This window comes from Paenibacillus solisilvae, assembly GCF_042656405.1.
Taxonomy (GTDB): domain Bacteria; phylum Bacillota; class Bacilli; order Paenibacillales; family Paenibacillaceae; genus Paenibacillus_Z; species Paenibacillus_Z solisilvae.
In genome coordinates this window covers 1-42,009 of sequence record NZ_JBHSOW010000066.1, presented here as the reverse complement: position 1 = coordinate 42,009, position 42,009 = coordinate 1, and the positions used below count along the sequence as shown (strand labels likewise).

36 protein-coding genes and 5 pseudogenes are annotated in these 42,009 nt (G+C 45.8%); 15 read left to right on the top strand and 26 right to left on the bottom strand.

The window, feature by feature from the left end; translation table 11 throughout:
• Window positions 1–141: 141 nt before the first annotated feature.
• The 7 genes from ACFPYJ_RS18340 to ACFPYJ_RS18310 all read right to left on the bottom strand — a co-directional run bounded on the left by ACFPYJ_RS18340 (window position 142) and on the right by ACFPYJ_RS18310 (window position 8,685).
• Window positions 142–501 (bottom strand): VOC family protein, encoded by a 360-nt coding sequence (locus ACFPYJ_RS18340; protein ID WP_379189624.1) that lies wholly within the window; start codon window positions 499–501, stop codon window positions 142–144.
• A complete protein-coding gene (locus ACFPYJ_RS18335) occupies window positions 488–1,288 on the bottom strand; it encodes a class I SAM-dependent methyltransferase (protein ID WP_379189623.1) in 801 nt (266 codons plus the stop codon). Before ACFPYJ_RS18335 ends, ACFPYJ_RS18340 begins: the two co-directional genes overlap by 14 nt.
• A gap of 144 nt (window positions 1,289–1,432) precedes the next feature.
• The gene (locus tag ACFPYJ_RS18330) at window positions 1,433–3,784 is read right to left on the bottom strand and encodes a helix-turn-helix domain-containing protein (protein WP_379189622.1); all 2,352 of its coding nucleotides are present in this window, start codon (window positions 3,782–3,784) and stop codon (window positions 1,433–1,435) included.
• A 26-nt stretch (window positions 3,785–3,810) separates the two neighbouring features.
• Window positions 3,811–5,409: an extracellular solute-binding protein gene (locus tag ACFPYJ_RS18325; RefSeq protein WP_379189621.1), complete on the bottom strand. Its 1,599-nt coding sequence runs from the start codon at window positions 5,407–5,409 to the stop codon at window positions 3,811–3,813.
• A gap of 85 nt (window positions 5,410–5,494) precedes the next feature.
• Window positions 5,495–6,367, bottom strand: a complete 873-nt coding sequence (locus tag ACFPYJ_RS18320; protein WP_379189620.1) for a carbohydrate ABC transporter permease — start codon at window positions 6,365–6,367, stop codon at window positions 5,495–5,497.
• Window position 6,368: 1 nt separating this feature from the next.
• Window positions 6,369–7,337, bottom strand: a complete 969-nt coding sequence (locus tag ACFPYJ_RS18315) for an ABC transporter permease (RefSeq protein WP_379189619.1) — start codon at window positions 7,335–7,337, stop codon at window positions 6,369–6,371.
• A 382-nt stretch (window positions 7,338–7,719) separates the two neighbouring features.
• The gene (locus ACFPYJ_RS18310) at window positions 7,720–8,685 is read right to left on the bottom strand and encodes a zinc-dependent alcohol dehydrogenase (RefSeq protein WP_379189618.1); all 966 of its coding nucleotides are present in this window, start codon (window positions 8,683–8,685) and stop codon (window positions 7,720–7,722) included.
• Between the two features lie 202 nt (window positions 8,686–8,887).
• Here ACFPYJ_RS18310 and ACFPYJ_RS18305 point away from each other — a divergent pair, with 202 nt between their 5' ends.
• On the top strand, window positions 8,888–9,904 hold the full coding sequence (locus tag ACFPYJ_RS18305) for a LacI family DNA-binding transcriptional regulator (protein ID WP_379189617.1): 1,017 nt from the start codon (window positions 8,888–8,890) through the stop codon (window positions 9,902–9,904).
• A gap of 229 nt (window positions 9,905–10,133) precedes the next feature.
• Here ACFPYJ_RS18305 and ACFPYJ_RS18300 read toward each other — a convergent pair whose 3' ends face one another.
• From ACFPYJ_RS18300 to ACFPYJ_RS18260, 9 genes and pseudogenes are all read right to left on the bottom strand, one after another.
• Window positions 10,134–11,273, bottom strand: coding sequence for a DNA sulfur modification protein DndB (locus ACFPYJ_RS18300; protein ID WP_379189616.1), 1,140 nt, complete (start codon window positions 11,271–11,273; stop codon window positions 10,134–10,136).
• Window positions 11,273–12,409 carry a DNA sulfur modification protein DndB gene (locus ACFPYJ_RS18295; protein WP_379189615.1) on the bottom strand — a complete coding sequence of 379 codons (1,137 nt, stop codon included), beginning with the start codon at window positions 12,407–12,409 and terminating at the stop codon, window positions 11,273–11,275. The genes ACFPYJ_RS18300 and ACFPYJ_RS18295 overlap by 1 nt, the downstream gene beginning before the upstream one ends.
• A 263-nt stretch (window positions 12,410–12,672) precedes the next feature.
• Window positions 12,673–12,939 carry a hypothetical protein gene (locus tag ACFPYJ_RS18290; RefSeq protein ID WP_379189625.1) on the bottom strand — a complete coding sequence of 89 codons (267 nt, stop codon included), beginning with the start codon at window positions 12,937–12,939 and terminating at the stop codon, window positions 12,673–12,675.
• A gap of 29 nt (window positions 12,940–12,968) precedes the next feature.
• A pseudogene (locus ACFPYJ_RS18285) lies at window positions 12,969–13,308 on the bottom strand (hypothetical protein); the annotation flags it as partial.
• On the bottom strand, window positions 13,301–13,477 hold the full coding sequence (locus tag ACFPYJ_RS18280) for a hypothetical protein (protein WP_379189614.1): 177 nt from the start codon (window positions 13,475–13,477) through the stop codon (window positions 13,301–13,303). The pseudogene ACFPYJ_RS18285 and the gene ACFPYJ_RS18280, both read right to left, overlap by 8 nt.
• Before the next feature lie 101 nt (window positions 13,478–13,578).
• On the bottom strand, window positions 13,579–15,012 hold the full coding sequence (locus ACFPYJ_RS18275) for an ADP-ribosylglycohydrolase family protein (protein WP_379189613.1): 1,434 nt from the start codon (window positions 15,010–15,012) through the stop codon (window positions 13,579–13,581).
• 92 nt (window positions 15,013–15,104) lie between these two features.
• Window positions 15,105–15,932 carry an AraC family transcriptional regulator gene (locus ACFPYJ_RS18270; protein WP_379189612.1) on the bottom strand — a complete coding sequence of 276 codons (828 nt, stop codon included), beginning with the start codon at window positions 15,930–15,932 and terminating at the stop codon, window positions 15,105–15,107.
• Between the two features lie 672 nt (window positions 15,933–16,604).
• Window positions 16,605–17,954 carry a hypothetical protein gene (locus tag ACFPYJ_RS18265; RefSeq protein ID WP_379189611.1) on the bottom strand — a complete coding sequence of 450 codons (1,350 nt, stop codon included), beginning with the start codon at window positions 17,952–17,954 and terminating at the stop codon, window positions 16,605–16,607.
• Between the two features lie 774 nt (window positions 17,955–18,728).
• Entirely contained in the window at window positions 18,729–19,919 is a 1,191-nt protein-coding gene (locus ACFPYJ_RS18260; protein WP_379189610.1) for a RepB family plasmid replication initiator protein, read from the bottom strand.
• Between the two features lie 455 nt (window positions 19,920–20,374).
• On the opposite strand from ACFPYJ_RS18260, the gene ACFPYJ_RS18255 reads away from it, so the two are divergent.
• The 4 genes from ACFPYJ_RS18255 to ACFPYJ_RS18240 all read left to right on the top strand — a co-directional run bounded on the left by ACFPYJ_RS18255 (window position 20,375) and on the right by ACFPYJ_RS18240 (window position 24,932).
• The gene (locus ACFPYJ_RS18255) at window positions 20,375–20,668 is read left to right on the top strand and encodes a hypothetical protein (RefSeq protein WP_379189609.1); all 294 of its coding nucleotides are present in this window, start codon (window positions 20,375–20,377) and stop codon (window positions 20,666–20,668) included.
• 39 nt (window positions 20,669–20,707) lie between these two features.
• Window positions 20,708–22,000 carry an FtsZ/tubulin family protein gene (locus ACFPYJ_RS18250; RefSeq protein ID WP_379189607.1) on the top strand — a complete coding sequence of 431 codons (1,293 nt, stop codon included), beginning with the start codon at window positions 20,708–20,710 and terminating at the stop codon, window positions 21,998–22,000.
• A gap of 834 nt (window positions 22,001–22,834) precedes the next feature.
• Entirely contained in the window at window positions 22,835–23,857 is a 1,023-nt protein-coding gene (locus tag ACFPYJ_RS18245; protein ID WP_379189606.1) for a hypothetical protein, read from the top strand.
• 52 nt (window positions 23,858–23,909) lie between these two features.
• Window positions 23,910–24,932 carry a 3'-5' exonuclease gene (locus ACFPYJ_RS18240; protein ID WP_379189605.1) on the top strand — a complete coding sequence of 341 codons (1,023 nt, stop codon included), beginning with the start codon at window positions 23,910–23,912 and terminating at the stop codon, window positions 24,930–24,932.
• A 17-nt stretch (window positions 24,933–24,949) separates the two neighbouring features.
• On the opposite strand, the gene ACFPYJ_RS18235 is transcribed toward ACFPYJ_RS18240, so the two are convergent.
• Together ACFPYJ_RS18235 and ACFPYJ_RS18230 are read right to left on the bottom strand one after the other, a co-directional pair.
• Entirely contained in the window at window positions 24,950–25,510 is a 561-nt protein-coding gene (locus ACFPYJ_RS18235) for a hypothetical protein (RefSeq protein WP_379189604.1), read from the bottom strand.
• Window positions 25,455–25,979: a hypothetical protein gene (locus ACFPYJ_RS18230; protein ID WP_379189603.1), complete on the bottom strand. Its 525-nt coding sequence runs from the start codon at window positions 25,977–25,979 to the stop codon at window positions 25,455–25,457. The genes ACFPYJ_RS18235 and ACFPYJ_RS18230 overlap by 56 nt, the downstream gene beginning before the upstream one ends.
• Window positions 25,980–26,479: 500 nt before the next feature.
• Here ACFPYJ_RS18230 and ACFPYJ_RS18225 point away from each other — a divergent pair.
• Window positions 26,480–26,866 (top strand): annotated as a pseudogene (locus ACFPYJ_RS18225) (substrate-binding domain-containing protein); the annotation flags it as partial.
• Between the two features lie 163 nt (window positions 26,867–27,029).
• On the opposite strand, the gene modA reads toward ACFPYJ_RS18225, so the two are convergent.
• The 6 genes and pseudogenes from modA to ACFPYJ_RS18195 all read right to left on the bottom strand — a co-directional run bounded on the left by modA (window position 27,030) and on the right by ACFPYJ_RS18195 (window position 32,003).
• The gene (gene modA / locus ACFPYJ_RS18220) at window positions 27,030–27,818 is read right to left on the bottom strand and encodes a molybdate ABC transporter substrate-binding protein (RefSeq protein WP_379189602.1); all 789 of its coding nucleotides are present in this window, start codon (window positions 27,816–27,818) and stop codon (window positions 27,030–27,032) included.
• A gap of 58 nt (window positions 27,819–27,876) precedes the next feature.
• Complete coding sequence (locus ACFPYJ_RS18215) at window positions 27,877–28,185, bottom strand: hypothetical protein (protein ID WP_379189601.1); 309 nt, start codon at window positions 28,183–28,185, stop codon at window positions 27,877–27,879.
• A gap of 71 nt (window positions 28,186–28,256) precedes the next feature.
• Window positions 28,257–28,967: pseudogene (locus tag ACFPYJ_RS18210) on the bottom strand (flavodoxin domain-containing protein); the annotation flags it as partial.
• Window positions 28,968–29,115: 148 nt separating this feature from the next.
• Complete coding sequence (locus tag ACFPYJ_RS18205) at window positions 29,116–29,625, bottom strand: flavodoxin domain-containing protein (RefSeq protein ID WP_379189600.1); 510 nt, start codon at window positions 29,623–29,625, stop codon at window positions 29,116–29,118.
• Complete coding sequence (locus ACFPYJ_RS18200; protein WP_379189599.1) at window positions 29,585–30,484, bottom strand: molybdopterin oxidoreductase family protein; 900 nt, start codon at window positions 30,482–30,484, stop codon at window positions 29,585–29,587. Before ACFPYJ_RS18200 ends, ACFPYJ_RS18205 begins: the two co-directional genes overlap by 41 nt.
• A 4-nt stretch (window positions 30,485–30,488) precedes the next feature.
• Complete coding sequence (locus tag ACFPYJ_RS18195; RefSeq protein WP_379189598.1) at window positions 30,489–32,003, bottom strand: molybdopterin-dependent oxidoreductase; 1,515 nt, start codon at window positions 32,001–32,003, stop codon at window positions 30,489–30,491.
• A 652-nt stretch (window positions 32,004–32,655) separates the two neighbouring features.
• Between ACFPYJ_RS18195 and ACFPYJ_RS18190 the strand changes: the two genes are divergently transcribed.
• The 4 genes from ACFPYJ_RS18190 (at window position 32,656) to ACFPYJ_RS18175 (ending at window position 36,395) form a co-directional block, all read left to right on the top strand.
• Window positions 32,656–33,063: a MarR family winged helix-turn-helix transcriptional regulator gene (locus ACFPYJ_RS18190; protein ID WP_379189597.1), complete on the top strand. Its 408-nt coding sequence runs from the start codon at window positions 32,656–32,658 to the stop codon at window positions 33,061–33,063.
• Window positions 33,064–33,341: 278 nt separating this feature from the next.
• Window positions 33,342–34,595 carry an ABC transporter substrate-binding protein gene (locus ACFPYJ_RS18185; protein WP_379189596.1) on the top strand — a complete coding sequence of 418 codons (1,254 nt, stop codon included), beginning with the start codon at window positions 33,342–33,344 and terminating at the stop codon, window positions 34,593–34,595.
• A 49-nt stretch (window positions 34,596–34,644) separates the two neighbouring features.
• Window positions 34,645–35,547: a carbohydrate ABC transporter permease gene (locus tag ACFPYJ_RS18180; protein WP_379189595.1), complete on the top strand. Its 903-nt coding sequence runs from the start codon at window positions 34,645–34,647 to the stop codon at window positions 35,545–35,547.
• A 20-nt stretch (window positions 35,548–35,567) separates the two neighbouring features.
• Window positions 35,568–36,395, top strand: coding sequence for a carbohydrate ABC transporter permease (locus ACFPYJ_RS18175; RefSeq protein WP_379189594.1), 828 nt, complete (start codon window positions 35,568–35,570; stop codon window positions 36,393–36,395).
• A gap of 626 nt (window positions 36,396–37,021) precedes the next feature.
• Here ACFPYJ_RS18175 and ACFPYJ_RS18170 read toward each other — a convergent pair.
• The gene (locus tag ACFPYJ_RS18170) at window positions 37,022–37,417 is read right to left on the bottom strand and encodes a YmaF family protein (protein WP_379189593.1); all 396 of its coding nucleotides are present in this window, start codon (window positions 37,415–37,417) and stop codon (window positions 37,022–37,024) included.
• A 248-nt stretch (window positions 37,418–37,665) separates the two neighbouring features.
• On the opposite strand from ACFPYJ_RS18170, the pseudogene ACFPYJ_RS18165 reads away from it, so the two are divergent.
• A pseudogene (locus tag ACFPYJ_RS18165) lies at window positions 37,666–37,874 on the top strand (glycosyl hydrolase 53 family protein); the annotation flags it as partial.
• A 470-nt stretch (window positions 37,875–38,344) separates the two neighbouring features.
• Here the strand turns inward: ACFPYJ_RS18165 and ACFPYJ_RS18160 are convergent.
• Window positions 38,345–39,475 (bottom strand): glycoside hydrolase family 88/105 protein, encoded by a 1,131-nt coding sequence (locus ACFPYJ_RS18160; RefSeq protein ID WP_379189592.1) that lies wholly within the window; start codon window positions 39,473–39,475, stop codon window positions 38,345–38,347.
• A gap of 150 nt (window positions 39,476–39,625) precedes the next feature.
• Between ACFPYJ_RS18160 and ACFPYJ_RS18155 the strand changes: the two genes are divergently transcribed.
• The 4 genes and pseudogenes from ACFPYJ_RS18155 to ACFPYJ_RS18140 all read left to right on the top strand — a co-directional run bounded on the left by ACFPYJ_RS18155 (window position 39,626) and on the right by ACFPYJ_RS18140 (window position 41,990).
• The gene (locus ACFPYJ_RS18155) at window positions 39,626–40,462 is read left to right on the top strand and encodes a helix-turn-helix domain-containing protein (RefSeq protein ID WP_379189590.1); all 837 of its coding nucleotides are present in this window, start codon (window positions 39,626–39,628) and stop codon (window positions 40,460–40,462) included.
• Between the two features lie 45 nt (window positions 40,463–40,507).
• Window positions 40,508–40,984, top strand: a pseudogene (locus ACFPYJ_RS18150) (GerAB/ArcD/ProY family transporter); the annotation flags it as partial.
• A 152-nt stretch (window positions 40,985–41,136) separates the two neighbouring features.
• Window positions 41,137–41,550, top strand: coding sequence for a hypothetical protein (locus ACFPYJ_RS18145; RefSeq protein WP_379189589.1), 414 nt, complete (start codon window positions 41,137–41,139; stop codon window positions 41,548–41,550).
• A gap of 101 nt (window positions 41,551–41,651) precedes the next feature.
• Window positions 41,652–41,990, top strand: coding sequence for a DUF6143 family protein (locus ACFPYJ_RS18140; protein ID WP_379189588.1), 339 nt, complete (start codon window positions 41,652–41,654; stop codon window positions 41,988–41,990).
• Window positions 41,991–42,009 lie beyond the last annotated feature (19 nt).

Here is a 42,009-nt window from a genome sequence, read left to right as displayed (position 1 = left end):
ACTATTGGATGAAATCCTGCGAATTCATGAGTCTGAGTGAGGAAACTGAATCATTTCGAGGGAGCATAAACGAAGGGCCGCCCGAGTGGCAGCCCTCATGATATTAAACGGTCTTGTTCTAACTCACCGTTTGGATGCGTTCTATTTATTTTCTGAAATATGCCAGCAGACACCAGCTGGATCAATTAAGTTGATTTCACGCTTTCCCCAAGGATATATTGTCGGCTCTTTCACCTTGATCGGATACTTCTCCTCAAGGGCAATGGTTTGTAAATGCGTCCACCAGCCGTCAAGATCCTCGACAACCAATTCTACCATGAAATTTTCTTGGAATTCCTTATTGTGGAAGTTTTGAAGAAAGAATTCCTGCTCTCCCATTCGAAAGATACTCAATCCGGAATCTGAATACAATTTCTCAAAACCAAGAGCTTCAAAGAAACGCTGTGCAAGATTGTAATCTTCTCCTGATGGAATGAATGGACGAAGTTTAACGGCTTTCATGATTGTCCTCCTCATTTTGTTTTCGGGCAATGACAATTGGCTGATAATACCCGGATTCTGCTGGCATAAGCCACTCGATATCCGTGAATCCAACCGCACTTAGAATATGGCTAAATTCATCTCGTAACAAAGCTCTGTATTGGGTTTTATTCTGCCTCGTCTTCCATTCCCCATCAATTTCCTGCAAAATAAACTGATTGGTCCAATATGTTTTTGCGTCTTCAGCCCAATCCCAAATCTGAAAAACAATACGCTTGCCCTTATCGTACACGCGCGGTTCTGTTGATCTGGGCTTATCTTTTATCAGGTCATCATAATTCCGTATTGTAATGATAAGAACACCTTCATGATCCGTTTTTGCATACAGATTGCGGGCAGCTGAATACAAATCTTCATCGGTAAGAAGATGGGGAATTGCATTATCAGCCGAAAGAACGACTTCAAAACTCCCGGAAACATCCTTCTCCAATGAACGAAAATCAGCAATTCCAAAATCGATATTGACTCCAAAAGCTGCTGCCTCTTGCTCGGCTCTGACTACCGCCGCTGGACTTATATCAGTAGCAGTTACGTTATATCCGTGTTTAGCCAGCCCTATAGCCTGCGTCCCTATTCCACATGAGCAATCCAAAAGTGAGGTAGGGTCCGAATTTGAATTTGTGAGCTTTGAACGGATAATCTTGTCTAAGATCTCGCCTTGCCATGAAATCGCTTGCTTCCAATCAACAAAAATAAGATGATACGCTTCAGCAAGGTCATCATAAAACGCTAAAACGGAATCCTTCACCACGTTCACCCCAATAAGGTTTAACAATATGTATTCGGCTTGCTCATCCGTAATCCTTCCTTTTGGGTCTCGCAATTTGCGGTGTAATATTTGCAGCTTCCGTCTATCCTTTCATCCTAAAACTCCCTCTCTTGCCTAAAGGAATTATACGGTATGGTTCTCCTGCACTCCCCGGTTGGCCGATTCCCGTTCCCGGTATTCCGTCGGGGTCAGGCCGGTCATTTTTTTGAAAATACGCGTAAAGCTGTTGACGTTCGTATAGCCCACCGATTCCGCTATGTCCCGGATTTTCTCGCTGCTGCCGGCGAGCTTCTCCTTCGATTTCCCGATCCGGATCTCCATCAGATAGTCGATAAAATTGCCGCCGGTGTAATCCTTGAACATTTTGCTCAAATGGGAAACGCTCAGATGAAATTCACCGGACAAGTAGTTGAGGGATAGATCGCTATGCATATAGTTCTGCTGAATAAAACGCATTATATTTTCAATTGCTTTGTTCTTCTCCCTGCCGCTCCGGCGGGTTCGAATCCCTTCGATGAAGCCGGTCAGAATCCCGGCCGCAAAATTCCGGATCTGCTCCAGGCTTTCATACTGCTCCAATGTCTCGTGAACATTCTGCGCAGGCATCAGTTCCTCCTGCGCCACGCCGATCTCGCCTGCCACAATAGCTGCTTTCATCATCAGCTGTACGACAAGCTGCTTGATAATATCCGGCGGTACATTAGAAGAAGCAAGCGAGTCGAACCAGTTCCGCATTTGTTGGAGCAGCTTCTCTTCGTCCTGCAGCTTGATGGAATCAATCATGCCCTCAGCAGCAGCAAACAAGCGGTGAAATCCGCCAACGCTGTAATCCTGAATCTCATCCGCCGCAATGATCGTGTTATTCCCCATAACCAGCTTGTATTTCAGCGCCTCCATCGATTGCTTATGGGAGATGTGAATGTTCCGCAAGTCGAATACTTCCCGTCCTATGCCGATTGACACCGTCCTCTTGAAATGCTCCTCGACAAAGTTCTTCAGCATATCGGCAACAGCAGCCGCACGCAGCGCATGCTTCGCATCGTCGTCGTCATCGAAACTAATAATGATCGCGCTTTGGCCGTCCTCCCACGGGGTGGCGGCGCCTTTGCTTTCCGCATTGATCAGCTCCTCTGCCACATTGCATAACGCATAAGCGTACAGATGCAGATCCCGTATTAAACCGATTTCCGATTTTCGGTCGAATTCCGCGCTCATCACAATATAACGGTTCGGATGCAGCTGTACTCCGACCAGTTCCATATATTGCCCGATATTCCGGTTATGTGCCGGATAATCGGTCAGAATCTCCATCATCAGCCTCCATTTCATAATCGGCTTATTTTCCTTGATTTGTTTCTGCAGCCGCTCACTGTCCGTCAAAATGTCCGAAACCGCATTCTCGAATATTGCGAATTGGTTGCCGTCCTTCCAGTCCATCCCCGCATAGAACGGGTGGTTCTTCAGTTTCCTGGTTAAATTAGCGGCAAATCGGTTAACCGGATTAAGCGTCCAGCGGCCGAAAAGGATCGCCAAAAGGCCTGCAGCGATAAACAATATAGCGGCAATGACGATCAATGCGTTGCGGACGTTGATAAGCGGTTTGTTCAGTTGGATCTCGGGCACAACATTGACGATTTTCCAGCCTGTATAAGCCGACGTCACATAAAAAACAGAACTGGGCTCGCTGTTAACCGTCGCCTGAAAGTAACCCTCCTTCGATTCCTTCAGCACGCGGGCCATACTATCGTCTTGACTTCTATCCTGACCCAACATACTCTTAACCGCACTTGACACCATAAGACCGTTTGGATCAAGCATAAAGGTATCGCCCAAACTTTTATTGTCCGCGTCCGTTAGAAGATGGTACAGCTCTTCCTCCTTGATATGGATCGCAATCGCCCCTCGCCGGTAACCCGGGGAATGAATGAGCGGGTACGTGCGGACAAGTGTCACGACATTCCGGTAGATTGGAAAATCCGAGTTGTTCAGCGACAGCTTGCGGGTCGGCAGCCAGCGTAAATAACCGTCGAATTGGGCGAATTGGCGGATCCAGTCATAGTTCGCAGACGTTGTATCTTCCTTCAGCGCACTGCCTGAAAACAGCTGCTTGCGTACATAGGAATACAGATCGATGGAATAGATATATTCTTCTGCGTTGACGAATTGGCCGAAATACGCGTTCAGTCTGTACGCATTGTTCAGACTCTGCTGTTCGGTCATGCCCGAATCGAAAAAGGATTTGACATCCCCGTTGTCAAACATCCGGATCGTCTCTTTGTCGATCGATTTCAGAATCAGCTCCATCTTATGATCAATCTGACTGAGCAGCGCCATATGCGTGTCCGTCGATTCGTATTTCAGCCGGTTCGCAGCTACCCGGTACGACAGAAACGATATCAGGGAAACGACAAGGAACAAGAGCAAGACAAGCACCAAAACCGTCTTTTTCGTGGAGCGGTATTGAAAAATGCGCATGCCCTGTTCCCCCGTTTCTCTATCTGCTACTTAAAGCTTGCTTTGTTGCCATCATACCATTCCTGGGCCAATTGCTCGGCCTTCTCTCCGCCTAAACGGTTCCATTCCTTGCGGATATCTGCGAGCCCTTCCTCTGCGGAGTAGCCGCTTTGGGTAACCGTCTTCGCCCTGATTTCATCGACCGTTTTCTGAAACGACGCCTTTAGTTCGTTGATTTCGGTAATATTAGGCTGATATGGAATGTCGCGCCGGAATTTGTTTTTCATGACGACTTGAAGCGAGTCGACTTCCAGCTTGGCAATCTGCTGGGAAAGCGGGTCCTGCGCCGCCTTGATCAGCAGATCTTCCGGCTTCTCCTCTTGCGGCCTTAGAACGGCGTATTCATTCGCGTAGCCCACTTCTTTCTTCACCTTGTCCGCATCCAATTTCTGCGGGATTCCATTAACCAGCTTGTAATGAACGCCTTCTTGTCCATATGTCAGCGAGAACCACCCTTTATCCATCATCCAATCCAAATATTCGATGGCAGCTTTCGGGTTCTTCATATTTTTGTTGAATGTCACGTAGATGTAAGCCGGCGTTTCCTGGTAGGTGCCGTATTTGCCGTATTTCGTCGTCACCGGTTCGAATGCGACCGGCTTCGCATCCGGATTGTTCGTCAGCAGATCGCGGTTCATGCTGGTCATCGTGCCGTTTCCCCATTGGCATAAACAAATGCCTGCCTTGCCCGTCGTCCAGAGCTGCTTCGCGCGCGAATTATCCGTGTCGGTAAAGTTTTCTTTATCGGCGAGTCCCATCTCGTAAACCTGTTTCTCCAGAGCAAGCGCATCGCCGTAGCGATCAAGCGTCGGACCGTATTTCATCTTGCCGTCTTCGAGGTACCAGTCGACCACATCCGTGCCGAACATCGCAGAATAGATGTCGCGCGTCGTATAGCCGACGATCGGAACGGTATTGGCCTTGCCGTCGCCGTCCGGGTCCTGCTCCTTGAATGCCTTAGCTACTGCGACAAATTCATCCACCGTTATCGGCGTCTTCAGCCCCAGCTTGTCAAGCCAGTCCTGCCGGATCAAGAGACCGTGATTCGCCACGGTGCTGATCGTCCGCCGGGTCGTCATGGCGTAAATCTTGCCGTCAAATGTAATATACGGTTTCAAATCGGGGTTTTCCTGCAAATACTGCTTGTATGTTGTGCTGTATTGGTCAATATAGTCGTCAATCGGCTGAATTACGCCCTGCGACACCAGATTCCCGATGTAGTTGCGGTCATATTCCCAGATGAGATCAGGCGCCTGATTGGAGGCGATCAGCACATTCAATTTGTCCTGCGCTTGGTTCCTAGGCACGGGTACGACGGAAAGGTTAATGCCTGATTGCTCTTGCATCCATTTCACCCAGCGGTTCTCCTCGTACGTTCCTTCGTCGCTTGACACCGCCCCCCTGTCGAACGCGGAGATGCTGAGATCCTTCGGCAGGCTGTCGAACTTGTCTCCCCCGTTTGCGTTGGTGCCGCTGCTGCCCGGCGGGGACGTTTCGTTATTCTTCGAGCAGCCGGCCAGCAAGACGACCGCCGCCAGGCTGATCGAGAGAATGGCGGAAGCCCATTTTTTCGTTCTCGTTTTCATCTGACTCCTCCTGTTCTTAATTGTGAATCTTCCTGGCTCGCAATCGCACAGCCAGATTTATTACAAGGCCTGAGGCGCTTATGAACTACCCTTTCACCGAGCCCATCAGGACTCCCTTCACAAAATGCCTCTGTAAAAATGGATAGACACCCAAAATCGGTAATATTGCAATGATAATCGAAGCGGCGCGAATCCCTTCCGGCGTGATCGTCGACTCGGAAACACCCTCGCCGTTTGTCGTCCGCAGTAGCTCCGAACCGACGTTTTGCAGCATCTGGTACAGCTTGACTGTCAGTGACAGTTTGTCTGTGCTTTTGATATAGATAAGGACATTGAAGTAAGAGTTCCACCAACCGACGGCATAAAATAAAGTTAACGCCGCGATAACCGGCATCGACAACGGAAGAATGATTTTCCACAGTATTGTAAAATCTTTCGCTCCGTCGATAGCCGCAGATTCCTCCAATTCCTCCGGCAGTCCCTCGAAAAATGATTTCATAACAAACATGTTGTACACGCTTATAAGCGAAGGCAGCCAAAGCCCCCAGTACGAATTGATCAGACCGAGCATGCTGATTAACAGAAAATTCGGGATGAGTCCGCCGCCGAACAGCATGGTGAACAGAATGGCCATCAGCATCGCGTTTCTGCCCTTAAGACGCCGCTTCGACAGCGGATACGCCGCAATTACGGTGAACAGCATATTCAAAGCAGTGCCGACCAACGTAAGGACCACCGAATTTTTCATGGCAACGAACAACTGACCGTCGGCAATCAAATTGTGATAAGCGCTCAGATTGAAGTCGATCGGCCATACGGACACTTCCCCCGCATTGATGGCGCGGCTGCTGCTGAAGGAGACGGCAAGGACGTTAATGAACGGAAACAAAGTGGCACAGGCGCAGCATCCCAGCAAAAACACGTTAATCCAGCGAAACCAACTGGACGAATTCATCATCCTACCATAACCCCCGTTCCCCCATCGCCCTGATCAAGCGGTTGACCGCCACGACAAGAGCCAAAGATACGACGGATTGAAACAATCCGAGCGCAGTCGTGTAGCTGTACTGCAGCCCCACAATTCCGCGTGTGTAGACATAGGTGCTGATTACTTCGGACACGCTGCCCACGGCGGAGTTCTGCAGCGCGTAGACCTGCTCGAAACCGACATCCATCATTTTCCCCATATGCAGAACGAGCAATATGGCGACTGTGCTTCGGATGCCAGGCAGCGTGACATGCCAGATTTGCCGCAGTTTGCTGGCGCCGTCGATCGCGGCCGCTTCATACAGCTGAGGATTAATAGACGCCATCGCAGCCAGATACATAATCGTGCCGAAGCCCGCTTCACGCCAGACACTTGAACCGACAAATGCAACTGGCCACCAGAACGTACTGGCCATAAAATAAATCGGCTCCAATCCAAGCAGCTTCAGAATGGCGTTCACGATTCCGGTACTGGGCGACAGCAGCGCAATAACGATGCTCCCAAGCACGATCCACGACATGAAATGTGGAATATACAGCAGATTTTGCAAAATCCGTTTGTACCTTTCCGAGTGAAGCTCGTTTAGCATAAGCGCCAATAGGATCGGCACAGGAAATGCGAACACTAGGCCGTAAACGTTCAGCAGTAGTGTGTTTCTCAAAATACTGATGAAATCGCGGCTTGTGAACAGCTTGCGGAACTGGTCGAACCCGACCCATGGACTCCCCCAGATGCCGTCTGCCAAACGATAATTTTTGAACGCCATCACCTCTCCAAGCAGCGGGGCATATTTAAAAACGATAAAATAAAGTGCGACCGGCGCCAGCAGCAGATACAAATATTTATCTCTACTCCAATGCTTCCTCCACTGCGGCTTGTTTGCCGCCGCTGCATGAGATGCTGCAGAACCGCTGGCGCTCTGACCGGCTGATGAAGCCATACTCTTCCTCCCTTCCATGCCATTCCATCCTAGTGTGATTGACATCCCGGGTGCAAAGACTTGCGGATGGGCTGTCCATTTGAAGGTAACAAACATGACGGCTGAAGCCAATCTTCACTTTTTGGGCGGACACTCTTTTATTCGTTTTTGCAAGCATCATTTTTTGTGATCATCCTCTATTTTTGTGGGCAAGACGTTAATTAAGAGCGAGCTGTCCCTGAAAACTAAATATAGCCGCTCGATATGAATGAGCGGCTTTTACATTATTATAGTTTTCGTAGTTATGAGTGCCTGACAAATTTAGCTAATCGAGGAGTGGGTTTAGATTGCACTGATCCCAGTCGTCATCGCATACTTCATGCCCCTGCTGGCTCTCCCCTGCTTAAAGGCTGCTTGCTCCAGGCACGACAATGCCTTTGAAATACCCTGGAGGCCGTTTATCCAAGGATTCAAATGCAGTTTGAATCTGCTCCAAGGAAAACTGATGTGTAATGATATCATTCATTTGGAATACCCCGTTATTAATCAGGCATACCGCTCTGCGTTGATCATCCGACTCATTCAAGGAATAGCCCGGGTGAGTTGCCCGCATTTCTATCGATTTAGTGATGACTGCTTCCATGTCGATATTACCTGCAGATTTATAGGCACTCATAAATACAAGTCTTCCTCGTCTTGCCTTCAGCAAACCGATGCAATCATTAATGACTGACGTAGTGCCCGTTCCTTCAATGACGAAATCTGCCATATGGCCGCCGGTTATGGATCGTACGGCTTCTACGGCTCCTCCATCCCTTGCATTAATGGTGTGGGTCGCACCGAAGGAAGCGGCAAGAGCAAGCTTGCGCTCATCAATATCAATCGCGATTAAACCGCTGAGCAACCTGCCGGCAAGCGCTTGAATGGCCCAGAGTCCCATCGGGCCTGCCCCCATGACAACGCCGAAATCTCCGGCTTCCGGAGCTGCACCGCGAAGGACGGTCACGACGCATTTGAGCGGTTCCCCCAGCGCATGCTTCGGATCTATGTGCGGCGCTACTTTAAAGGTGCTAGCTGCTTTCACAGCCATATAATCGGAGAAGCCAGTCAAGCTGTTCGGAAGACCCGTTACGAGATCGCCTTCCTCAAACCCCTTTGTGTCGCGGCCTGCAGCGACGACTCTGCCAGACCATTCATGCCCAAGAGATAACGGCCCCTGACCCATCCGGCCATGGAAATGATTAAGCTCCCACGTGCAAAGTCCGCATGCTTCTACTTGAATAAGCAGCTCATCAGGAGCAATCTCAACTTGCACCTCACTCAGTTCAACTCTTCCCGGTTCAATTAAATAAGCTCGACGAGATTTCATCTAATCAACTCTCCTTTTTGTAAAAACGTTTACGCATCATTATATTCATAGAAGTAGGATTGATATAAACAAACTTATTATAGCTTCCCGCTTAAAAGGTGTAAACGTTTTTACAATATTGAATTCAAGAATGTTGCCTTCCCTTTGATCAATCAATTAAAATAACTGTAAAAACGTTTACGTGTGATTCAGGAGATTGAAGATGAAACCTACAATTAAAGATGTAGCAGCCAGAGCCGGCGTATCCATTGCAACGGTTTCCCGCGTGATGAACAACCGTGACCGTGTACATACAGCAACCAAGGAAAAGGTACACCGCGCTATCGAAGAGCTCGGCTTTGCACCAAGCACGATAGCCCGTTCCATGGTGATGAACGAGACGCGTAACATCGGACTGCTTCTCCCTTTTCTCAAGAATGAATTCTGGGCAACCCTAGCCGAGTCAATCGAAGCCAGACTGTGGGAGAATGGATATACCGTTACTATCGGCATGGCGGACAGCCGGAGCTACGCAAAGATGAAAGCCGCTGTTCAATCCATGATCGAGAGGAAAGCCGATGGCATTATTCTGTGCAGTTCCCCTGCCGATCCTCGTGAGCTTGCCGACTTTACCAAGCTGGTCGTGGAGTCCGCCGTTCCAGCCGTCACGTTTGAATTCGACCTTCCCGGCCTGCCGTCCGTTAAAAGCGATCATATTCAAGGCAGCTCGGCTGCGGTGAACCATCTTATTCGGTTAGGGCATACCCGCATTGCACATATCGGAGGACCGCTGGTCAGTATCGGGAGGGAGCTTGGATATCGCGAGGCCCATCTCCTTCAAGGACTTCCTGTAGATGAGAACCTGATCCGCAGGGGCGAACCTTTCTTTGAATTCGGTCAAGCGGCAATTATAGACCTTCTGGAACAGGAAGCTCCTTTCACCGCTGTCTTCTGTGCCAATGATCTTATCGCATTAGGTGCCGTGCAGGAGCTGCAGCGAAGAGAATTCCGCATTCCTAAGGATATCTCCATTATCGGCTACGATAATATTAAAGCTGCGGTTCTGATCAAACCCAACTTGACAACAATTGCCCAGCCTGTCTCAGATATGTCAGCATCGCTGGTTGATACGCTGTTGAAAGAGAAGAACGACAAACCTGCGAGGCGGCTCCCTCCAAAGCTGTTGTTTGAGCTTGAATTGATTGTGCGGGAAACGACTGCGGCGCCTTTAATGAGCTGAAACCTATCGTAACTTTGCCGGATAGATTCACCCGTTTGTCCGGTTAACCGGGAACACTTGCATGCCGGCTTCCCGTCCTATTGAAAGAAAGACATTGCTGCATCCAATCTAAACATGAATGGATGCAGTAATTGATGCAATAAAAAACCCTTGAATATCAAGGGTTTTCATATCCTCTCTTTGCAGCTGACTGTCACTTGCTGACCCAATAATCAGAGGGTAACCCCGACTATTCTAAACCTGCCAAATACTCAACCACCGCTAGATGTTTCCTCATCGACTTCTCATGAATGAGATTAATCTTCCCGTTATCGAGTCTGCCCAGTTTATCTCCAAGCTCTTTATTCTCATGTGTCCACTCTACACGCTTCAATCTGTCCAAACAGGCGGTCCAGCCTGGAACATATTTCCCCTCTTGATAGAGATAAGTATGCGCATAATAGGCAATCGCTTCCTGAATCACGCGGCTTGAAGAAATGTACTGTGCTAATCCAGGCTGTTCCGGCATATGAGACATGATCGCGTTCAGAAATTGGTGCAGAATCTCCACATGGCTCGTTATGTCTTTCCTTAGCCGGCGTGCAAGCTCATAAGAAGGGATTGTTTTTCCAGTGAAAAGTAAAGACGCGGTCGAATACATCCAGCTGAAGCAGGTGTAATTCTTATTAAAGGAGGTCAGGTTGTTGCGGCTCTCAATTCCGGCTGATTTCAGAAAATCATTATGATCGGCTACCTGCTGCAGCACGATATTCAAAGGATCGCTTCCGTCAAAGGAATGCCCCAATTCTTTGCTGACTAATTGGACCTTGGAATTTATGTCGCCGAATAGCTGCTTCTCTTCTTCTTCGCCCAATCCAACGTAAACTTGAACGGAGAGCTCGCTTTCCAACAAGTCCAATCTTCTGAGCTCCATCTGTTGGTGCAGCCCTTCCTGCTGCTCCATCACTTCACGGATCTCCGCATTATGCGGCTCCTTACGGCATTTCACCTTGAGCCTCATCGCTTCCCGCTCATACCGGCGGCTCTCTTTAATCATCTGGTCATTGGTATAGCCTAATGCCAGTATCCGATGCTGGCCGTCTATTATGCTTAATTTGGAGCCATGATTCAAAACGAGATGATCTCCGCTTTTCGTTAATGTACTTACATCGCGAAGTGACAAGGTAACAGGGCCAAAAAACACATGATCCAGCTCGCGTTCTTGAAGATAATTAGAAATCTTCCTTCGCTGCAGGGCACTTAATTTACGCTGCACCATCGGATCAATTGTTGTATAGTTCAGCAAATCATGAATGCGCATCGAAACGGTGGCCACACCATATCGATCGCAATACGGATAAACAGTCATACGTAACGGAAGCCCATCCATCAGCCAACTTCCTCCTTGTCTTCAATTAGATACAGATGCTGTTCATCGAAGAAATCCCGAATAAATTGATACGCCTTCATGATCCGGCTTCTTCGAGGCAATCGATCCTTTTCGTCGTCTTTGTAAATGAGATTCCAATCAATATGCGGTAAAATCTTCATCGCATACAGCAGCGTATATTTATTGTATTGAAGAGTCTTATGCGCTTCCTCATAGAGAAAGAGCGCCAGCGCAATTTGAATATTTTCCGACCAGCAAATCTCTTTCCGGCTTGGCTGGGGCAGATACCTCAAAAGATTGTCAAAATAATAGGCTGCCTGCTCGACATGCTCTTGCAGACTCTGGTCCGTAAAGTGATAACCATTATTTCTAGCTCCGGACTTCAATCTGCCTTCAAAGATCCCTATCAATAATTCAATTAGCAGGGAATAAGAGAACAGGTATTCCGAATCTTTCCCGCGTTCGGAGAAAATATCCGTCGGCAGTTTATCCATTACCGGGTATTCCTGAACAAGATGGGATGCCATCACATGATAGAATCGGCGCTGATCCCTTAGAACAGCGAGGTTGCCGCCGATTTTTCTTGGAAGTTTATTGATGTCCGAGAACAGCTGGCGCTCTTGACGGGAGTGAATATCCAGGTAGATCATGACAGACATTGGAAAATCATATAGTTTACGCAGCTTCTCAGTAATTTCAGCAACACGTTCATATTCTCTTCTATCCTTGGCCCTTGCCATGTTGCCTTGAAGCGTTTCCATAGCACGGCGGAAAGCTGCCAAACGATGCTGCCCATCTACGACGTAACATTTCTCAATGGCCTGCAGGTAATATCGGCCTTGCTCGGGGATATACTGCCCTGCCCCGCGAGCAGACAATATAACGCCCGGAAAATAAATGGGCTGTCCGTGATCCAGATACAAAAGGATATAGTCGACAAGCCGGGATACATTCTGGGGTACAAGCTGCCTCTGTACTTCCAAATCAATCTCATAGATGGAAAATAGTTTATTCATCGTCAGCGTTGTAGATAAAGTTGTTTGACCGAAGGTCCGCGCCAAAGGGCCGGCGATCTCAACTGATGAACCGGCTGGACCAGCCGAAAGCAAATCAGATAACGATTGAACGGGCTCCATATTATTCCTCCATTATTAATTTCTTAATATCAGAATATATGAAGATACCTTTGGTTGCAAACCCACTTTGACTAATTAAAACCTAACTTTTTTTAAAAGTCCTATTTCCGGCGCAGCGGCTCAAATAACGAATTGCTAATTATACAAACTTTTAAATATTCGATAGACTCTTGGGGCAATAAGCCTATTGAATATTTCTGACAAACACCAGACCAAAAAGGTCTGAGCCGGGATATAAACATCCATGACGTCAGACCTGACAACTAACATTCTCCGGCTTCTTTCTCCAGAAATGCACGAATGGAAGGATCCATGCACAGTCCGATTGAGCGGCTGTATGCGGCACGTGCCTCCTCGAACCTCTGCATCCGCTTGAACAAATGGGCGCTCAGCGCCCAATAAGGCTGATAGCTCTTAACCGCTTCGGCCGGCATTTCCCCAAGAAGCGCCATCCCGATTTCGGCGCCCCGCGCCTCGGCAACGGCTGCCGCGCGGCCGACGATTGCGCCGATCGTTGGAGCGATACCCACGAGCCCCTCGTACAGCAGCGCAATCTCTTCCCATTCCGTACGGCCAGTCCAGGCACGCTGGGCTGGACAGCAACTCGCTCAATATTAAGATGATAATCACCAAGTCCGACATAGAACATCGTGATAGCAAAGCCGTTTTCTTTGGCTTTCTGCATTTGACGAATGACATTGCCGCCGGCCAGCGTTGTTTCTACCGAAAACCTGCGTTTATGATGGATACAGTCCCGGACCAGCTTAATAATCGCTTCTTTACCTGCAGACGATATTTACATTGATCCCAAGCCGATCCACGATCAGATTGCGGATGGTGCTTTTGCCGCTACCGTTATTCCCACCAAAAACATACATGGCAGGTGTTGGTTTACTCATAAGGGTGGTCTTGTTGCTTAATGGGAATAATTTCGCCATTGCTGAATTCTTTCACAATACGGCCTTCATTCGTTTTATATACAATATAGGTTCCATTCGCTTTCGCATCCAGCTTCGCACGATCTCCGGTAAGCTTGATCAGCTTCTGTAAATCTCGGATCTGTTCCATTACCGTCACCATCCAATCCGCACTATGATTCTAACTCCAATTATAACACGCTAGAATCGTTCGTCCATCGCGGGCGGCTGCATAGCCATTTGCTTCCTTCTTTAAGCACGAACTTTTTTATCATTCGCAGCTGCTTCAAGCCGTTCCTTCTCTATCTTACGGAAGACAAGGAAGCTTCGGCGTGCACATTCGGATACGGCTATGGGATGAAACCCGTGGAGATCCGCATAGAACGTATCGTTCAGCGGATCAATCCATGAAGCCGGTAGCGCACGTGCCCCGAGGCTTGCTCCGAGAATAGAGCCAACTGTTGCTCCGTTGCAGTCGGTATCCCAGCCGCCAAGCACCGCGGTCGTAATCCCTTTCTCAAAATCCCCTTGAGCGAAAATAATCGATGCAGCTACAAGAGCGGCATTATTATTGGTATGTACGGGATCATAATGCTTGAAGGCTTCCCAGATTCGGCTAACCAGCTCGATTTGATCCGTAGAGGATTTGGCAATTTCGACTGCTTGGCCGATATCTTGAGCGAGTCTGGACGTTGCCGGGATCTGCTGCAAGCCTGCAGCTACAATTCTCTCCGGATCGGATTCAATGAATGCAGCAGCGATCATCGCGGCAGCAAACATCTCCCCATAAATTCCGTTCTTCACATGCGAGAAGGAAGCATCCCGCCACGCGAATTCCGCCGCCAGCTCTGGATTGCCTGCGGCTCCGTAAGCGAAACCGTCAGCCCGAATCTGCGCCCCGATCCACTCCCGATACGGATTCAAGTAGGTTCTTACCCACTCTTTATGGTCTTCCCAATTATCCGGTTTGCCTCTCCAGCCTTCCATATGGCTGGTGACCTGAGCAAAATTCAAATAAGCTTGCGTCTCCGCCGTACAAACCTGTCCATAAGTCAGCCTGCTATGCCAAAGTCGTCCGATATCCCAGGAATCCCAGTGGAGCCCCTTCTCTTCCAGCATAAGCAGCCCCAGCACCGTGTATCTCACATCGTCATCGCTTTCCATGAATGCAATATGCTCCTTGGTGCTTTTCCAGCTCCAATCCGCAATAGCTATTCCCTCGGTTTCAGCGCTTGAGTGCCTCGGTGTATACCCTTTGATCGGCCATGCCCCTGCTCCCTCAAACCACAGCTGCACATTTCGCCACCCGGGATGCTCACTCGTTCCAGCCATGAAAGCTCCTGACTCGAGCGGTTTGCCCAGTGCGCAGCCGCTAAGACGTCCAAGCCATGCGCCATAGAACTTGTCCTGCCACTGCTCATCGGTATACGCTGCTTCCGCTAATGTAGAAGCACCCTGCTCCTGCGGACGAAGCCGGCGAATATGATCAAGCTCTGACGGTTCCTCGAATGGGAACGCAGCATCTACCGTAAGCGCCGCAAGCTCTTCATACACCTTCAATAAGTGCTGTCGATCTTCTCCCGCACTCTCCCATTTGTCCATAAAACCCTCAATGCTGCAGCCTTCTTCTTGGCGCTGAACGATCTCCATCTTAATGAGCTGCTTCAATGAATCCCAACCTGCCACAGTGATCACCTCTAGATTATTTATTACATCTAGATTAACCGTTCCCAAACCGAATTTCTTCCCGATTCCTAACCCGAATTTCTTAAAAACGGCTATTCTTTTCGATGAAGGCGACGGTAACCCAAAGGTGAAATACCTACAAGCTGTTGGAAGGACCGGTAAAAAGGTGCTGAGCTGTGAAACCCGCAAGCCAAATAAATATCTGTCACGGACGGATCGCTGGCACAGAGCAGCCGCTTCGCTTCTTGGATACGGACGAAAGCCAGGTATTCCTTGAAATTCTTGCCCACGGCTTCCTTAAACAAGTGACGCGCGCGCGATTCGCTTAGCGAGAGAACGTCTGCAAGCTCTTTAAGGCCAATCTGCTCTCTGTACGAGGTATGAATAAATTCCAGTGCAGGCTTGATTTGACTTAAGCTTTTGAGCATGCCGCTCCAGCTTGACTCGGTATGAGCGCTCTCGTCCATTCGATGCAGGCGCACGCACAGCTCCAGCATGCGCGAGCGCAGCAAAGCTGCAAAGCCAGATCGCTTCGATGTATATTCATCCAGCATTGCAGCAAACATCGCGCCAAGCGGAGGTATCTCCACATGTAAATTGCGAATCGCTGTATTTCGAAACGACATCAACAGCTGGCGATCCTCTTCCTGAAAGAATGCGTCGCTGAAATAGACAAAATAAAACCGGCACTCCTGCGCAGGATCGGATTGTGCAATATGAGGTTCATAGGGCGGGAATAGCATAAGATCCCCTGGCTGAACAGGATAGGTCCGATCCGCGATATGAAAGCTCCCGGTCCCCGCATAGCAGTACCCAATCTCATAGAAAGAATGCCAATGCTGCTCCGCATACCGCTCAGGAGGACTGTAGTCAAAGAGATGAAAGGGAATATCCGCTTCAAACAGGAACAGCTCCTGCATCGATGAACCTCCTCTTGATTGACAGTGGAGCATTGCTCCTCTTCCTTCCTCCGAACATATCATTAATAGGTCTACAAATAAAAGAGCTGTTTGAGCGTGAACTCCATACTTGCTCCAATGTAAACCTTTCAATTTTATAGCATTAAGCATTTGCTTCAGCATATAAAATAAATAGGAATGGCAATTGAAAATGACAGATAGAATAGGTAAATCAGGGGAATATTGATAAGCCTTGATGAATATATCTTATAAACAGTAGTATCTTTTAAATATAAAATCTTCTAGGGCAGATGCACCTTCAGGACTAGCCTGGGATTGAGCCTTGTTGATAAACATTTTTTCAGAACGTAATTATCCACCTGTGGATAATTCAGACTTTATTTATTTTGTGGTTATTTATTCAGAATGGGGATAATTTTTAAATTCTCGGCTGATAATCAATTAAAATACAACATATTTCTAAATAAATCACAGTTTGCTTTTTGATATTCATGTACAGGCTTATTAATTCTGATTTATTAACATTTTGCATGTCAGATGAATGTGGCACTGTGAACAGAAGCTGTCGTTCAACAGAGGATGATCTTTGATTTGTATAGGAACAGCTTTCATCCTTATTAAGGATGTGAGTACAAATGCAGTAGGAATAGCCCTCCCTTTTTACAGGGTGGGCTAGTTTGCAAGCTGTTCAGTTGAGCCGAACTTCAGATTGATGAGCAGATCCTCAAGGTAGAAGTGGTAATTGATATTGTTCCTTGAATCTTGAATAAGCTCTGAATGAAGTCCGGATCCGAATTGCTGTTGTAATAGAGGTAATGCTCGCAGACAGATTTTACGGAACTCTTTAGGTGTAAACTGTTTATGAATGTTCCGGTAAAATTGTAATGGTCTGCTGCTATCCGTGGAATCCTCTCCTATTCCCAGATATGCATAAGCGCCTGTTTGCTTTGTTATGGTTATGTATTCGAAGAAATGATCCGATTCCACCTCGTATTTAATGGTATTAACGATATCGTCACCACGCTCTGAGTCATATCGATGCAGAGCGAACAGTTCATGGATACGCTCTGAAACATGACGCAATAGTTTGATACTGCTTCGGTTTGTTAGTTTAAGCAGCCGCGAGAAAGGTAAGCCGTGATTTAGCTTTTCGAATTCGGATACTCCATTCAGCTTCAGCAGTTGACGGAGACGTGTTGCTTTCCTGGAAGAGGGAATCTTGGCAGCTGGTACAGAGCGATAATGTTTACCTGCCTCGTGCCGGACAATATAGGCCGGATTAATTGTACAGCGCAGCATTGTTCGACCGAAACTATCTTTTGAAATGGAGTAGGATTTGAGCAAGGAGCATTGATCAACGGGCTGCAGATCAAATAAACTTTTTAACAGTTTTTTGATTTGAGAGGGGCGATTTTTATGTGTAAGCGTGTATAACCAGCATCCAGGTTCGATTGTTTCTTTAAATTCTCTTTCTCCGCTATTACCATTCCGTGAAGTCACATAGAGAAACAGTTTCTGAGCCGCTACCTCCAAGTCTGTGAACTTTTTAGTGAAAACAACCGGATTAATGATAATAAACCGCTCTGTATCACGTTTAAAAGCAGAAAGTTTAAAGGATTGTAAAACGCCGTCTTGCGAGACTGTAATGATGCCGGTATCGATAAACTTTTGAAATTCAGCATAAAATTGTTCTTTCGAGCAGCTGTTCTCATATTCATCGTTCATTAATCGGTAAAGATTATGTATCGTGACGCCATTCAAGTGACCTTTCGTATTAAATCTCCGTCCGATTGTCATTAATAATCGAATGGATGTGTCCGTTATATGATTGGTTCTCAGGGGATGGCTGTTGCGTCGGAAAAGCTTAACGGTATCGGTTGCATATTTCTTCTCAAGAGCAAGAAATTCAGTTAGAACGGTGTAGTCGATTACCACAGGGTAGGTCGGACCATTGTTCTTGTTGTTGAGGGTTAAATAATTCAATGAAAATGGTGCTTGATTATTTTCCATTGCTGCTCGCAAAAAGTCCGACCTCCTTCCTGTTAATATCTCGACTTTAAAGGCTGAGAATGATATAATAATAGATGCACAACTATTTTTGACAAAATTAAAGCAGACCTCCTTATCTCGATTTTTTTCGAGTTAGAGGCTGTGTTAAGACAAACTTGCATTTTCAAGCTTGTCTCTAGGTTAATTAGTTGTAAATCGATGCAAGACCGATCAGCGGTTGCTTGCCGCTGGTTAAAACAAGTAGAGTTTTCTACTTATGAAGAACCTCCGTTGCCGCGGGGGTTTTTTCATTTGTAGTACGAATCGCTAAAGTTAACTAATTCTACTCTTTTTCGACAATATCATTCCTGTAAATAATGGTCAATCGTAAACGAGAGGGTGGTTTCTTCGTAAATCAGAGGTGGTTTCGTAAATCAAAACATGTTTGACTCGTAAGTTAGAGACGCATAATTTCGTAAATCAGAGGTGGTTTCGTAAATCGAAGACGCATTAGTTCGTAAGTCAGAGGTGGTTTTTCGTAAGTCAGAAGTGGTTTGGTAAATGAGAGACTGGTTGAACAGTAAGTTAGAGGTTGTTTGTTTCGTAAATCAGAGGTGGTATAGAAGGACGCAATAATTCATTATTTTTTACTAATAATTCACTTGGAAAGAATATAAAGTCGTAAGTCAGAGGTGGTTTCGTAAATCAGAGGTGGTTATAATCGTAAATCAATGGTGGTTTTGGCCTTCTAGCGGTTCGGTCAGGGAAAAATCAAAAAAAAACACAGAGACATATCATCTCTGTGCGTTATAAGTGGCCAAGTGATAAAGAAGCATGCTCCTCGACATCGATATCACGGACCCAATCGGAGGGCTCGAATAGGATTTTGGAATAGCTTCTTCCCTCTTTAATTATGGTGAAGTTTTTAATAAAGTCGAAGCTCTTTAATTCTTCGAGAGAACTCTTAACCAAGTTGTTCGCTTTGTAGCTCTCATAACTATGAAGATCCAAATGATTAACTAATTTACTATAATCAAGAATAGTTTCATTATCTTTAATCTTATTCGCAAGCAGCAGATATAAAGTCTTGGAGATTGGTGAGGCTAAATCATTGAATAAAGCCATGCTAATCTTTACAACGTTACCTACGATGAGGCTCTTATGCAAATAAGAGTTAAAAGCAATGGTAGCTTTGTTATTGACCCTGTCGATATCGGCATCTGTTATAGGATTATGAATTCTAGTTCGCGTCCGCTTACCGCTCTCAGGATCCAGATATTCTTCCATGATAATAGATGTTGTTGCGAGATTTTGAAGGCTCTTATGAATTTGCGTATATTCCCCGCCGTTAATGTCCGCGTATATGGTATGAAGCAGTTCACGGAATTCAAATGTGAATTGAGCTGATTTCCCCTTTACTTCCCAGAGCTTAAATAAACCGATTAATACTCTGCTATCATAGGGTACCAGTAAGTAGCCGTTCTCGTTCTGATAATAAAGTTTTCTGAATCCAGTCTTTTCCATTTTGATAATGCCCTTGTCTCGCATTTTCTCAAGCGTCTTCTCATTAGGTTGGGTGGAAGAGATGAATGGATGCTCGATCAAATTCCGATCAACCTGATGGGTGAATGTGCGTTGATACTCACGCTTCTTCTCAATTGACCGATCGACAATCGATATCTGTATTTCCAGAAAATCTCTTTCTTGCTCATAATCAGGATCAGGTGCTTTGTGTTCTTCCATGGCACGAAGGATTTTGACTTGGACTGCGTTTTTCTGTTCGGTTAGTTTAGCAGATATCCGGATTAATTCATTAATTCGTTTGTTGATCATGGGATGACATGCGGAATCGATAAATTGCTTCATTTCAGATTCAATGACGTAACTGTTCTGGTTGGAGTTAATTAGAGCTTGTTTGTTCTCGAGCAGTTTTACTGTCTTGTCTTCTAAGTACTTAATTATTGTTTTACTCATACCTTCCCCTCCCTCATCCTTCATCCTCTTCTTATTGTATTATTTAAGTACTATGAACACAATGAATCTATTTAAATATTGCTGAATCAACACGAATAAACCTGTATAGGAAGCATCGTTTATGTGGAAGTAGATAGATTGATCCGAATAAATTCGATTTTAAAGGTGTTGATTGATGAAGGAATTCTCAGGATGGAATGGTTTAAGAAACGGGTAGAGCCTTTAGTTAGCAAAAGAGCTTATAAAAGCATTGAATCGATTCTATTCGATTCAATGCTTTTTCTATTGATGCAATACGAACTTCTATTGCATCAATAGAAAAAGTAACGATTCCCACGATAAAATGGAATAATTCGCAAATTGACTTGTCATATTTATGGAATATAGGTTAATATTACTCTATTGAAGCAGTTATAGATTCGAATCGATTCAATAAATGAATGAAGGAGGGATTAAATATCTTTACCAGAGAGCAAATATTGAAATTGCTATTGGAGCGCTTAGGCTACGGTAAATGGGCGTTAGCTATCTTGAAGAAAGAGGATCGTCCCTTAAACAAGGAACTTCTTGGTGAACTGGTTAATCAATATTATCAGCAGCAAACAAACACAAAAGAAAAGCTGCTTGGTTCAAGGCATATGTTAGATGAGATGGCCGCTAGGTTAGAAGGTGCTGCTTTAGTAGATATAACGGTGCTCGGGCGGGCTCGATTATATAAGGTTTCTTCATTGGGAGAGGAACTAATTTCGTTTATTCAAACCAGTCAAAAGTGAAAATAAATCTCATAAAAACAATCATAGGATGGTGTGACAATGAAAAATGTATTAGTTCGTCAAGACCTTAGTTTAAGTTTGAAATTCGGGTTTCTTGGACTAGGAATGGGTGGATGTTCAATCGCATATGAATGTGCAACGATTAAAACTCAAATTACGAATAACCATAATCCCTATACAGCTCTCTTAATTAATACGAATGAAGTGGATCTTCGTAAATTTAGCGAGCATAGCAATGTTAGAAAAATTGGACTTCCTGGATACGAGAAAGGCGCGGGAAGAGATATAGCGATTGGGGAAGCAGCTTTCAAAGAGCATCGTGAGATGATTCAGAAAGAAGCAACTGAATTCTTCGTTGACCGGGATTTTATTTGGGTTATAGGCGGTCTTGGCGGCGGTACTGGAACCGGCAGTATACTTGAAGCGATCAGAATGCTTTATGCCAATGGATTCAAAGATAAATGCGGATTAATGATCACCCTCCCCCGTGATAATGAAGGGTCAACTGTTATCGAAAATGCACTTGATCGCTTAAAAATGTTAGCGGCTGCATTAAAGAATCTAGGCTGTATTTTAGTTGTAGATAACCAAAAACTATATAATGATTTTATTAAAAAACAACCACAGGCGAGCATTTCGGAGTATCTGGATTATAGTAACAAATACATAGCTTCAGCGCTGCATGAAATCAACGTTGTTACGTCAAGCTTTAATCCGATTGCCGGTTATCATTTCGATAGTTCTGAATTGCTTAAGACCCTGCAATCGCCGGGACTAATTTCTATAGGGAAATTAGAGTTTGCAAATGGCGCGATTGATACTGCAAACCAAGGAACATTCCTTCCGGATTTCAAGAAATCAATCGAAAACGGAACCTTGTCTGATGGCTATCAATTTGAGAAAGCTACTAGATTAGCCGTTAGTATGGTAGCTCATCCGAATACAGCTAAACGTATTTTCTCGATGTCTTTCATAAACTCTATCGAGTCTACAGTAGAGAGTTTGTCTCCTTTTGCAACTGAGAAGTCTATTGCTGTCTACGATGATCCAAAGGGTGAGGATATTTCCATTTATACGCTTGTTTCGGGCCTTGGATTACCTAAACGCGTGAATGATTTGGTGCTTAAAGCAAAAGAAACTCAGGATAAATCAGAGGATATTTTCGCACAGGAGGATTCAGCTATTTCTGCTTTAGCCGGGTTCTCACGAAAAAAAGTTGAAGCTGAAGTGAATACGGCTCAGGATCCATTCGCCAATACCGAGGTTGCAGCTGCGAAACTCGATATCAAAAACAAAGACGACTTTGATCCGTTTAGTATTCTTAATAAGTAATTAAGCAGCACTTCCCCCCTTCTTTTAGGTGTACAAAGCAAAAAGCCTTTTAAACCATTTTTCTTTGGTTTAAAAGGCTTTTGCTTTGGTAATGCAGACAGTTCCTTAATTGTAAGGCTTGATTGTTTGGGTCAAGTAGCTGAATTGGTTATCGAATGATTAATTATATCTTGCAAAAGAGTCAATACTCTTTATTAATTACAACTAAAAGCCTCTTTCTTCACCTCCTCCCCCCTATCTTCTTATCCGGGTTCGACCTCTTTAACTTGAATTAAAGATGCTTATTATGTAAAAAAGATCCAAATAAGCTGGAAACCTGTATAAAACCTACTTATTCAGCCTTATTCATCCGCTGAATAACTCACACTTATACGAAGAAGCCGGATTTCGATGGATAAGTTAGGATTATACGCACATATTCATCTCTAAATAAAACCGTGTATATCCGAATTAATACGATTATAGACAAACAGATTCGAATGGATGATGAATTAATTCAAGTGACAGGCTGCAATTCACTTTAATTCGCTTTATAATTAATACGAATCAACTCGTATAAAAGTGTATTAATACAGCTAAAACCGACTTATGGTGAATTAATGCAGATGATGGTCTATAATACGCATTAATTCACTTTAAGATTAGTCCGAATAAGTGCAGATTAAAGTGAATAAATTCAGCTAAAATCGACTTACGATGAATTGATTTGTGTTTGCACGGATTTGAGATTGAGGTGAATAAACCGGGATAAACGCTTTTTATTCAGGTGTGAATCCTGTAAAATAAGATTATATGATTGTTATGGTTTACTAATTGAAATTGAGGTGATATAAAGTGGCGGATGAAGGAAGAGTGTTTACGAGAGAAGAAGTTGAAGAAGCGAAAAAAGAAGAGATTCGGGAATTACTCATACAAGCATTTGATGGTCAGTCGGTACTTTATGAAATTTATAAAAAACGGGGCTGGTTGGAGCGTATTCTGACAGATAAGATTCTGTCCATGGATCCAGAAGCATTGTATATCTCAAGTCAAGTTGCTGAAATATGTGAAACTCAAGATTATGTCATTAAGAACAAACGAAGAGATCTCCTAGACTATATAAACCCTACAACGATGGGTGAGGGAAATAGTAAAATTTATAAGCATAATTACATATCTGTTTTTAAGATAAAGATGATCATAGGCTTAACTGGAGAAGGTTCGGAATATACACTGCCTCAACTGAAAGAGCTGATCTATGGCAATATAACTAAGCCTGCTGCTGCTTCTGACAATAAAGCAGGGGAGAGTAATAATGATTTGCTATTTCAAGTCATGAAGCAAATGGATCAATTCAAGGACTTCTACAAATTGATTCAAAGCGGTGATTTTTTTAAAGAAGTGGAAGATCGTGCTAAAGCTGCCGCTCAATCTGCTGCACAGACCTTAATGCTTGAATCTCGTAATGATGAAGAAGTGAAACTGCAAATTGATGATTTGTATCAAAAGATTAATGCTGCTGATACTTCAATTGCTGAGAAAGAGCTTCTACTTGAGAAATTCAGTGAATTAGAGCAAGGGAATCCGTCTCAAGCATTCACGATTAGAATGTACAAAAATGCAGCTGAAGATCGAGTTACGAAATTTAAACAAGACGAAAGAGAATTACATATCAGTAAAATAAAAGAGCGAATTCTTGAGTTGTTTGAAACCTTTGAGAATGCTGCAAGTGAAAATGAAAGAGAATCGATACGTGAACAGCTGCAGCAAATTAGCAAAGAGAACACGGATTTGCACTTTGAAATTCGCTATTGGTTGTCGACTACAGGAAAAGAGAAAAAGCGGAAGGGTTTCTTTGGCAGACTGTTTTCTAGTTAGATTCCGAGCGGAGCTTCTTTGTATTCATTCCATTTGTTAAGAGGTGATGTTAATGATACATGGGAACGTTATTGTTGCAGCCCAGATGTATCAGAAGGAAAGAGAAGTAGTGATTGTATTATATTGTGAGATGCCGGACGGAAAAAAAGGATTTAAGTATGTTGCTTCAGAATTTGAAGCTGGGGCAGCTTTCTGGCAGGCATTAGGGTTCGTTTTGAAGCCGATCTATCAGTTATATGCGAATACCAAGATGATATACGCGTTCTCAAAGCTGTTTTTAGAGCTCCCAGGCGGCAGTGCCCGTCAAGCTGTCACCCCATACTTACATTCATTTAGTCACATTGAACATCAGTCTAATGAAGATTATTTAGAAGAGCTGGATTTGGTCTACAAGGAAATTACAAATCAAACGCTTGTAAAGAATAAATTGTACAGTTTGAATATGCAGGCTTTTAAAGAAATGGCGTCAGTGCATCGCAAACAGCACAATCAGCACAATCAGCTTAAAGATCGAATCCAGCAGCTGGAATCGCCTGAAGTATACGAGAATATTGAGATGCCCCGGGAAGGTATCGTATTAGACTTGGAAACTACAGGATTTGCGGTAAAGTTCGCCAGAATAATTGAAATCAGTGCTCTTCGGTTCAGGGATGGTTTAGTTGTGGACAGCTACAATACGTTGATCAATCCTGGCATTCGTATTCCTAAAGCCGTTGCTGCGCTAACTGGAATCACTCAGGATAAAGTGAAAGATGCAAAGCAGGGATATGACGCGATCAAAGAACTGCTCTCATTTATGAAGAATAGTTCCGTAATGGTCGGCCATAATATTGGCTTTGATTATGCTATTTTGCAGGAGCATTGTAAGAAGTTTCGTCTCCCTATGTGGCAGGGGCGTATTCTGTGCACGCATAAACTAGCGAAAGCGTCACTATTGAACGTAAAGAGCTACAGCCTCGAAGATTTATGCGTCTATTTTGATATTCACAATGTACAGCCTCATCGAGCTTGGAGCGACACAGCTGCCAACTTTGCGTTAATGCAATCGCTGTACAAGGAATCTCTACTGCTGTAAGGGCCGGCAACCGACAATTAATCTTGTTCAAGTCGGTTAACAATCATCCTTATTAACTCTTGCTGGTTGCCTTTCCGGATCTCGGAGATAAAATCCAGGACTAGAATAGAAAGAAGCGCAGACAAATTCATTTTGAAACCAGGGCAGCTTACTGTTAGATCATGAAGAAACACCTCTCCGCGAAGAACTAAAGGCCGTTCCAGGGGAACTGGAATGAGAAACCATTTTGATTTTAAAGTATGAGAACATAATCCATCTTGGTTGTTAAAATATTTCCGGCGGCGGCTTACAAGCCGATTAGCCATTTCTACCGGTGAATATTGTTTGCGTATTTGGAGTAAGAAATCATCGTAAAGTAATTGAACAAATGGAGTAAATGTAAAGTAGTGTTGATACTCACCGCCAGAGAGAACATTGAGGTCATCAAGAAAAACCTCTGCTCTCAGCAGGTCGATTCCTCGTGTTCGAACCATAACTGAAATGGATTTTTTATTCAGACGCTGAAATAGTCCAGGAGCCGATTCAGTCATTTTGATGAGCTTTTGGCGGATAAGGCTCTGATTGAATTTGGATACCACGCAGAATAACCTCCCCTTTAAAAATATAATTCATGAGCAGGCGGTGACAGGCGCAGCGGATGGAGCAGTTCCATTGCAGCGCTAATTCCTCAATTTGCTTAAAAACCATACCCGTAGGCTTTACATGCATATATTGCTTGCTGTCTTTATAGACAAGTGGCGGATACCATTCCGGATAAAGACGAAGTTGGTTAAGAGCCAAAATGAGCAATTTTGTATTTGAAATCGTCTCATTGCGACCAGTCACTCCCATTTCGATCGCACGCCGGCGAAGCTCCTGACGCTCGCTTGGTGTTACCGGAAACTTAATATCCTTCAGCTTATCTGAACGTTCCCGTCTAGCAGGTTTAATTAGTTTCCCCGCTGCTTCTATTACCTTCTGATTGGTATCCGGAGCTGCTTTCATAGGAACGGAATGGGTGTGGAATATCCCATTCAGTTGAGGCCGCTCTCCCCGATCCTGATTCATGCCGATTACCCTCCCTTAGCTCTAGGGTCATAATTCCAAAATGCTAATGTTCCATAATTCCTATAGTAAGCTTATGGGAGTGAAAGGGACATTAGAACAAGCAGACAAGAGGTTTATTTTCATAGAATCAGGCAATTCTAATAGAGAGGACTAATAGGGAGGGAGAGCTGCTTTAGATGTCAAAACTGACCAAGGATGATGTAATACGGCTTGGAGAATTGATGCGGAAAAGATTACAAAAAAGAGAACTCGAAACGAATATCAGCAAACCCCGAAGACGCCAAAAGACCTTCACAAAACGAAGTTAAACAGGCAGCTGCTGAGGAGTGAGTTCTAAATTAATGGAGATATGATCATGTGGAAATTAATATTGCCGCAGTTATTGAATCAACTAATGATTCAATAACTGAATCGATTAATGAATCAATAACTGCGGCAATAATTCATCTTTTGGAAGACACTGCGTGCGCCAGGGGATAAGCTCGTATGTAAAGGTAATTACAGGTGAGGCAGCACTGCTTCGGAAAGGCTTGATGCTAAGTCAATCGTATGTGGTGGTCAACTTGTTAAGCCGCACAGCGGGACTTTTTGTGCAAAAGGGGAATCCGCACAAGCTGGAATCCTGGGCCGATCTAGATAAGAAAGGCATCCGGATCGTCAAATGGGAAAAGGGTTCCGGTGCTCGGGTATTGCTGGACGAACAATTAAGGCTTCACAACATTCTGCCTTCGAACATATCGGGACACGAAGACGAGGAAAACAACCATATAGCTGTCGCCGGACAAGTCGCCTCTGGAGAGTCGGACGTTGGCGTGGGCATTGAAAAAGTAGCACATATCGTGAGTGGTGTTGATTTTATTCCGCTGATCCAAGAACAATACGATCTTGCCGGATAGGTGAAATTGTTTATGAGAGCTAATAAATACGCCCTTCATCACCTTGAATTCGTACAGGTGAGAAGGGCGTTTTATTTAATGCTCCGTGAAGCAGTTTTTCAAAAGCAGCATAATGAAGGACAGAAGGAGCATTGATCCTGCTCGCGTTTTAGACTTAAGGCAGTTTAAATCCATATTTTTTGAAGACAGAGCTTGCTTCTTTAGACTGTAAAAAGGTAAAGAAGGCATTGGCCTCGACACTATGCTTCGATTCTTTGACGATGCCGGCCGGATAAACGATCGGCGTATGTACGCCGGGAATGATTTTGATAGCAATTTTTACTTTTTTCGATGTGAGTGCATCGGTTTTATAGACAAACCCTGCATCCACATTGCCTGTCTCCACATAAGTCAACACCTGCCGTACATCCTTCGCATATACCAGTTTACTTTGCAATTGGTCCCAAACTTTGCGGGTAATTAAGGTTTCTTTAGCGTATTGCCCTGCAGGTACCGACTCGGGCTGCCCAATCGCGATTTTTTTGATGCTTTTGTCATTCAGCTCTCTTACAGTAGTAAATGTCCGTTTCGAATCGGAAGGAACAATCATCACAAGTTCGTTATTTAGAATGGTTTTGCTATTGGAAATCAATCCCTGCTTCACTAATGCATCCATCTGCTTCTTACCGGCAGAGAAGAACAGATCGCTTGGGGCGCCTTGTTCGATTTGCTTTTGGAGTGTGCCTGATGATCCATAGTTGAATGTCAAATTAATGTTCGGATGTTCTTTTTCAAATACCTTTTCAATCTCGTTCAAGCTGTCCTTCAGACTCGCCGCAGCGGATACCAAAATTTCGGTTTGGGCTTTGGCTGCAACAGCCGGTTGCAGTGGCGCGGCCAGTACGGCAAGCATTAAAAGCAGGCTTAATACCGAAGACAATTTTTTCAACAAAAACTCCTCCATTTTCTCTTCTAAGATTTAATGCTGCTTATCGTAACATAAGGAAATGACGTTTTATCATTTAGAGGCACGGGTTGATCGTTCTAATAAACATCACGTGCGTATCGTTGGATTGCACCATCTCCTTCACGTAAGCGTCTGAATCAGCGTCGCTCATTCCACTGTGCTGCTGGATGATCTTCTTTAGTGTGGCATCCACCTCTTTGGCCATGTTGCTGGCATCGCCGCAGATATAGAAGTGGGCGCCTTCCTGAAGCCACGCCCACAGCTCCGCGCTATGTTCCAGCATACGGTGTTGGACATAAATTTTCTCGGACTGATCACGAGAGAAGGCGGTATCCAATCGGTGCAGATGACCATTCTGCTGCATGGCTTCCAATTCCTCTTTGAAGCCCGCTGCTCGCCGAAAATGAGCCAATTCTTCCCTTTCGCTCCGATTGCCTGCCGCTCTTGAAGGAAGCCGCGAAACGGTCCAATACCGGTGCCGGGTCCGACCATAATCATCGGAATATCCGGATTGGCTGGCGGACGGAAATGTGCGGCCTTCTGGATAAAGATCGGAACTTCGGTATCAATCTGAACTCGATCGGCGAGGAAAGCTGAGCAAACGCCTTTTCTTGTTCTCCCGTTGAACGGGTAACGCACGGTGGAAACCGTGATATGAACTTCGTCCGGATTCGCTTTGGAGCTGGAGGAAATGGAATATAATCTGTGCTGCAAAGGCTTAAGCATGCCGATAAATTCATCCGCGCTTACCGACACGGGAAACTCTTGCAGTTGATCGACCAGCTGCCGGCCCCGCAGCCATTTCTTCAACTCAGCTTTGTTCTCGTCTTTCATCAGGCGCCCCAGCCATTCGCTGTTGGAGCGTTCCTGAACGAACTGAAGATTGGCAGGCGTAATTCGGGTAATATCGAAATACCGAAGCAGTGCAGCAACGAGCGGAATTTCTTGACCTTTGAGCTTCACCGGCGTGGACGGATTCAGTTTAACGGCTTCAAGGATTTCATCGACAAGCTCCGGACAGTTAGTCGGCAAGACGCCCAGCGCATCACCGACCTCATAGTGCAGTCCCGTGTTCTTCAGGTCGAACACATAATGGCGCGTTTCCTTCTCGGAGCCGTCTTTACTCAAGCGACGGTTTGAAGACATTCTTGTGTACAGAGGATGATTGCGGTCGTAAGTTCGATTGGCTAAAGTCTCCTTCGTCGCTGCCAATTCTTCAGCATATTTCGATACTGAGACAGTTGACGATGGAAGCGCCGTACCTTGCGTTTTGTTCTCCCCGGCTATTGCTTTTTCATTTGCCGGTTTGGTTTGGCTTCTCTTCGTTTAGAGCTTTTTGAACGGCAGGCATCCATGCATCAACTTGCTCTTGAAAGTCCGTATCGCAATCGACGCGATTCATAAGCCGCTGCGCCCCAAGCTGCTCCAGGCGCGTATCAAGATTACGCCCGAATCCGCAAAACAGATCGTAGTTGGTATCGCCGAATGCCAGAACGGCATAGCGAAGCTCAGATAAACGGGGGACGCTTTCTGCTTGCAGCGACTGCCAGAAGGTTTCTCCGTTATCCGGAGGATCGCCAGCTCCGAATGTGCTCGCCACAAGCAGCATATTGCGTTCCGATGGCAGGTCTGTCATGGAATAGGCATCCATGCTGATAAGACGGATTTCATGACCGGCGGCTTGCAGCTGTTTGGCGCACTCGTTTGCAGCACCTTCGGCATTTCCGGTTTGCGACGCCCAAAGGATAGTGACCCGCGATTTTTTAGCTGAATCCTCCGGAACGGCCGGTGCGGGGGGCTCCAACGTCGCTATCGTAGACGATGCCGCCGGTATCGTCGCGGAATTTTGTGTCCGGAAGATAAGTGCGGGAGAACATTCCTGCCAGCATGCCATCAAGCAAAAAGCGTTTGGATGGTTCGATAGGCGCTGCTGGAGGAAGAACAGGGATACCGGAAGCCGTTCTCGAATCGTCGGTTCGCAGGCTCATCATGAATCCTGCAACATACAATTTTTCATGACCGTCCAGCGTCAAGCTGGAGGCTGAATCAATGCCAAGCATACTTGCGAGTGTATCCACTTTAGCCATATATACTTCCTCCCTTATCGGTTCCATTTCGCTTGTATCTATGTGGACCAGGGTGCCGCCATCAGACGAAAGGGTTCCTTCATCGTCAAGATTGACTTGCACGCGGACCAGCGAAACGGCGCAAAATTTAAACTCAGGCTGAAACGAGATCGGATCGATCGCATCGTTGGTTACGTCGTTGATGGCAAGGTTTTCTCCGAAAACATCGTTCCAGTGAAACGGCGCAAAACAATTGCCTGGCCGTACCCTGTCGGTGACGACCGCCGGCAGGACGGACCGGCCGCGTCGGGACCGGATTTCTACGGGATCCTTATCGCTTATACCGAACGTGGCCGCGTCTTCGGGATGTATCTCGATAAAAGGACCGGGGTTGAGCGTCGGAATCTTCCCGGTTTTTGTCATCGTATGCCATTGATGCTGCAACCGGCCTGTGTTCAGCACAAAGGGGAATTCACTGTCCGGCATCTCGGCAGGCGGTAAGGAGGGACGAGCCAGAAAGATGCCTTTTCCGCTTCCGGTCGGGAAAACAATGCGCGGACGGCTTCCGTCCGCATCTTCTTTCAGCGTTTGGCTCACGCCGTCATTCACCGGCGGAGCTTTCGTAAGAAAAAGCGGCGGTATAACCCATTTCGCAAGCAACCCGGGCGATGATCATCCAATCCGGCAGCGCTTCTCCGGGTGGCTCGACCGCTTTCTGCATCAAGGTCAGATTGCGTTCGGAATTGATCATAACCCCCTCGGCCTCCGACCATAAAGCGCCGGGAAACATAACATCCGCGTATCGGTTTGTCTCGGTTTCGAAGAAGGCATCCTGTGTGATAACAAGCTCGGCGGCCTGCAGGCCTGCAATAACGTTTTTTCGATTAGCAACGGTGGCGACGGGGTTCGTGCAAATTATCCAGCACGCCTTGATGTCCCCAGCCTGCATGCTTTGGAACATGGACACGGTGCCAGTGCCAACTTCGGTCTGCAGTGCATCACGGGGGATATTCCACATATCTTCGATAAAATGACGCTCGGCTTCGACAAGAACGGAACGTTGTCCGGGTAAGCCGGGTCCCATATAACCCATCTCCCGGCCGCCCATTGCATTCGGTTGTCCGGTGAGAGAAAAGGGCCCGCTGCCGGGGTGGCATATTTTGCCGGTAGCCAAATGCAGGTTGCAGATAGCGTTCGTATGCCAGGTGCCGTTCGTGCTTTGATTCAGTCCCATGGTCCAGCAACTCATCCATTCGGGAGACTCGCCGATCCATTGAGCCGCTTGGCGGATATCTTCTTCGGGTATCCCTGTAATTTGGGACACCTTATCGGGCGGATAATCCTCCAAAAAGCTTGGCATATCGTCCCAACCGGAGGTAAATTCACTGATAAAAGCTGGATCGGTGTGACCGTTTTTGACGATTAAATGCAGCAGGCCGTTGAGCAGGGCAAGATCTGTGCCGGGTTTGATCTGCATAAAAAGCGTCGCCTTGTCAGCGGTCGCGTTTCGGCGCGGATCAACGACTATCAGTTTGGCACCCGCTTTTACCCGGTCCATGACCCGCAGGAACAGAATCGGATGGCAGTCGGCCATATTGGCTCCGATGACGAAGAAGAGGTTCGTTTGATCCATATCTTGATAAGAACCCGGCGGTCCATCGGCTCCGAGTGAAAGCTTGTAGCCGCTGCCGGCACTCGCCATACATAAGCGCGAGTTGGACTCGATGTTATTGGTTCGGACGAAGCCTTTTGCGAGTTTATTAATGAGGTACTGGGCTTCCAGAGACATCTGACCCGAAACATAGAAGGACAAGGCGTCGGGACCGTGCTCGTCGAGGATGGCGCGCAGCTTTTTTGCCGTATCGATTATTGCTTCGTCGATCCCGATTTTTATCGGCTCGACGCCTCGATTCGGACGTTTATAGGCATATTCCATGCGTCCCGATTCGGCAATCGCTTGAGCACAAGTATTTCCTTTTGTGCATAGTCTGCCGAAATTGGTGGGGTGCTCTTTGTCGCCCGTGACTTTGACAACACGGTTGTCGGACACTTCAAGCACAATTCCGCAACCAACACCGCAATAGGGACAGACGCTTTTCACTTTTTTTGTAGTCATGATCCTTCACCTGTGAGACGTGCATGGCACGTGTGGATTGGTAGAAAAACGATAGAAGTTATATCAAACATCACTAATTATAACTGGATATGTCTAAATATATATCGCACTACGAGTGAAGTCAATGGTTGATGTTAAGTTATATGACATTAATTATGGAGTGTTATGAGGTTAAATTATTGTAGAATCACTTTGTGTGATCGAACATGACGCAAATTCGATATGTTATGTCGATTGCATCAGGCTAAATTGGAGACTATTGTGTGTTTCGAGCTTGAACCCGCAGCGGTCTAAATTTATGTCATATAATATGACATCGGTTTATTGAAAAAAGTCGTTGAACGATATATATTAATTATAATCAGATATGTTTTAACATAATTAGTTTTTCGAGGTGGAAGGGTGGAAGCATCCGACCTTTGATGAATGGAGAACAAAGTGAGGATGAGTAGAATGCGGATTCAATGCGTACAGCATGTTCATTTCGAAACCCCTGCTTGGAAGAACGGGGAACAGTCCATCATGCTTCTGGAAGATTTTTTGAACCGGCTCGAACATACCAGCAGACAAGAAAGTAAAATTATTTCTTTTTCCATTTCTGAGGATACTGTACACTGAAAGTACAGTTTTCATGAAAGCCGGGTGTTTATAGATGGAACGATTACCTAAAAATGTGTACGAGCAGCTGGCTCTATTCCGATATCGCATTCGTAAATTTATTCGATTCAGTGAAGAGGCTGCCAGAAGAAAAGGACTTACTCCTCAATACCATCAGCTCATGTTATCCATTATGGGGTTCCCTGATCGGGAGTACGCTACGCCAAAAGAGCTAGCCGAACGACTACAAATCACCCCCCACGCTTGTGTGGAGCTTATACAGCGCTGTGAAGAACTGGGTTTAGTACAACGATTCCCAAACCCTGGAGATAAACGTAGTATTTTCATTGGACTAACAGATGAAGGAATGGGGATTCTCGAGGAGTTATCTGAAAGTCACAGAGATGAGTTAACAAGAGCGGGCTTGCTTGAATTTGATTCGGACAAACCTCATTCGGAATAGAATATCAAGCTTAAAATGAATATCTGAATAACAGAGGACACTTTTAATAGTGATTGGTCAATAAGAAAAGGAGGTCGATAGCCCTTTCATAAAGCTCATGTAATCCACGCACATGGACCGCTGTCTCTTCAGAGGCAGCGGTTATTTTGATTTTGCAGATTACCATTATTTCTCAGATTCAATTGTGTATATTCAGGTTTATATTATGGAATCAAACCGTAAAGCACGCTTTAATATGCTTTGCTACATTATGGAATTGAAGATGGGAGGCAGCGAATATGGCAAAACATACGATTTTATCGGTGATTCTGATGATAGTAATCATCATGACCGGTTGCTCTCCACATTCAACTACCGAAAAAAAGACAACGCTTACAATTTGGTACTGGAATCGTGGACTCGATGACAAGCTAATTGAGGCCGCGCGAACCAAGTTCCCTAATGTGCAGATCGTTGCTCAGAAAGTGGGCGGTGACTTTAAATCCAAGCTCAAGACTACGCTTGCTGCCGGTTCCGGAGGGCCCGACATTATTGCCTTCAATGACTGGGTAACGGAGATGTTCCCGAATGCCGACCGGTTCTATGACCTATACAAACTCGGGGCCCGCGACATCGAGAAGGATTATCTGGATTGGAAATGGAAGCTCGGCGTGACACCGCAGGGACGCATGGTCGCCCTGCCGATCGATACGGGTCCTACCGCTTTGTACTATCGGGCCGACTTGTTCAAGCAGGCGGGACTGCCGTCCGATCCTGCGGAGGTTCACAAGCTGATGGGAACCTGGGACGAATATTTTGCAGCAGGTAAGAAGCTTCAGGACGCTCTCGGAGGCGGTGTCAAGCTGACGGACAATATCGGCAGTATCTATACGCAGGTGAACGCTCAGAGTGAGAACATCTACTTCTCTAAGGACAATGCCTTCATTGGGGAGGATCCCTCCTCTTCCATGAGGAAAGCCTGGGATCTTGCCGTAAAGGCTTCTGGTATGGGGCTGCTTGCAGATGCAAACGGCGGAACGCCGGAGTGGAGCGCCGCCATGAATACCGGAAAGATCGCATCGTTCGTAGGTGCCGTTTGGAACAAGGAAGTTCTTCAGCAAGCCGCTCCTGATACGGCCGGTAAGTGGCGTGTAGCAAGGGCGCCGGGAGGAGATGGGAATAATGGAGGATCTTTCCTGGCTATTATGGGTACAAGCAAACATCCGAATGAGGCGTTCCAGATCATTAAATGGATTCAGAATCCGGAGAACCAGATCAAGAGCTTTGCCGATGTCAATCTGTTTCCTTCTGCAAAGGTAGCACTTGAAGCTCCGGTGATGCGTCAGAAGGAGGCGTTCTTCGGCGGCCAGGCGACTGGCGAGGTTTTCACGGAATCGGCGTTGAATGTGAAGCCGGCGTACTTCGGACCTAGATACGTTAATATTAACGGCATTGTGAACCGTCAACTGCAATCCGTGTCTTCTCAAGGCAAGGATCCGGGCAAAGCGTGGCACGATGCATTGCAAAGAATAAACAAAGAACTGCTCCGTTAGATAGCGTTCCCAAAAAGAGCAAGAATGAATGAACGAGGAGGTTGAACCTATGGAACGCAAAACAGGATTGGCTGTTGAAATTTGGAAGCATCGCAAAGCTTACGCAGCTATCTCGCCTTTTTACATTCTTTTTGCTATTTTCGGACTGTTCCCCATCGCTTTCTCCATGTATTTATCCTTTCAGCAATGGGATGGCATTGGCGACATGACATTCAACGGATTGAACAATTACCGGTTCATGCTCAGCGATCCCGAGTTCTGGCATTCGGTGGGCAATACCCTGCTCATTTGGATCTATTCGACGATTCCGATGCTCTTCTTGGCGCTCGTTTTAGCTTTTCTGCTGAATGCATCGTTCGTAAAATGTCGGACATTCTTCCGAATCGGCTTTTTTTTGCCAAACGTAACATCGCTCGTTGCTGTCGCCATCGTATTCAGCACGTTGTTCTCCAGCAATTACGGCTTGTTGAACTATATTCTCAACCTAGTTGGGCTGAATTCCATAGAATTTCTGCAGAAGACGTGGGGGATTCAATTTGCCATCTCCCTGATGATCGTCTGGCGCTGGGTCGGTTATAACGCAATCATTTATCTTGCCGGCCTTCAGAGTATTCCAACCGTGTTGTATGAAGCTGCGCGAATGGATGGGGCAACGGGCTTGCAGTCATTCTTCCGGATCACAGTTCCGATTCTGAGGCCGATTATACTGTTCACCGTCATCACATCCACGATCGGCGGTATGCAGATTTTTACGGAACCGCAAGTTCTCGTTGGTAACGACGGCGGACCCGGAGGCGGTGGACTTACCATCGTACTGTACCTGTACCGGGAAGCCTTCATCAACAACTACTTCGGATACGGCGCAGCGGTCGGATGGGGGATGTTCGTTCTGATCGCGCTATTCTCGATGGTGAATTGGAGATTGGTCAAAGGGAATCCGGATTCGAAGTAACCAGGAGAGGAGAGAATTCTATGGCTACGAGCAAATGGAAATCGGCTATACTGCATACGGTCTTGATTGTGGGGTTCTTGCTATCCATCTTCCCCTTCTATTGGCTCATGGTCATGGCCACCCGAACAACGGGAGAAATTTACAGCTATCCGCCTAAACTGTGGTTTGGCACGCAGCTCTTCCACAATATCGAGCGAGTGATCTCCACAATCGATTTCTTCGGCGCCTTCGCCAATTCGCTGTTTGTGGCGGTTACCGTAACGCTGCTAGTACTATTCTTCGACTCGCTGGCGGGCGTTACATTTGCTAAATATGACTTTCCGGGGAAAAAGTGGCTGTTCATCCTGCTTCTAGCTACGATGATGGCGCCGGCGCAGCTCTCGTTAGTTCCTTCCTTCGTTATTATGGCGAAATTCGGCTGGGTAGGGACGTTCAAGGCATTGATCATCCCGGGCATGGTAAATGCCTTCGGTATCTTCTGGATCCGCCAGTATGCGGAAGAGTCCATTCCGCCCGAATTGATGGAGGCTGGTCGAATCGACGGGTGCGGGTTTTTCCGCATCTATTGGAATATTATGCTTCCAATACTGCGGCCGGCGTTATCCTTTCTCGGCGCTTTCACGTTCATAGGGGTTTGGAACGATTATCTTTGGCCGTTGATTATTCTGAATAACGAACAAAAGTTTACGCTGCAGGTCGCCTTATCGTCACTGAACGGTATTTATGTGACGGATTACTCCATGGTCATCGCGGGTACACTGCTGGCAGTCTTACCGCTTATTATCTTATTTTTATTTATCAGCAGACAGTTTATATCGGATATCGCAGCCGGGGCAGTCAAGAGCTGAGTCGGCACAAACCCGATCCTTATAGAAAAGCAGCTGAACCCGAAGGTTCACACATCCAGGCTTACTATTGGCAAACTGCCCAAGGCATAGATCCGAGCCCAGTTGTATCAAGGATACGGCATCAATTAAAATCTGTGAGCCATGGTAAGAAGCTCCGCTGGAGCTTGTATCGCCAACTCAAAGATATGGAAGTCGTCTAACCTATGTATTTTGTCCAGCTATAACACATCTATGAAGGGGCTGTCCCAATTAGTAATTAAGGTCACCTCTTACAAGGGAAATTCGTTGTTTTAAATGAAAAGCGGTTGAACAGGGTATTATACCTGCTCAACCAATTTTTGTTTTTGTCCACTACCGCTTTTTTCAGTAAATTGCGGGCAAGGGAAAGCCATCTGACCTCAAGACTAGTGGCGAAGCAGGCGGAAACAGTCTGAAGAAGCGTTAGCGTTCGCCTTTGTACCCTGAATTTCACCGATAAAGTACTCCAAGTTCAAAAATTCAGAGGTACAACAGCGATCGGAAGACGTTTCCGCATGAGTAGCCATCTTTTTCACCTGAATTAAAACCAGACGGGGCCATCCTTAAAGCCATTGTTAAGGCTTTTGGGACAGCCCCTTCGTATTTTTTTACATACTGCTGACTTCAGCGCCCGTTCGCCCGCTATATCCATGAGAATGCGGATGGCTGCCATTGATTGTCGTATAACCTTCAAAAAAATGATAGTGTCCACCACCGGGAAGGGCAATAGCTGGGCCAGTTGTTCCTTGTATGAGATGGGTATGACCTTGACTTCGGAAAGTAACGGTATTATATCCATGCACATGAGGTACACCGGTAGGGGCAGGAGCAGTCCAGCTCACATATTCATGAGAATGTCCATCATTTATGGAAGTTACACCGGACATTGAATGAATATGAACTTGGCGAGGATTGTCATTCCAAGACGTTATATAGAGCTTGTGTGAATGATGAGTATCATCCTCACCAGAATCCAGCACGAACCCGGTAACAGGGATTTTCATGTAGAGCTCCCTTCAAAATTCAAGTAAATTACAGGATAATGTATGGTTCAGGATATATGTGGGGGAACGGCTTTAGCCCATTGAGTGTGGCAGAACGGCTTCCGGCTGAAATTTGTTTTTTGGCATAGTTGATCTTAAGAACTCTTTTGAAGCTTAAAAAAGCATACAAAATGCTAAAGAAGCTGCATTCATAGGCAGGGAAAGGCATGATAAATCTGTATTTTGCAGCAACCGAGTGGCCCTTTAACGGTTATCAATGGAAGGATAAAAATGGCGTTACAAAAGGAATCCTTCGAATTCTTAAAAATGATTATCAAATCAACTCCGTCCGGCTTCGGGTTTGTGTTAATCCGAACATGAGCGATTACGGAAACGGTTTATGAATGCCGAAAAGGCTGGCCAACTGGCTAAACGTGCGAAGGATCAGGGGATGAGTGTGATGCTGACCCTCCACTATTGAGTGATGAGGCCGCTCCATAGATGTATTGAAATGCTGATATTTACACGTCATACAAAGCGCAGGCCCCGTTCATTTTGGGCGGGACCTGCGCAATTTTCGGCGATTTTTTCTATCATATGAAATTCATGCTTAGCAAAAAGAAAAACTGATAGTTTTGAGAATTACGTAATGCAACACTAGTGATTAACTTAACTCGGGGATTCCCGGAAGAGCGATCGGTCACTATCTTACCAATCACTCCATCATCAGGGGAAACGGTGAAATCAGCAGCGAAGGATTTCCGGAAGTATTGGGAATGATCAATATTTTGGTTCCGCAAACATGGTATCGCCCGTTTCAGATTCAAATGTTCGGCTCTTATTACGACGATCGATATCAATCAAAACCGAGAATAAAGGAAGCACACGTTGAGGGGCTGCCAAAAGTCATAAAGGCTTAAGGGCAGTCCCTTCATTGTATTGAAAATATTATGAAATCGCTTTTTGAGCTAGGCTCATTTCCACACACATGAGAATAAAGGCGCCAGCGCCATGCAAATCATTCTCGCTGGTAGGCCTCGCGATATAGTGAGCGTAGTCACCGATCCCTGTGCCGATACAGATTTGGCCGATGATTACATTGCCGTTCTCATCAAGCTTCAGCGTATCAATGACCCCCTGATAGCCCTTCCAGGCATATTGCAGATACTTGCTGTCCAGATAGCCTAATCGCACTGCTTTGGCAATGGCATGTACGTACAAGGCCGTGCAGGAATTTTCCAGCCAATTATCCGGCCGGTCTGCTTTGTCGACAACCTGATACCATAAGCCGGTAGCGGCATCTTGGTATTTCGTCAGGGCGATGAGCAGGTCCTGAAGGATACCTGTCAGCGTTGCTTTATCCGTATGGTCCTCGGGAAGGTATTCGAACATTTCCAGCAAGGCGACAGGGTACCAACCGATCGCGCGTCCCCAAAACTCCGGTGCCAAGCCTGTAACGGGGTCAGCCCAAGCAGCTGCTTTGGTTTCGTCCCACCCGTGGTACAGCAAGCCGGTGTTAGGGTCCTTGGTATGCTTCACCATCAAGATTGCTTGGAAAGTCATCATGTCAAAATATTCGCTTTCGCCGAATGTCTTGCCGAACTGGATGGCAATCGGCCCAGCCATATATAACCCGTCCAGCCACATTTGATTCGGGTAATGTCCCTTATGCCAGAACCCGCCCGATGGGTTGGTTCTCCATGATTTTAATAAGGGTACAAGCGTGTGCAAGGCTTTTTTATACCGCACATCGCCCGTTTGCTCAAACAGGTTAAAGAGAAGCACACCAGGCTGAATATCATCCAGTTCATCCGGTTTGTATTTTTTGATGCTGCCATCTGCGAGAACCTGGCTGTCCACCCACCGTTTGATATAATCATAGTATTTATTCTTCTTGGTTTCCCGCCAGTATTTCTCCATACCCGACAGAAAAACTCCCTGATGATAGTGGAACCGGTCCGGAGGAAGCAATTCCGGCTCAAACTTGGACATTAACGCCTCGCAGGCCTTCTCAGCCCATTGAATGGGGGAGAGTGCCTCTTGTAATTTGCTCTTGGTTTTGGACTCTGAAGAATTCACCCTTGTTAACTCCTCCTTCTTGTACTAACCCTATCTTAGCAGAGGAATATGTACATTTTTTGCGAGAATGCCATTTTTCTTCTTATATCTTGCAGTAAATGAGCAGTGACGTATAATAAATGGCAAATCGAATGAGAGGGGGAGCACAAGTTGGGAGATTTTCAATTCGATAACCGTGAAGGGACCTTCTCGGTATCCTACCGAAAAGCGTTAAGTCACCATATGCCGATCAGTCATTTTCACAGTACGTACGAAATTTTCTATTTAATGTCCGGCAAACGGGAATTTTTTATTAAGGACAGGACGATGGTCATCAACGAAGGGGATGTCATCATCATATCGCCGAATATACTGCATCGGACAACCAATACGGAAATGCCCAAGCATGAGCGGCTTATCGTTAATATTCATGACAACTATATGGCCTCGGTGAATGATTCCTATCGGGACATTTTGCAGCCCCTGTTTGAGAATGAGTACATCATCGTAAAATGTCTCCTGCAAGACAGGCTTTCTATCGAGGCGCTTGCACAGAGTATCATGCAGGAGATGCAGGAGAAAAAGCCCGGCTTCGAGATGTATGCGCAGACTTTGGTGCTGCAGCTGCTCATAATATGCTGCCGGCATGTCAATCAAAACAGCATGGAGCCGCTGGAATCTCCAAGCCCGATGCATGAAAGAATCTCCGAGGTTGTCCGTTATATGAATAACCATTATATGCATGAGCTGTCGCTGCAACTGCTGGCTGAGAAATTTTTCGTCAGTCCCTACTATTTAAGCCGTTTTTTTAAAGAAGCGACGGGCTTTACGTTCGTGGAATATTTGAACAGCGTCAGGATCAAGGAAGCGAAGAAGCTTCTGGAGCTGTCCTCCATGAAAGTCAGTCTGATTGCCAAAAAGGTCGGCTTCGGCAGTGTTACGCATTTTGGCAGAGTGTTCAAGTCAGTTACCGGACATGCGCCGTTATATTACAGAAAGGACAAGTAAGGATGCGTCCCATATTAGTAGGAATGTGGATGAAATGGGGCAAACCCGGTCCTTCATGGAGCGTATATGGCGAGCAGCTTTCCATTCACAGATGTGGTGTTTTTGTCATTTTTTTTGCCTTTCACCTGCAATCGCGATGTGTTGAAGAAGAGCGGCCTTTTCTATTGGTCCCTAGTGATTACCGTTATCAGTTTAATGATTGTCATCATTTGTTCCATTATGGCCATGGGGCCGACAACCGGAACTGCCAGATATTCCGTTTTCCAGCTTGCCCGTTTGATTAATGTCCGGGAGATTTTCGAGAGGGTGGATATGTTATCCGGCATCGGTTTAATCATCGGTTCATATATGAAAGCAACGATTATTCTTTACGTTCTTGTGTTAGGGGTGTCGCAATTATTGAATCTGCGTGACTATCGAAATATTGTTTTTCCGATTACGTTTATTACGTTCCTGCTCTCCAGCACGATGTATCAGAGTCCAGTGAATTCATGTTTTCCGTGTCCGCGGTTCGGCCGTTAATGAGTTTTACTTTCACTATTGTTCCACTGATCCTCATTACAGCAGTGACATGGTTTAAACGGATGAACGCCAAGACAGGGTAGTGACCATGCATAACGCTTCTTCTGTAAAGGGATAATAAGGAAACATATGATCTAAGGGAAGTGTTGATAATGTCGGATCAATCCCTCAATTCCTCACAAAATCCTCATTTCGACACCCTGGTGGCTGATAAAAAAGTGAACTACTTTAAAGAAACGCTTCGGGATCTGACAATTAACGAGGGCGTGAAACCGGATGAGGTCAAACCCGAGGATATCATTCAATTTTTTACACAGCATGGTGTGTCTTCAAAGTCTGCAGAAGTTCGGGAATATTCAAATGCCGGTCAGCTGGACGAAGCATTACAGCAGGGGCAGATGAAACGGGGGATGGTCTGGGCCGCGAGATGGATGATTGTTTTCTCCAACACTAAAGACCGGATAATACCGCCTCGATTCTATGGGACCGGTATTTTTTTATTTGCAGCTATATCGAAATGCCGGTTCATGCGCATTCTGCTGACTGGAAGGGAGAATGAATTTTGACATAATGTACAACATTGCTCTCATAAATTTGAATATTACGCCCCACTCGCTACGGAGCGTTGATTAACCCGTATAGAGTCTTACATAAAGGACGGTGTACGATGTACTCCAATGAGCCTCTGAAAGTAGTCAATGTGACGAATTCCCTCGTTAAAGCGACAGCTGGTAAATATTTTCTGGGAGAATCAGAATTTATTGATGTTGGCCGTACAAATCTGGCGTGGGCTGCACTCATTAATCCTTATTATTCAGGAGTTAATATATATTGTGATATTTTTGTATCAAGCAATATGTCTGCAGATAATCTGCTGGCCAAGATATGGTTTTGTCCAACCCTTCCGCCCCCTGGAAAACAATCCCTCAAAATCTCTCTTCCAAGGCGAACAAAGGAAGGGGCTGTCCCAAAAGTAGGTTACTCACTTGATGGACGGTTCGCCTGATAAAAAAACGTGTCAAATC

Excerpts from the sequence above, each read along its gene's own strand:
- ACFPYJ_RS18340 (WP_379189624.1), bottom strand. The coding sequence starts at position 501 with ATGAAAGCCGTTAAACTTCGTCCATTCATTCCATCAGGAGAAGATTAC.
- ACFPYJ_RS18330 (WP_379189622.1), bottom strand. The coding sequence starts at position 3,784 with ATGCGCATTTTTCAATACCGCTCCACGAAAAAGACGGTTTTGGTGCTT.
- ACFPYJ_RS18325 (WP_379189621.1), bottom strand. The coding sequence starts at position 5,409 with ATGAAAACGAGAACGAAAAAATGGGCTTCCGCCATTCTCTCGATCAGC.
- ACFPYJ_RS18320 (WP_379189620.1), bottom strand. The coding sequence starts at position 6,367 with ATGATGAATTCGTCCAGTTGGTTTCGCTGGATTAACGTGTTTTTGCTG.
- ACFPYJ_RS18315 (WP_379189619.1), bottom strand. The coding sequence starts at position 7,337 with ATGGCTTCATCAGCCGGTCAGAGCGCCAGCGGTTCTGCAGCATCTCAT.
- ACFPYJ_RS18310 (WP_379189618.1), bottom strand. The coding sequence starts at position 8,685 with ATGAAATCTCGTCGAGCTTATTTAATTGAACCGGGAAGAGTTGAACTG.
- ACFPYJ_RS18305 (WP_379189617.1), top strand. The coding sequence starts at position 8,888 with ATGAAACCTACAATTAAAGATGTAGCAGCCAGAGCCGGCGTATCCATT.
- ACFPYJ_RS18300 (WP_379189616.1), bottom strand. The coding sequence starts at position 11,273 with ATGGATGGGCTTCCGTTACGTATGACTGTTTATCCGTATTGCGATCGA.
- ACFPYJ_RS18295 (WP_379189615.1), bottom strand. The coding sequence starts at position 12,409 with ATGGAGCCCGTTCAATCGTTATCTGATTTGCTTTCGGCTGGTCCAGCC.
- ACFPYJ_RS18280 (WP_379189614.1), bottom strand. The coding sequence starts at position 13,477 with ATGGAACAGATCCGAGATTTACAGAAGCTGATCAAGCTTACCGGAGAT.
- ACFPYJ_RS18270 (WP_379189612.1), bottom strand. The coding sequence starts at position 15,932 with ATGCAGGAGCTGTTCCTGTTTGAAGCGGATATTCCCTTTCATCTCTTT.
- ACFPYJ_RS18260 (WP_379189610.1), bottom strand. The coding sequence starts at position 19,919 with ATGAAGGATGAGGGAGGGGAAGGTATGAGTAAAACAATAATTAAGTAC.
- ACFPYJ_RS18250 (WP_379189607.1), top strand. The coding sequence starts at position 20,708 with ATGAAAAATGTATTAGTTCGTCAAGACCTTAGTTTAAGTTTGAAATTC.
- ACFPYJ_RS18240 (WP_379189605.1), top strand. The coding sequence starts at position 23,910 with ATGATACATGGGAACGTTATTGTTGCAGCCCAGATGTATCAGAAGGAA.
- ACFPYJ_RS18230 (WP_379189603.1), bottom strand. The coding sequence starts at position 25,979 with ATGAATCAGGATCGGGGAGAGCGGCCTCAACTGAATGGGATATTCCAC.
- modA (WP_379189602.1), bottom strand. The coding sequence starts at position 27,818 with ATGGAGGAGTTTTTGTTGAAAAAATTGTCTTCGGTATTAAGCCTGCTT.
- ACFPYJ_RS18215 (WP_379189601.1), bottom strand. The coding sequence starts at position 28,185 with ATGCAGCAGAATGGTCATCTGCACCGATTGGATACCGCCTTCTCTCGT.
- ACFPYJ_RS18195 (WP_379189598.1), bottom strand. The coding sequence starts at position 32,003 with ATGACTACAAAAAAAGTGAAAAGCGTCTGTCCCTATTGCGGTGTTGGT.
- ACFPYJ_RS18190 (WP_379189597.1), top strand. The coding sequence starts at position 32,656 with ATGGAACGATTACCTAAAAATGTGTACGAGCAGCTGGCTCTATTCCGA.
- ACFPYJ_RS18185 (WP_379189596.1), top strand. The coding sequence starts at position 33,342 with ATGGCAAAACATACGATTTTATCGGTGATTCTGATGATAGTAATCATC.
- ACFPYJ_RS18180 (WP_379189595.1), top strand. The coding sequence starts at position 34,645 with ATGGAACGCAAAACAGGATTGGCTGTTGAAATTTGGAAGCATCGCAAA.
- ACFPYJ_RS18175 (WP_379189594.1), top strand. The coding sequence starts at position 35,568 with ATGGCTACGAGCAAATGGAAATCGGCTATACTGCATACGGTCTTGATT.
- ACFPYJ_RS18170 (WP_379189593.1), bottom strand. The coding sequence starts at position 37,417 with ATGAAAATCCCTGTTACCGGGTTCGTGCTGGATTCTGGTGAGGATGAT.
- ACFPYJ_RS18145 (WP_379189589.1), top strand. The coding sequence starts at position 41,137 with ATGTCGGATCAATCCCTCAATTCCTCACAAAATCCTCATTTCGACACC.
- ACFPYJ_RS18140 (WP_379189588.1), top strand. The coding sequence starts at position 41,652 with ATGTACTCCAATGAGCCTCTGAAAGTAGTCAATGTGACGAATTCCCTC.